The 57,523-nt window shown below is 59.3% G+C and carries 49 protein-coding genes (1 of these 49 cut by a window edge); 19 read left to right on the forward strand and 30 right to left on the reverse strand.

Translation table 11 applies throughout. From position 1 onward, the window contains the following. Positions 1-85: 85 nt before the first annotated feature. Positions 86-439 (reverse strand): TonB-dependent receptor plug domain-containing protein, encoded by a 354-nt coding sequence (locus Ga0074115_RS15780; RefSeq protein ID WP_087959750.1) that lies wholly within the window; start codon positions 437-439, stop codon positions 86-88. A gap of 236 nt (positions 440-675) precedes the next feature. Between Ga0074115_RS15780 and Ga0074115_RS17245 the strand changes: the two genes are divergently transcribed. The 3 genes from Ga0074115_RS17245 (at position 676) to Ga0074115_RS07810 (ending at position 6,616) form a co-directional block, all read left to right on the forward strand. Next, positions 676-1,035 (forward strand): transposase, encoded by a 360-nt coding sequence (locus Ga0074115_RS17245; protein ID WP_087959751.1) that lies wholly within the window; start codon positions 676-678, stop codon positions 1,033-1,035. Positions 1,036-1,796: 761 nt separating this feature from the next. Then, the gene (locus Ga0074115_RS07805; RefSeq protein WP_057956955.1) at positions 1,797-4,688 is read left to right on the forward strand and encodes a DEAD/DEAH box helicase family protein; all 2,892 of its coding nucleotides are present in this window, start codon (positions 1,797-1,799) and stop codon (positions 4,686-4,688) included. 68 nt (positions 4,689-4,756) lie between these two features. Next, entirely contained in the window at positions 4,757-6,616 is a 1,860-nt protein-coding gene (locus Ga0074115_RS07810; RefSeq protein ID WP_057956956.1) for a 3'-5' exonuclease, read from the forward strand. Between the two features lie 120 nt (positions 6,617-6,736). Here Ga0074115_RS07810 and Ga0074115_RS07815 read toward each other — a convergent pair whose 3' ends face one another. Together Ga0074115_RS07815 and Ga0074115_RS07820 are read right to left on the reverse strand one after the other, a co-directional pair. Continuing rightward, positions 6,737-7,726, reverse strand: a complete 990-nt coding sequence (locus Ga0074115_RS07815) for an endonuclease/exonuclease/phosphatase family protein (RefSeq protein WP_057956957.1) — start codon at positions 7,724-7,726, stop codon at positions 6,737-6,739. A gap of 45 nt (positions 7,727-7,771) precedes the next feature. Continuing rightward, positions 7,772-9,901 carry a M1 family metallopeptidase gene (locus Ga0074115_RS07820; protein ID WP_232432973.1) on the reverse strand — a complete coding sequence of 710 codons (2,130 nt, stop codon included), beginning with the start codon at positions 9,899-9,901 and terminating at the stop codon, positions 7,772-7,774. Positions 9,902-9,986: 85 nt separating this feature from the next. On the opposite strand from Ga0074115_RS07820, the gene Ga0074115_RS07825 reads away from it, so the two are divergent. The 3 genes from Ga0074115_RS07825 (at position 9,987) to Ga0074115_RS07835 (ending at position 13,394) form a co-directional block, all read left to right on the forward strand. After that, complete coding sequence (locus Ga0074115_RS07825; protein ID WP_232432974.1) at positions 9,987-11,117, forward strand: ChaN family lipoprotein; 1,131 nt, start codon at positions 9,987-9,989, stop codon at positions 11,115-11,117. Positions 11,118-11,184: 67 nt separating this feature from the next. Then, positions 11,185-12,498: a prephenate-dependent tRNA uridine(34) hydroxylase TrhP gene (gene trhP, locus Ga0074115_RS07830; protein ID WP_060528392.1), complete on the forward strand. Its 1,314-nt coding sequence runs from the start codon at positions 11,185-11,187 to the stop codon at positions 12,496-12,498. Then, positions 12,495-13,394 carry a polysaccharide deacetylase family protein gene (locus Ga0074115_RS07835; RefSeq protein ID WP_057956059.1) on the forward strand — a complete coding sequence of 300 codons (900 nt, stop codon included), beginning with the start codon at positions 12,495-12,497 and terminating at the stop codon, positions 13,392-13,394. Before trhP ends, Ga0074115_RS07835 begins: the two co-directional genes overlap by 4 nt. A gap of 87 nt (positions 13,395-13,481) precedes the next feature. Here Ga0074115_RS07835 and Ga0074115_RS07840 read toward each other — a convergent pair whose 3' ends face one another. The 4 genes from Ga0074115_RS07840 to Ga0074115_RS07855 are packed head-to-tail and all read right to left on the reverse strand — an operon-like array spanning position 13,482 to position 16,316. Continuing rightward, positions 13,482-13,964: a cupin domain-containing protein gene (locus Ga0074115_RS07840; protein WP_057956058.1), complete on the reverse strand. Its 483-nt coding sequence runs from the start codon at positions 13,962-13,964 to the stop codon at positions 13,482-13,484. A gap of 29 nt (positions 13,965-13,993) precedes the next feature. Next, the gene (locus Ga0074115_RS07845) at positions 13,994-14,356 is read right to left on the reverse strand and encodes a hypothetical protein (RefSeq protein ID WP_057956057.1); all 363 of its coding nucleotides are present in this window, start codon (positions 14,354-14,356) and stop codon (positions 13,994-13,996) included. Then, entirely contained in the window at positions 14,353-14,784 is a 432-nt protein-coding gene (locus tag Ga0074115_RS07850; RefSeq protein WP_057956056.1) for a DNA polymerase III subunit chi, read from the reverse strand. Before Ga0074115_RS07850 ends, Ga0074115_RS07845 begins: the two co-directional genes overlap by 4 nt. Positions 14,785-14,816: 32 nt before the next feature. Next, positions 14,817-16,316 carry a leucyl aminopeptidase gene (locus tag Ga0074115_RS07855; protein WP_057956055.1) on the reverse strand — a complete coding sequence of 500 codons (1,500 nt, stop codon included), beginning with the start codon at positions 16,314-16,316 and terminating at the stop codon, positions 14,817-14,819. 176 nt (positions 16,317-16,492) lie between these two features. Here Ga0074115_RS07855 and lptF point away from each other — a divergent pair, with 176 nt between their 5' ends. The 4 genes from lptF to Ga0074115_RS07875 all read left to right on the forward strand — a co-directional run bounded on the left by lptF (position 16,493) and on the right by Ga0074115_RS07875 (position 20,176). Further along, positions 16,493-17,602: an LPS export ABC transporter permease LptF gene (gene lptF, locus Ga0074115_RS07860; protein ID WP_057956054.1), complete on the forward strand. Its 1,110-nt coding sequence runs from the start codon at positions 16,493-16,495 to the stop codon at positions 17,600-17,602. Then, entirely contained in the window at positions 17,599-18,663 is a 1,065-nt protein-coding gene (gene lptG, locus Ga0074115_RS07865) for an LPS export ABC transporter permease LptG (RefSeq protein WP_057956053.1), read from the forward strand. The genes lptF and lptG overlap by 4 nt, the downstream gene beginning before the upstream one ends. 121 nt (positions 18,664-18,784) lie before the next feature. After that, positions 18,785-19,672 (forward strand): MotY family protein, encoded by an 888-nt coding sequence (locus tag Ga0074115_RS07870; protein ID WP_057956052.1) that lies wholly within the window; start codon positions 18,785-18,787, stop codon positions 19,670-19,672. An 81-nt stretch (positions 19,673-19,753) separates the two neighbouring features. Continuing rightward, positions 19,754-20,176, forward strand: coding sequence for a hypothetical protein (locus tag Ga0074115_RS07875; RefSeq protein ID WP_057956051.1), 423 nt, complete (start codon positions 19,754-19,756; stop codon positions 20,174-20,176). A 40-nt stretch (positions 20,177-20,216) separates the two neighbouring features. On the opposite strand, the gene Ga0074115_RS07880 is transcribed toward Ga0074115_RS07875, so the two are convergent. From Ga0074115_RS07880 to Ga0074115_RS07965, 18 genes are all read right to left on the reverse strand, one after another. Then, positions 20,217-22,814 (reverse strand): methyl-accepting chemotaxis protein, encoded by a 2,598-nt coding sequence (locus tag Ga0074115_RS07880; protein WP_233519292.1) that lies wholly within the window; start codon positions 22,812-22,814, stop codon positions 20,217-20,219. Positions 22,815-22,981: 167 nt separating this feature from the next. Further along, positions 22,982-24,787 (reverse strand): ABC transporter ATP-binding protein, encoded by a 1,806-nt coding sequence (locus tag Ga0074115_RS07885; RefSeq protein WP_057956049.1) that lies wholly within the window; start codon positions 24,785-24,787, stop codon positions 22,982-22,984. 6 nt (positions 24,788-24,793) lie between these two features. After that, positions 24,794-25,177, reverse strand: a complete 384-nt coding sequence (locus Ga0074115_RS07890) for a hypothetical protein (RefSeq protein WP_057956048.1) — start codon at positions 25,175-25,177, stop codon at positions 24,794-24,796. 114 nt (positions 25,178-25,291) lie between these two features. Further along, on the reverse strand, positions 25,292-27,745 hold the full coding sequence (locus tag Ga0074115_RS07895; RefSeq protein WP_057956047.1) for a GGDEF/EAL domain-containing response regulator: 2,454 nt from the start codon (positions 27,743-27,745) through the stop codon (positions 25,292-25,294). Positions 27,746-27,914: 169 nt separating this feature from the next. Next, a complete protein-coding gene (locus Ga0074115_RS07900; RefSeq protein ID WP_057956046.1) occupies positions 27,915-28,538 on the reverse strand; it encodes a V-type ATP synthase subunit D in 624 nt (207 codons plus the stop codon). After that, positions 28,535-29,914, reverse strand: coding sequence for a V-type ATP synthase subunit B (locus Ga0074115_RS07905; RefSeq protein WP_057956045.1), 1,380 nt, complete (start codon positions 29,912-29,914; stop codon positions 28,535-28,537). The genes Ga0074115_RS07900 and Ga0074115_RS07905 overlap by 4 nt, the downstream gene beginning before the upstream one ends. Then, positions 29,911-31,707 (reverse strand): V-type ATP synthase subunit A, encoded by a 1,797-nt coding sequence (locus tag Ga0074115_RS07910; protein ID WP_057956044.1) that lies wholly within the window; start codon positions 31,705-31,707, stop codon positions 29,911-29,913. Before Ga0074115_RS07910 ends, Ga0074115_RS07905 begins: the two co-directional genes overlap by 4 nt. Positions 31,708-31,720: 13 nt before the next feature. Further along, positions 31,721-32,353: a V-type ATP synthase subunit E gene (locus tag Ga0074115_RS07915; protein ID WP_060528393.1), complete on the reverse strand. Its 633-nt coding sequence runs from the start codon at positions 32,351-32,353 to the stop codon at positions 31,721-31,723. Continuing rightward, on the reverse strand, positions 32,340-32,693 hold the full coding sequence (locus Ga0074115_RS07920) for a V-type ATP synthase subunit F (RefSeq protein ID WP_057956043.1): 354 nt from the start codon (positions 32,691-32,693) through the stop codon (positions 32,340-32,342). Before Ga0074115_RS07920 ends, Ga0074115_RS07915 begins: the two co-directional genes overlap by 14 nt. Further along, positions 32,693-33,130, reverse strand: a complete 438-nt coding sequence (locus Ga0074115_RS07925) for an ATP synthase subunit C (RefSeq protein WP_005959923.1) — start codon at positions 33,128-33,130, stop codon at positions 32,693-32,695. The genes Ga0074115_RS07920 and Ga0074115_RS07925 overlap by 1 nt, the downstream gene beginning before the upstream one ends. Before the next feature lie 93 nt (positions 33,131-33,223). Further along, positions 33,224-35,101 (reverse strand): V-type ATP synthase subunit I, encoded by a 1,878-nt coding sequence (locus Ga0074115_RS07930; protein WP_057956042.1) that lies wholly within the window; start codon positions 35,099-35,101, stop codon positions 33,224-33,226. A gap of 27 nt (positions 35,102-35,128) precedes the next feature. Next, on the reverse strand, positions 35,129-36,181 hold the full coding sequence (locus tag Ga0074115_RS07935; RefSeq protein WP_057956041.1) for a V-type ATPase subunit: 1,053 nt from the start codon (positions 36,179-36,181) through the stop codon (positions 35,129-35,131). A 9-nt stretch (positions 36,182-36,190) separates the two neighbouring features. Beyond that, the gene (locus tag Ga0074115_RS07940) at positions 36,191-36,514 is read right to left on the reverse strand and encodes an ATPase (RefSeq protein WP_006473850.1); all 324 of its coding nucleotides are present in this window, start codon (positions 36,512-36,514) and stop codon (positions 36,191-36,193) included. Positions 36,515-36,829: 315 nt separating this feature from the next. Continuing rightward, the gene (locus Ga0074115_RS07945; RefSeq protein WP_057956040.1) at positions 36,830-37,243 is read right to left on the reverse strand and encodes a SirB2 family protein; all 414 of its coding nucleotides are present in this window, start codon (positions 37,241-37,243) and stop codon (positions 36,830-36,832) included. 76 nt (positions 37,244-37,319) lie between these two features. Beyond that, positions 37,320-38,042 (reverse strand): tRNA (N6-threonylcarbamoyladenosine(37)-N6)-methyltransferase TrmO, encoded by a 723-nt coding sequence (gene tsaA / locus Ga0074115_RS07950; protein ID WP_057956039.1) that lies wholly within the window; start codon positions 38,040-38,042, stop codon positions 37,320-37,322. Further along, positions 38,039-38,755, reverse strand: a complete 717-nt coding sequence (locus Ga0074115_RS07955; RefSeq protein ID WP_057956038.1) for an SDR family oxidoreductase — start codon at positions 38,753-38,755, stop codon at positions 38,039-38,041. The genes tsaA and Ga0074115_RS07955 overlap by 4 nt, the downstream gene beginning before the upstream one ends. Next, positions 38,745-39,365, reverse strand: a complete 621-nt coding sequence (locus tag Ga0074115_RS07960) for a nucleoside phosphorylase-I family protein (RefSeq protein WP_057956037.1) — start codon at positions 39,363-39,365, stop codon at positions 38,745-38,747. Before Ga0074115_RS07960 ends, Ga0074115_RS07955 begins: the two co-directional genes overlap by 11 nt. Beyond that, complete coding sequence (locus tag Ga0074115_RS07965) at positions 39,362-40,201, reverse strand: glycosyltransferase family 2 protein (RefSeq protein WP_057956036.1); 840 nt, start codon at positions 40,199-40,201, stop codon at positions 39,362-39,364. The genes Ga0074115_RS07960 and Ga0074115_RS07965 overlap by 4 nt, the downstream gene beginning before the upstream one ends. A 286-nt stretch (positions 40,202-40,487) precedes the next feature. Here Ga0074115_RS07965 and Ga0074115_RS07970 point away from each other — a divergent pair, with 286 nt between their 5' ends. The 3 genes from Ga0074115_RS07970 to lysS all read left to right on the forward strand — a co-directional run bounded on the left by Ga0074115_RS07970 (position 40,488) and on the right by lysS (position 44,125). Continuing rightward, complete coding sequence (locus tag Ga0074115_RS07970; RefSeq protein ID WP_006473854.1) at positions 40,488-41,219, forward strand: RNA polymerase sigma factor; 732 nt, start codon at positions 40,488-40,490, stop codon at positions 41,217-41,219. A gap of 170 nt (positions 41,220-41,389) precedes the next feature. After that, positions 41,390-42,488, forward strand: a protein-coding gene (prfB, locus tag Ga0074115_RS07975) for a peptide chain release factor 2 (protein WP_101841469.1) whose coding sequence is annotated in 2 segments (ribosomal slippage) — positions 41,390-41,464 and positions 41,466-42,488 — 1,098 coding nt in all. Because the reading frame shifts where the segments join, the coding sequence is not laid out codon by codon here. A 140-nt stretch (positions 42,489-42,628) separates the two neighbouring features. Beyond that, positions 42,629-44,125 carry a lysine--tRNA ligase gene (gene lysS, locus Ga0074115_RS07980; RefSeq protein ID WP_057956035.1) on the forward strand — a complete coding sequence of 499 codons (1,497 nt, stop codon included), beginning with the start codon at positions 42,629-42,631 and terminating at the stop codon, positions 44,123-44,125. Positions 44,126-44,249: 124 nt separating this feature from the next. Here lysS and Ga0074115_RS07985 read toward each other — a convergent pair whose 3' ends face one another. The 3 genes from Ga0074115_RS07985 to Ga0074115_RS07995 form a co-directional block, all read right to left on the reverse strand. Beyond that, complete coding sequence (locus tag Ga0074115_RS07985) at positions 44,250-45,197, reverse strand: hypothetical protein (protein WP_057956034.1); 948 nt, start codon at positions 45,195-45,197, stop codon at positions 44,250-44,252. Positions 45,198-45,291: 94 nt separating this feature from the next. Beyond that, the gene (locus Ga0074115_RS07990) at positions 45,292-46,074 is read right to left on the reverse strand and encodes an outer membrane lipoprotein-sorting protein (protein ID WP_057956033.1); all 783 of its coding nucleotides are present in this window, start codon (positions 46,072-46,074) and stop codon (positions 45,292-45,294) included. Then, positions 46,071-48,353, reverse strand: a complete 2,283-nt coding sequence (locus tag Ga0074115_RS07995) for an efflux RND transporter permease subunit (protein ID WP_060528394.1) — start codon at positions 48,351-48,353, stop codon at positions 46,071-46,073. Before Ga0074115_RS07995 ends, Ga0074115_RS07990 begins: the two co-directional genes overlap by 4 nt. 367 nt (positions 48,354-48,720) lie before the next feature. Between Ga0074115_RS07995 and Ga0074115_RS08000 the strand changes: the two genes are divergently transcribed. From Ga0074115_RS08000 to hrpB, 5 genes are read left to right on the forward strand one after another with little or no spacing between them, the layout of a single operon-like run. Further along, complete coding sequence (locus Ga0074115_RS08000; RefSeq protein ID WP_005964809.1) at positions 48,721-48,918, forward strand: hypothetical protein; 198 nt, start codon at positions 48,721-48,723, stop codon at positions 48,916-48,918. Next, positions 48,915-50,765: an AAA family ATPase gene (locus Ga0074115_RS08005; protein WP_057956030.1), complete on the forward strand. Its 1,851-nt coding sequence runs from the start codon at positions 48,915-48,917 to the stop codon at positions 50,763-50,765. Before Ga0074115_RS08000 ends, Ga0074115_RS08005 begins: the two co-directional genes overlap by 4 nt. 42 nt (positions 50,766-50,807) lie before the next feature. Further along, positions 50,808-51,053: a hypothetical protein gene (locus Ga0074115_RS16695; protein WP_232432976.1), complete on the forward strand. Its 246-nt coding sequence runs from the start codon at positions 50,808-50,810 to the stop codon at positions 51,051-51,053. Further along, positions 51,044-51,316 (forward strand): hypothetical protein, encoded by a 273-nt coding sequence (locus Ga0074115_RS16700; RefSeq protein WP_232432977.1) that lies wholly within the window; start codon positions 51,044-51,046, stop codon positions 51,314-51,316. The genes Ga0074115_RS16695 and Ga0074115_RS16700 overlap by 10 nt, the downstream gene beginning before the upstream one ends. A 58-nt stretch (positions 51,317-51,374) precedes the next feature. Further along, the gene (gene hrpB / locus Ga0074115_RS08015) at positions 51,375-53,891 is read left to right on the forward strand and encodes an ATP-dependent helicase HrpB (protein WP_057956028.1); all 2,517 of its coding nucleotides are present in this window, start codon (positions 51,375-51,377) and stop codon (positions 53,889-53,891) included. On the opposite strand, the gene mobA is transcribed toward hrpB, so the two are convergent. Continuing rightward, entirely contained in the window at positions 53,888-54,499 is a 612-nt protein-coding gene (gene mobA / locus Ga0074115_RS08020; RefSeq protein ID WP_060528395.1) for a molybdenum cofactor guanylyltransferase MobA, read from the reverse strand. The two genes, hrpB and mobA, sit on opposite strands and share 4 nt — an antisense overlap. Before the next feature lie 242 nt (positions 54,500-54,741). Between mobA and Ga0074115_RS08025 the strand changes: the two genes are divergently transcribed. Beyond that, complete coding sequence (locus tag Ga0074115_RS08025; RefSeq protein ID WP_060528396.1) at positions 54,742-55,638, forward strand: crotonase/enoyl-CoA hydratase family protein; 897 nt, start codon at positions 54,742-54,744, stop codon at positions 55,636-55,638. Here Ga0074115_RS08025 and Ga0074115_RS08030 read toward each other — a convergent pair. Beyond that, positions 55,635-57,523 carry the 3' portion of a hybrid sensor histidine kinase/response regulator gene (locus Ga0074115_RS08030; RefSeq protein WP_232432978.1) on the reverse strand. Its footprint extends 625 nt past the window's final position, so only the last 1,889 of its 2,514 coding nucleotides appear in the window; the start codon falls outside the window, past its right edge — the gene reads right to left on this strand; its stop codon occupies positions 55,635-55,637. The genes Ga0074115_RS08025 and Ga0074115_RS08030 overlap by 4 nt on opposite strands.

Below are 57,523 nucleotides of genomic sequence, written 5' to 3' on the forward strand. Positions count from 1 at the left end.
CGCTGATTAAGAGTTTCTTCCGCATGTCAGATACAAAGTATATTTTGGCAAGTTCAAAAATAGACTGCCAATACTTTCGGAACGATTAATATATTGATCCAGGGCCTTTGTAGACGACGAGCTTTTCAAGTTCACTGGTGTCGATATCGGTAGAAAAAGCACCGGAAACATCTGTCAAGCTGACCCCGTCATCAGAGACCGCTATCCCTCGCCCATCACTCCCTACACCACGAACACTTAGGCTTTGGCCATCTGTTTCGACTCCGCTTGTGGTATCTAAGACATCTTTAATATTTTCAACATTCCGGTTTTGTATTTCTCCTTCATTAATAATAATTTTGTTTGCTGTCTCATCAATAGTAGTTGGCTCATCTGCAAACAACAATGAAGGTGTCAGTGAAGCAGATACAAGTGTTGATATAATCAGTTTTTCTTTCATTGTTTTGCCTATCGAATCTATTTGTAGCTACCAAGCTGCGCATAACGATTTTCATAGAATCTTCAGGTAACTGGCATAAATAGCCAAGACAACCTAAATTTAACGAATATCTCAATGAAGCCTGCCGATCGTCCGCGGGTGTATTTAAACAGTGCGGTAAGACAACACAGGTCACGGTTCCCTGGGCTCGTCCTCAGAAAGGATTCACCTCGAAGCGCTAAGGCGTCAGCACCTATCTGCCAAATGCTGAACTGATATTTGATCGCTTTCATGTTGTTCAACTAACCAACAAGGCCTTTGACAAAGTTGGGCGGCAACAAGTCACGAAGCAACCTATCCTGCGTAACAACCGATGGGGTTTCCTCAAGGACAGTAGCAAGTGGACAGATATACAGGGTGCCATGTTGTACTGCTTGACCCGATCACGACTGAAGACCACCAAGGCCTGGCAAGTCAAAGAGGCTCTGCGTGAAAACCTCTCCGCTCCGCTGACGGTGGACGACGCTGAAACGCTTACTCATCTACCTGCGTCACCTATTCCAAGGGGGGGCATGCGACTGGTCACACACAATTCCAGAATAAGACAAGTAACATAGCCCCCTAGAAACGAAAGGGATGTTCTAACAAAAGATCTATAAAATCAATAGGTTATATGACACACTAAAGTGTGGCAAATCACATATATTTTCGCAGCAGAGATTTTGATTCATATTATCTGTTAACTTGACCATGACATGTATGGACAAGATAGATGCACGCTAACTGCTGTCTTCTGCCTTGGAAGAGAAACGACGCCAAGCGGTACAGCTTCGGAAAAAAGGAATGACCAGTGCGGAGATAGGTGAAATCGTAGAGGGGTATGCTGATACGGTTAGTCGTTGATTAAAGGTGCATCATGAGCAGGGAGCGAAGGCTTTGAAATTAACAACGTGCGGTCGACCGCACGATGAGAATCAAGAGCGAAAGATCCAATAGCTGCACATAGCACTACTGTTTGGTAAAACCGACGCCACTATCTTGTAAATAGGTGACCCCATTTGTTTGAATAGTGATCTGCAAAAGATAAGTGGGTTCACTGCCGGGGTTTAAGCAACCTGCGGTAGGACCGGGTAGCGGTGTTTTTCAAGCTAGTTGTGGTGAATATAAAAAACAGGGCCGCCGATTCACTGATCTAGATGAGACAGAGATAAGGGCGTTGGTGGATGAGATAGAAAAGTAGAGATAAAGGATCTGTGGGTTTCGGCTGATCGCAGGTCGGGATGGGAGCTGGAACGATGGTTGAATGCAATCCTGGTATCTTATAAAAGTTGATGATGAATTTCACTCTGGGCGCAATATAAGCTGACTTCCCGCATAGATGACAGCATTAATAAAACAATCAGATGAAGCGTTAGTCACCGGCGGAAAATCAGACGCGTTTCTTCCACAGTTACTTGGTGCCATCAACCAGGCTACGGAGATCGATATCACCGTGGCATTTATCCGCCAGAGTGGCCTGGAACTTATCTTCGATGCGTTGAAGGATGCGATGGATCGCCGCGCCGTGATCCGGGTACTGACCTCCGACTATCTGGATGTGACCGAGCCCCAGGCGCTGCGGCGGTTAATGTTGCTGGCTGAGCGTGGGGCGGATGTTCGGCTCTTTTCTACTGATGGTGATCCCAGTTTTCACATCAAATCCTATATCTTCCTGCGTCACAGCGGCGAAGATCTCTTTGGTGGTTGCGCCTTTGTCGGCTCCAGCAATATCTCCAACATGGCGCTGACCCGTGGTCTGGAGTGGAATCTACGGGTGGATTACCCAGCGGATTCGGTGAAGTTTCTGGAGATCCTCAGCAAGTTTGAGTTGCTGTTTTCCGACTCGCGGGTGTTTCCACTCAGTCATGCCTGGATCGACGGCTATGCAGCACGGCGCAGGGTGTCATTGCAGATGGTCAGCGGTGAGCCGGAAGAAGAGCTGCTGCCAGCCACGCCAACCGAGATCCAGGCCGATGCGCTGCTGGCATTGCAGGCCACCCGGAGTGCCGGCCATCGGCGCGGGCTGGTGGTGCTGGCCACTGGTCTGGGCAAGACTTGGCTGGCGGCCTTTGATGTGCAACAGCTCAAAGCCAGACGAGTGCTGTTCGTCGCTCACCGGGAAGAGATCCTGATGCAGGCGGAAGCGACCTTCGCCCGCATTCACCCCGACGCGAGCATCGGTTACTACACCGGCAAGGCGAAGGAGTGGGAGGCAGATTTTGTCTTTGCCTCGGTCCAGACTCTGGGGCGGGATAGACACCTGCAACAGTTCGCGCCGGACTGCTTCGATTACCTCGTGGTGGATGAGTTTCATCACGCCGATTCCACCACCTATCGTCGCTTGATCGACTATTTCCAACCCCGTTTCATGCTCGGCCTGACGGCCACGCCGGAGCGCACCGATCAGGCGGATATCCTTTCGTTGTGTGATGACAATCTGGTGTTCGAGTGGAATTTCGTCGAGGGCATCAACGCGGATCTACTGTGTCCGTTTCACTACCACGGCATCCATGACCAAGCCGTCGATTATACGGAGATCCCCTGGCGCAACGGGCGCTTCGATCCCAGTGATCTGAGCAACAAACTCGCGACCCGCGCGCGCGCCAAACATGCGCTTTCTGTGTGGCGGGAACTACGCCAGAGTCGCACCCTGGCATTCTGCGTCTCTCGTACTCACGCAGAGTTTATGGCGGACTATTTCTCCCAGGCGGGTATCCGAGCGGCGGCGGTGCACGCCAAGTCGGCAATGCCGCGTAATGCGGCATTAAAGCAACTGGAGGCTGGTAGTCTGGAGGTGATCTTCTCGGTCGATCTGTTCAACGAGGGCACCGACCTTCCCGCTATCGATACGGTGATGATGCTCCGACCGACGGAGTCGAAGATCCTGTTCCTGCAGCAGTTGGGGCGCGGTCTGCGGCTGCATCCCGGTAAGGATTATCTGCGGGTGCTGGATTTCATCGGTAATCACAAGGCGTTTCTGAACAAGCCGGAGTCCCTATTTGGAGTCTCCTCCCTGCGTGAATTCGTGCGGCGGCAACAGAACGGCAATCTGCCACTGCCCAAGGGCTGTTACGCCAACTATGAGTTGGGTGTGATCGGCTTTCTAAACGAAGTGATCAAGACCCTACCCAAAGGGATTGTTGATACCTACGAGCTGCTGAAGTTAGCGGAGCAGCGGCAGCCGAGTGCGGTTGAGATGTATCGTGCCGGGGTGAACTTTACACACATCAGGAGCAGATTTGGTTCATGGTTTGACTTGGTCGCAGATCGTGGAGGGCTGGACGAAGCACAGCAAAGGGTGCTGCAGCGCCATCGCCCCTACTTCCTTGAAGTCGAAAAGGCCGCCATGACCAAGTCGTACAAAATGGTACTGCTGGAGGCGCTACTGGAGCTCGATGGCTTCATCCATCCGCAGACCACCCAGGATCTGGCGATCCGTTCCGGCGAGATTCTGTTGCGTCGCCCGCCATTGATGAGGAAGGATTTGCCAGCACGTTTTCAGAATCTAGCTGAGGTTCTCGCTTCCAAACCTGGCCAATGGCTGACTTATTGGAACTCCAATCCAGTGAATGCCTTTGTGGGCGGCAATAAGAAACAGGGCAAGCCATTCTTTGAACTGGACGCGGATCGATTGAAGCCCAATTTTGAACTGACGGTCGAAGATCGTGATCTGTTCCACGCCATGGTCCAGGAATTGGCGAACTACAAGCTGGCCATGTACATGGATCGGGAGCAGAAGGGCGCAAAAGCCAGCGTGGTAAAGACGCCAACAGCCCCTGTGGAGGCCGGTGTGGTCTGGGACAAACTCCCATTCTTCCCCAACCTCAAGATCGCCTGCGGCCATTTCAAAGACGCAGATGGCGAAAACGAGACCCTGGTGAAAATCCCCACGCACTATCGTGCCGATTCTTCCCGCCACTTCATCGCCTGCGCCTCTGGCAACTCCATGGACGGCGGCAAGAACCCAATCCGCGATGGCGATTATCTGTTGTTGGAGCTAGTCAGCGCCGACCAAGCTGGCTCGATCAGCAACCAGATCATGGCTGTGGAGCGACAGGATGCGAGCGGCGACGACCAATATGTCCTGCGAGTGGTGCGAAAACGCGGCGATGGTGACTACTATCTCCAGGCGAACAACCCCGACTATGCAGACTTTGATGCCACAGAGGGAATGCGCCCCTTTGCGCGCCTGCGTGGGGTGGTTGCACAGGGAGAAGTGGTAGAAGGATGAGCGGGAAGAAGGGGAATTTCGAACTTCTGAATCATTGGGCACTGAAAATAAGAGGATAGCGGCAACTTATGGCAGAGACCATCCCCCCACTGAACCGACAAACCCTAGGCCGCATGACCTCCGGGGAAAAGCGTGTGGCACGGCGCCTGCAGGATCTGCTGGAAGATGATTATCTGGTCTGGTACGACATTCCCGTTGGCAAGAAGCGTCGCTATCCCGATTTCATCATCTTGCATCCTTCGCGGGGGGTGTTGTTTCTGGAGGTGAAGGACTGGAAGCCCGCGACCCTGAAGAAGATCAGCAAATCTGATGTGACTTTGCTGACAAACGCTGGTTTGGTTACCAAGCCACATCCTTTGGAACAGGCCCGGCAGTACACCTATAACGTGGTAGCGATGCTGTCGCACGACCCTCAACTCTGTCAGGCATCAGATGCCTATAAGGGCAATCTGATCATGCCTTATGGCTGGGGTGTTGTGTTCACCAATATCACCCGAAGGCAGATCGAGAAGGCAATCCCCGATGATATGCGCGAGGGGCTGTTGCCGGATCATCTGATGATCTACAAGGACGAGATCACCGAAAGCGCCAATGCCGAAAAATTCCAGGAACAGTTATGGGGAATGTTCCACTATCAGTTTGGCGGTACCCTGACCTTGCCGCAGATCGACCGCATTCGCTGGCACCTGTTTCCTGAGATCCGTATTGATGACTGTGGCCAGGCCGACCTCTTTACCGAAGGGGACGAGGAGCCGCAACCACTGGAACAGACCCTGCCCGATATCGTGAAGATCATGGACATCCAGCAGGAGCAGTTGGCGCGCAGCTTGGGTGAGGGGCACCGGGTGATCCACGGGGTGGCGGGTTCAGGCAAGACCTTAATCCTGGGTTATCGCTGTTTGCACTTGGCGCAGGTGATGAGCAAGCCGATCCTGGTACTTTGCTTCAACATTACCCTCGCAGCCAAATTGAGAGCCTTTATCTCTGCCAAGGGGATCGGCGGGCAGGTGCAGGTCTACCACTTCCATGATTGGTGTGGTCAGCAACTCAAGAGCTACCATGTGGAGCTGCTGGAGTCGGACCGGCCCTTCTGGGAGCGCGAGGTGGAGAGCGTGATCGACGCGGTCGACAAAGGATATATCCCCAGGGGGCAGTACGGTGCCCTGTTGATCGATGAAGGCCATGATTTTGAGGAGGAGTGGCTGAAGCTCGTGGTACAGATGGTCGACCCCGAAAGGAACTCCCTGTTGCTGCTCTACGACGATGCCCAGTCGATCTACAAAAAGGGCTCCGGCCTCGGTTTCAGTCTTTCCAGCGTGGGCATCCAGGCAAAGGGACGCACCACAATTTTACGCCTCAACTACCGCAATACCCGTGAGATTCTCCGCTTTGCTTACGCTTTCGCCAGTCACTACCTCGATCCAAAAAGTGCAGACGATGACCACATCCCCCTGATCGAGCCCGAGGCGGCAGGCAACAGTGGACCGGAGCCGGTGGTGCGCCGGTTCGACAGCCTGCCGGATGAGATCCACTACACGCTCAAGTGTCTGAAAAAATGGCATCAGCAGGGTGTACCCTGGCGCGATATGGCAGTGCTGTATGCTGCGGGGAACCAGGGACATGGGGTGGCGGCACAATTGCGGGTGGCCGACATCCCCCACGTCTGGCTGGGCAGCAAACAGTACAAGAGCACCTACGATCCGGGCGACGACCGGGTTACGGTACTGACCATTCATAGCAGTAAGGGGCTGGAGTTTTCCCGCGTCATCATATTGGGGATTGGCCAGCTGGGTGACGAACAGGCGAGGCAACCACAGAACGCCCGCCTGCTCTATGTCGGCATGACGCGGGCGCAGGAGTGTCTGTTAGTGACGACCTCTGCGGATAGTCTCTTTAGCCGCAGGTTACTGGATGTGTCAGCGGCTTAGCATTTGGCGGGATACGCCATCTCGATACCCCCTGCGGTCGTTGCTGCCTTCCAAGTTGGGTCGATTGCTACCACGGGTGGTCTCTTCAGCGGCCTTTTTAGCCAGGAATAGGGTCGATTCTTAATAGTCGAAGGCAGCAACAAACCCCGCATGATCCGATTCGGGAAATTTCCTGTCGCCACTGGCTGGCAGGCTCTCATCGTGCAGGTTCTCGTTGTGGATCTCGGTGTCCTGGAAGTGGGGCAGCAGGGACTGGGAGATCAGCATGTGGTCGAGCAGGTTGCCCTGGCCGTGATGGTAGTGGCTGAATCGTACCGAGTCGGGGATCGAGCGACTGCAGGGTATCAGCACCCGTGAACGCAGCTCGGGGTTGTTGGTGTTCTCTACCCGCCCGGCGATCGCCTCCACTGGCACCTCGCCTGGCTCTGCGTTGAAATCGCCGCAGACCAGGATGTTGGCCGCCGGCTCCTGATCGAACAGCTTGTCGAGCAAGATTCTGGTCTCCAGGGCTTGTCCGACCCGCTTGATGGAGGAGAGGAAGTAGCCCTCGGCCCAGGCGGCTGCGCTCTTCCAGCCGTAGTAGCCTTCTGTCTGATTCGTGATTTTAGTTGCCAGGCGGGATTTCAGATGCAGATTGATCAGGTGCAGCTGGCCCAGCTCGGGCACCTCGATCTGTGCATGTAGGATCGGCCGTTCCCATCGTAGATCCCTGGCCTCTGGTTCGGGGGGTAGGGCAGTGACCTTGCGGTATTGCAGTTTGTCGATGTGGTCGTTGCGATATTGCTGGACCTGGGTGATCGGGAAACGCGACAGGATCACCAGGTTGCGCTTGTTATATGGAGCATCGTCGCTGGTTCGGGTGAAGGCCCGCTCGTAGCCGGCGTAGTCGGTCCCCTCGAGCACTCGGTCGAGGGCGGAGAGGTTGCGTTTTGGATCATGCGCAGTGTGCCCTGGCAGCTCCTGTCCGTGCACCTCCTGCAGGCAGAGGATGTCGGCCTGTAGACGTTTCAGGCTACTTTTCAGGACCGGGATGCGCGCTTCCAGTTGCGGGTTGTGCTGATCCGGGTTGCCATCGAGGTTCTCGATGTTAAAGGTGGCGATTCTGATCATCTTGGTTCCTTCCAAAGTTGATGGGTGTGGCGCAGTGGTAGGAGCCTACTTTGTGGGTCTGTTTTTCAATCGACCGAGCAACGCTGGCGGTCCTGCAGTGTGGTGCACAGCGGCATCGGGGTCGAGCATAACCGTTAGCGGTGAGTCTGTAACCTGCCACTGCCCCTTGAGGTGATTGTCTGGCGTGCTGCCGGTGAAACCGACGAAGCTGTAGCGGCCGTAGTGGGGCAGCTTGCGGGCCAGACCGGCCAGTGCCTTGCTATTGTCGCTGGCAACCCAGCCGATCGTGCCGCCTTGCGGAGTGGCGCAGGCCAGCGCAAGGCTGCTGCCGGCGCGGGGCAGGCGCTCTGACTGCAGCCGGATTGTGTTATCGCTGAGCTGCGCCTGTCCCGCTGGCAGCAGCGCCTTGAGCTGCGGCAGGAAGCGGTTGTTCCAGCCCAGCAGCCAGACAGGGCGATCCTTAGGCAGAGCGGTGAGTTGCTCGTCAGCAATGATCTCGATGCCGGGATAGCCCACCGCCCACTGCTGTGCGAGCTGCCGGTAGGCAGATTTGAGCGACTGCGGGGCGTTGGCAGGAAGCACGATCAGAGCCTCCTCACTGCCGAACAGTTTGCTCAGGGTCTGTGGTGCCTCACCGGGTAGGATCTGGCGAAATAGGTCGTACCAGGGATCCAGGTCGACCTGCACCGGCGGTTGCCTGAGCTTGAGCTCAAACGCTTGCTCACGCTGTTTCATCAGCAGCCGGGTGCGGCGTGAGCCGCCGTCGGCAAAGTGGGTTAGGATAGGTGCCTCCAGGATGAAGAGCGGCTCTGGCTGGGTCTGGACAACCTTCCCCTGGAGAAGGTAGCCACCGTTCTTCTGAGAGCTGAGCTGTAGATCGCGCAGCTCAAGCCGCGGGGCACCGGTACGGTCGGTCCACTGCTCGAAAAACTCCCCAAGATCCCGCTTGCTGACACTCTCGAAGGCCTGTTTCAGCTCTTGGTATCCGGCCTGTTTGAAGCGGTTGTCGGTATAGAAACGGCGCAGCCCTTCGATGAAGGAGTGGTCACCCAGGCTGCGGCGCAGCATGTGAAACAGCATCAGGCTCTTGTCGTAGCCGACCGCTTGGCTCGCCCCAGAGTGGCGGGAGCGGAACTGGCTGAGCGGGAAGTCGTTGCCGGAACGCACAAAGTCGGCATAGCGCAGCAGCCCCGCGCGGCGGTATTCGGCCCCTTTGCCGTGCAGCTCCTTGAGGGCGTGGTCGGCCAGATAGCTGGTTAGCCCCTCGCTCCAGTTGCCGCCGGCATACTCCACATAGACGCCGTTGCCCCACCAGTTGTGTAGGATCTCGTGGGGGTAGGAGGTGTGGATGATGAACGGCAGGCGGATTACCCGTGGCCCAAGCAGGGTGAACGATGGCATGCCGTAGCCGCTCTCCCAGAAGTTCTCCACCAGGGCGAACTTGCGGTAGGGATAGGGGCCGAGCAGCTCACTGTAGAGTGCCAGATAGCGATGTGTCGCCTCGAGATAGCGCTGTGCCAGCGCCGCGTTGGGCTGACGCAGATAGACTTGGGCCTCGACACCCTGCGACTGCTCTCGGTAGAGCTGAAAAGGGGCGGCGATCAGGTAGATGTCGTCTTGCGGTTGGCTGGCTTGCCAGCGGATCTGCCTCTCTGCGTTGGTCTCAGGCCCGTCGCCCTGGCTCACCGCCAGCCAGCCGTCGGGCAGCTCCACCTGGAGAGAAAAGGTCTGCAGTTGATCACCAAACAGTGGATACCAGGCGACCCCGTTGTCGAGGAAGACTCCGCCCTCAGAGATGGTGCCGCGCATCTGTTGGCGGGAACGCCCTGGGCTCTCCTGCAGCTGGCTGAAGTCGTGCACGATCTTCCCCGAATATTTGAGGGTGAAGCGGCGCTGTTTCTCCGGCAGGCTGACCCGGTAGTGGGTCAGCGGCAGCTCGCCCTCTTGGCTGCTGAGCTGGGAGAGCGTCGCGCCGGGGGTTAGAATCTCCACCTGCAACGCCCCATGCAGGATGAATTCGGCGGTGACGCCTGTGGGCAGGGTGATCTGGTCTCTGACCTGCAGCCTGCCGCTTGCCGGATCGAGCTGGATCTCTATCTGATGGTCGATGACAGCGGCCTCAACCCAGCTGGCCGAGAACAGCAGGATAAGCAGGGAACAGAGATGTTTTTTCAAGGTCGGAGAGCCCATGTGGTGAGTCAGGCTTGGAAGATTACCGCGAAACTAAAGGGTTGCAACAGTCGAAGGACAAATGATGTTTATGAAGATGGTGAGAGTGCTGGTGTTCGGTTTGATAGTGATGAGTACTGCTTTGCAGGCACAGGAGAGCAGTGAGAGCGATCAGACAACCAGCGCTGGTGTGCTCGATCTGGCCGCTCTGGATGACATGACGGGGTTGCTGGAGAAGCTGCGGGATCGGCGCGTGGTGTTGGTCGGCGAGACCCACGACCGCTACGATCACCATCTGGCACAGCTGGCGGTGATCAAGGGGATGTATGCGCAGAACCCCGATATGGCGATCGGCTTGGAGTTTTTCCAGCAGCCGTTCCAAGCGGTGCTGGATCGTTTCATCGCTGGCGAGATTGACGAGCAGGGCCTGGTGCGGGAGAGCGAGTATTTTGAACGCTGGCGCTACGACTACCGCCTCTACCGACCAATCTTCCAGTTCGCGCGGGAGAAGGGCATCCCGCTGATCGCGCTCAATCTGGAGGCTGAGCTGACCGGCAAGGTTTCCAAAGACGGCATAGAGGGCCTGAGCGAGGTGGATCGTAGCCGGATTCCACAGCAGATCGACCGCAGCGACGATGCTTACAAGGCTCGCCTGAATGAGATATTCCAGCATCACCCCCATCCCGAAAAGCGCAACTTCGACCACTTCTATGAGGTGCAGCTGTTGTGGGATGAGGGCATGGCAGAGTGCGCCGCTCGCTGGCTCAACGCGCACCCCGGCAGCCGCATGGTGGTGCTGGCGGGGGCCGGGCATATCATCTACGGCTCAGGCATCCCGAATCGTCTGAAGCGACGCATCGACGGCGATTTGGCGCTGGTGCTGCCGCTGGGTGAGGCGGGTGTCGATCCCACAATGGGCGACTACATGCTGGTGACCCGCAAGCAGACCCTGCCGCGCAGTGGTCTGCTGGGTGTCTATCTTGATACCGAGAAGTCACCGGTCAGGATCAGCGGCTTCTCTGATGGTAGCGGCGCAGAGGCGGCGGGTGTGCAGGAGGACGACCGGCTGCTCAGTGTCGCCGGACAGCCGGTGGCGAGCTATGCCGATATCCGCTTTGTGCTGATGGAGCACAGCCCGGGAGAGCGGGTGCAGGTCGAGATTCAGCGGGACAATTTTTTTACCGGTACGATGACCCACTCATTGGAAGTGGAGTTGCATTGAGCCAGGGAGCCTGCCGATCTGGCGCTGTGCTATGCTGCGCCGCTTTATCGGCACGACCCTTTGATCCATGAAGCGACCTGAACTACTCTCCCCGGCGGGGACCATCAAGAACCAGCGTTACGCCTTCGCCTATGGCGCCGATGCGGTCTACGCTGGCCTGCCGCGCTACAGCCTGCGGGTGCGCAACAACGACTTCCGCCCGGAGAATCTGCAGATCGGCATCGACGAGGCTCACTCGTTGGGCAAGCAGTTCTTTCTCGCCGCCAATATCATGCCTCACGGCGCCAAGCTGAAGACCTTTATCGACGACATGGCGCCGGTCATCGCAATGGGACCGGATGCGCTGATCATGTCCGATCCCGGCCTGATCCTGCTAGTGCGTGAGCGTTGGCCGGAGCTGCCGATCCACCTCTCGGTGCAGGCTAACACCATGAACGCTGCAGCGGTGCGTTTCTGGCAGCAGCAGGGGCTGAGCCGGGTGATCCTCTCCCGGGAGCTGTCGCTGGAGGATGTGGCGGAGATCCGCCAGGCGTGCCCCGAGATGGAAATCGAGGTCTTCGTGCATGGCGCGCTCTGCATCGCCTACTCTGGGCGCTGTCTGCTCTCCGGCTACTTCAACCACCGCGACGCCAACCAGGGCACCTGCACCAACGCCTGCCGCTGGGAGTATGGGGTGGGCCAGCCGGTGGCCGCGCCGAGCCTCTCCGATACTAGTCAGCCGCGTCACCCGTCGGCGGATGGCATCTACTATCTGGAGGAGCCGGGCCGCCCCGGCGAGCTGATGCCGGTGTTCGAGGATGAACACGGCACCTACATCATGAACTCCAGGGATCTGCGCGCGGTGGAGCACGTGCAGCGGCTGGTGGAGATTGGTATTGACTGCCTGAAGATCGAGGGGCGCACCAAGTCCCACTACTACACTGCCCGCACTACCCAAGTCTACCGTCAGGCGATCGACGACGCCGTCGCCGGCCGGCCATTCCGCCCTGAGCTGATGGCCGATCTAGAGAGTCTCGCCAACCGTGGCTACACTGACGGCTTCTACCAGCGCCATGAGAGCCAGGAGTTGCAGAACTACCGCTTCGGCAGCTCCCAGACGACGCGCCAGCAGTTTGTCGCCGAGGTGATCGGGGGGGCGGCTGATGGTTGGGTCGAACTCGACATCAAAAATAAACTGCGACTGGGGGATGAGGTGGAGTTGCTCACCCCGCAGGGTAACCGGCGGTTTCGACTCGAGGAGATGACCGACCTGGATGGTGGGCCGATGCAGGAGGCGCCGGGGGGCGGTTACAAGGTGCGGGTACAGCTGCCGCTGGAGGCGGGGCAGGGGGCCGAGCTGGGCCTGCTCTGCCGGTTTCTCGATCAGGAGAGCCGTGCATGAAGATTGGCCTGAGAGTCGAGGTGGCGACCCTGCAGGGCGCGCTGGAGGGTGTGCCACGCCTGCTTAAGTTGTTCGATGAGTATCAGCTGCGAGCCAGTTTCTTTTTCTCACTGGGCGCCGACCGTGCGAGTGTTGGAGGGGGGCGGTGGTTCAACCCGCAACAATGGGGATATCGGCGGCGTACCGCCTCGCTCGACCTACCCAAGGTCGGTTTGGCCCGGCTGTTTACGGCCCCGCCGGTGATTGCCAGCAGGGCAGCGGATCTGATCCGTTCTGTCTCTGCGGCGGGGCATGAGGTGGGTATCGCCTGTGATGACCGCTTGGCGTGGCTGGCGGATGCCGCCGATGCGGATGCTGGCTGGACCCGGCAGCAGATGGATCGTGCCGCCAAGGTGTTGCGTGACATCACGGGTGAGGCGGCACAGATCAGCGCCGCGCCGGGCTGGCAGCTCAATCCCCATCTGCTGGCGTGGCAAGCCGGGCAGGGCTTGCGCTTTGCCAGTGACACGCGGGGCCGCTCGGCCTTCCTGCCGGTGCTGCAAGGGGTGGAGAGCGGGGTGGTCCAGCTGCCCACCACCCTGCCGACCGCCGATGAGTTGATCGGCCAGCCCGGCATCAGCCTGGATAACCTGCACGAGTTCATCTTCTCCGAGAGTCGTCACCTGCTGCCCAATGGGCACATCTATTCGTTGCGGGCTGAGTGCGAGGGGCTGAGCCAGCTGTCGCTGATGGAGAAGTTGCTGGTGATGTGGAAAGGCTCTAGTGACGAACCCCTGACGCTGGGGGAACTCTATGATGCCCTCGATCTGGAAAAGCTGCCGCGCCACCAGGTCGGCTGGGGTGAGGTGACGGGGCGGCCCGGCTATTTGGCGATGCAGAGCCTGCCGCTGGAGTGATCTCGAAATGGGGCTGTAGGAGCGCCGCTAGCGGCGCGATGCTGGGGGTGGCCAGCGGGTGTTTGCTTCGCGCTGCAAGCAGCGCTCCTACGCTTTGATCAGGTGGCGGATCTGCTCCCACAAGTCAGGAAAGCGCTGCCGGATCGCCTCGGCTCGGGCCAGTTCCATGTCGGCATAGTCGAAGCCGGGGGAGACCGCCTCGCTGATCAGGGCGAACTCGCCGTCGATCAACTCTGATGCTTTCCAGCAACCACCTTCAACGATTAGCTGCGGTGTTTGACCAGCGCTGACCTCTGTACCCATGATCCGCTGCTCAAGCCGGCCATCCGGCTGGATGAGAGTGTAGCGCAGAGGTGCACCGGCGTGGAAGTAGTGGAGGATGTTGGAGCGATTGCGGTGCAGATGCCCGACAGGGGCGTCGTCGGTGAGCAGGTAGTAGATTGAGGTGAGACGGTGGCGCGGGCCGTTGGGGGTCTGGATCTCACCGGCTGACTGGTAGCTGCGGCGGAAGTAACCACCCTCCAGATGAGGCTTCAGACCGAGGGCGTCGATGATCTCCTGTTTTTTCACGCTGGTCCTGGCCCTGGGTGTCCGGCGAGTCAGATTTTCTCGTCCTCTTCTGGGCGACTGAACTGCTCCTCCATCTTCTCTTCGATGAGCTCGCGCAGGCGCTGTTCCAGATTTGTGTCGAGCTCTTCGTGGAGGATGCGTCGCGCCTCTTCCAGCGCCATGTCGATCGACTCGTCGATGGCATTCTGCACGATCGGGCGCAACTCCCGGATCAGCTGTGATGTGACTCCCTCGCGAATGATGGCGACCAGGGTGGGATTGCCGGGCAGCCCCAGCGGCCCCGCCTCTTCGGTGGCGGTGGCTTTCTGCTCCAGCCGGGGCGGCTCGATGGGGAGTGTCTCCGGCTCCACCACATCGCTCAGCAGGGGAATATCCTGGTTCTGGTCGTTCATAAGTCGATATTATGGGTGTTCATGGGGTAGCCCCGATCGCGGTAGAAGCGAAATCGCTTTCGGCCACTGCGTTTTACCTCGGGTTCGCGGTCGATCAGCTCGGCAACCCGTGAAAAGTGGCTGAAGAAGTTGGGCACCTCGGGTGCCAGGTTGATCAGCACATCCTGCTCTTCGCCGGCATCGCCGCTGCTGCCGATGATTACCGGCGTGGTGGTGGCATCGGCACTGCCGAGCAGGCCGTGGGGGATGAAGCTGCCTTGGCGGAAGGTCCAAAGCAGGCGTTCCATGTGGCGTGCCTCGTCGGCTGAAACGGTGTGGATAAAAACCCGGCGCCCCTGATGGTAGATCTTCTCGGTTAGCCGGCAGGCGAGGCTGTAGCGGTTGATGCGCGCCTTGTCGTCGAGGATGTAGAAGTCAACCTGGGTCATGGGCGTAGCCGGATTGGACAATGCTGCTGTTGTCAGTCACTCAGTTTACACCGGTTGAGCAGAAACTGGCTCAACAGGGGGACCGGGCGACCGGTGGCGCCTTTTTGGGCGCCGCTCAGCCAGGCAGTTCCGGCGATGTCGAGGTGGGCCCATTTGAGTTTTTTGGTGAAGCGCGAGAGAAAGCAGGCGGCGGTGATTGTGCCCGCCTCTTTTCCGCCGATATTGGCCATGTCGGCAAAGTTGCTGTCGAGCTGTGGCTGGTAGTCGTCCCATAGTGGTAGCCGCCAGGCGCGGTCACCGCTATGGGTGCCGGCGGCCAGCACCTCGTCGGCCAGGGCGTCATTGTTGGCCAGCAGTCCTGAGGTGTGTTTGCCCAGGGCAACGATGCAGGCGCCGGTGAGGGTGGCGATGTCGATAATCGCCGCCGGCTTGAAGCGTTCGCAATAAGTGAGGGCGTCGCACAGGATCAGTCTCCCCTCAGCGTCGGTATTGAGCACCTCGATGGTCTGGCCTGACATGCTGGTGACGATGTCGCCGGGTTTGTTGGCGTCGCCGTCGGGCAGGTTCTCGGAGGCCGGCACTACGCCGATCACGTTCAGCGGCAGCTCCATCTCAGCACAGGCTTGCAGGGTGCCGATGACGCTGGCGCCGCCGCACATGTCGTACTTCATCTCATCCATCGCGGCGGCGGGCTTGAGGGAGATGCCGCCAGCGTCGAAGGTGAGCCCTTTGCCGACCAGCACCACCGGCTTGCTGCCGTTCTTGCCACCCTTGTATTCGATGATGATCAGCTTGGCTGGCTGGCGGCTGCCGCGGCTGACCGAGAGCAGCGCCCCCATGCCGAGCGCTTCCATGCGTTTCTCTTCGAGGATCTGCACCTTCAACTTGGCATTGCCGCGCCCCAGTTTTTGGGCCTGCGCGGCGAGGTGGCTGGGGGTGCAGATGTTGCCGGGGAGGTTCGCCAGATCTTTGGCAAGGGTCATGCCGTTGGCGATGGCTTGGCCGTGGGCCAGGGCCCGCTGGGCCTTTTTGGTGTAGCGCCGGTCGTTGAGGAAGAGGGTGAGGCGTTTCAGCGGGCGGGGGTTCTTTTTGGCGTCGCTTTTGAGTTGGTCGAAGTGGTAGAGGGCCTCCTCTGCTGCGATCACCCCATCGCGCACCGCCTGGTAGAGCGAGGCGTCGTTGAGTGTCAGGTCGCTCAGGCAGCAGATGGCGTTGCTGGCCTGTCCCTTGTCGAGGGTTTTGACCACACCGCTGATCGCTTTGCGGTAGGCTTTGATATCGAACTCCCGAGCCTTGCCGAGTCCCACCAACAGCAGACGCTCCGCTTGGATACCGGGCACATCGAACAGCATCAGTTGCTGGCCGGCGTCGCCATCCATCTCGCCCCGTTTCAGCAGCTGGCTGAGATAGCCTTTGCTGGCTTTGTCGATCAGCTTCGCCGGTGGGGTGAGTTGGCGCCGTGAGTGCACCCCGATCACCAGGCAGGCGGTACGCTGTTTGGCGGGGTCTCCCGATTTAATGCTGTATTCCATTCGGATCAGGCCTCTATTTGTTCGTCTTCTGCTCATATCCTGCGGAGGAATCCGGTAGGATAGGCGGCTTGGGGAGCCTCTGGTCTACCCCCTTGAGCATATTGCCCGCGGGGCCAATCCCGGAAAGCCAATATGACGCGTAGTCTACCGAATCATTACCGTTTTACCATCGCCCTGTGATTTCCCGAATCGACCGCTATCTGCTGCTGGAGGTGTTCAAGGCGCTGTTTGCGATCTTGCTGGTGCTGCTGTTGATTATGCTCAGCCAGAGTTTTGTCGCCTTTCTCAAGCAGGTGGCGGTGGGCGAGTTTAATCAGGATGTGGTGTTCAAGCTGCTCGGTCTGCAGATGGTGCGTTTTCAGGCACGGCTGATTCCACCTGCCTTTTTCTTTGCTGTGCTCTATGCGGTGGGACGCATGCATCGGGATAGCGAGATGATCGCGCTGCAGGCCTGCGGTGTGGGTGGCTGGCGGGTGTTTCGACCGATCCTGATGGCGGCAGTGCCGATGGCGCTGCTGGTAGCTTGGTTGTCGATGGTCGTGGAACCTTGGGGGATTCGTCTGAAGGCGGAGATTATTGCGGCCCAAAAAGGGCAGACGAGCGCCCTGGCGGGGGTCTCTCCGGGGCGTTTCAATGAGTACAGTCGTGGCAACCTGGTGTTCTATGTGGAGTCATTTTCTGCAGATGGTCGCCGCATGCACAAGATCTTTGTGCAGCACCGCCGTAACGGTAATCTTGATGTGATCAGCGCGGCTGAAGGTTATCAACGGGTGGATCCAGAGAGCGGTTTCCGCTATCTGGTGCTGGAGAAGGGCTTTCGCTACCAGGGAGAGCCTGGGCGGGCCGATTACACCGTGAGTGAATTTGCCTCTTATGCTCTGCGTATCGGTGAGGCACCGCCGGCGGTGGGCGTCCGCTCCCGCAGCAGTCTGCCGACGCTGATGTTGCTGGCAGCAGATGAGATTCGTTTTCGTGCCGAATTCCAAAAGCGACTGGCGCCGGTGCTGGCGGTGTTGGTATTTACTCTACTGAGTCTGCCGCTGAGCCGTTCTCTGCCCAGGCAGGGTCCGTCCGGACGGATCCTGCTGGCATTTCTGATCTATGCGCTCTACCTGAGCCTGCAGGGAGCCTCACAAAACTGGATGGTGGATGGCAAGATCCCTAGCTGGCTCGGCATGTGGTGGGTGCACGTCTGCACCGCGCTGCTGGCGCTGGCACTGATGCTGCCGGAGCAGGTCTGGTATCGACGTTGGCGGCGGCGTCTCAGGGGACGTAAGACAGGATGAATCTGCTCGATCGCTATATCGGCCGTGCGGTTGCTTTCGGTATGCTGCTGACACTCAGCCTGGTGTTGGTGCTGATCGCCTTCTTCTCCTTGGTCAATGAACTCGAGGAGGTGGGCAAGGGAGCTTATACCACCGCCATGGCGTTCAGCTATGTGGGGCTGATCCTGCCGCGTTTTGCCTATGAGATATTTCCGGTCGCCACCCTGCTTGGCAGTCTGATCGGGTTGGGGTCACTGGCCAGCAGTTCTGAACTGATTGCGATGCGGGCGGCTGGGGTATCAGTGTCGCGTATTGTCGGCTCGGTGCTGAAGACCGGTCTGGTGTTGCTGGTGGTGGTGGTGGCGGTGGGCGAGATGCTGGCACCGTTGAGCGAGCAACGAGCCCAGCGCATGAAGATGGAGGCGTTGTCGAGCCAGGTCGCGCTGCAGACGCGCTATGGTTTCTGGTCCCGGGATGGGGATACTTATATCAATATCCGCGCTTTTTTGCCCGATTCGAGTCTCGCCGATGTTTATATTTATGAGTACGACCCGGACCACTCGATGCGGCGCATCACCCATGCCAGACGGGCGGTGCTGATCGATGGAGAGTGGGAGCTGCAGGATCTGGCGCAGAGTGACTTCTGGGAGCAGAAGATCTTCAGCCGGGAGCTGGCGGGGCTGCGCTGGCCCGGCCTGTTGGAGCCGGAGTTGTTGGATGTGGTGACGGTGCAACCCCATATGCTGCCGGCCTGGGATCTCTGGGCCTATGTGGTGTTTCTCAGGCAGAACGGCCTGAGTGCGGCCCAGTATGAGGTGGCGTTCTGGAGCAAACTGGTGGTGCCGCTAGTGACGCTGGTGATGCTGTTTCTCAGCATCCCGTTCGTGTTTGGCCCGCTGCGCAGTGTCGGGATTGGTCAGCGGGTTTTTACTGGCGCGGTGGTCGGTACGCTGTTCTTCATGTTTAACCGAGTCTTCACTTACCTTGGCGTGGTCTACGAGTTCAATGCCCTGTTTACCGCGGCCTTTCCCACGCTGTTGTTCCTGTTGGTGGCACTGTTGTTTTTCCGCCGCGTCACCTGAGTCTGGCGTACTGGCTGTTTTTCTCATCCCTTCGTGTGAGTTGGTGCCCGGATAAAGAAAGTGCATCCCTAACCGATATAGGTTAGCAGGGCTGGAATGCATGTAAGGTCACCATCAGTTGATGCAACAACGACTAAATTCACTCTACAGATTGTTTCTCCTGATCCTGCTGGTTGCTGTGGTCAACGGGCCGCATGCCGCGCCGGTAGATGATGTCATCTATATGGCGGAGGTGAACTATGCGGAGTGGGCGTTTGTCAGCAGCCAGATCAGTTGTGAACTGAAACATGAGATCCCTGGGTTTGGAGTTGCACGTTTTCTACAGATTGCCGGTGAGAAGTTCCATTTTTTGATCGACAGCTATCAGCCGGTTCCGAGAAAGGGGCGTGCAGAGATGTGGGAGATCTCCCCCAGCTGGGAGCCGGGCACGCCTGATCCTCTGGTGCAGACACTGCAGATTGAGCCTGGGTTGAGACCGGTGCTACTACAGCGACAGCCAGCTTCCTGGTTGCTTGCATCCCTTGCCAAAGGGCAGATTGGCAGCATCGGTTTCACCGATTGGGATGATAAACGTAAGCAAGTGCAGCTACGGCTCTCACCGGTCAACTTTCAACGTCCCTATCTGGAGTTTCGCAAGTGCTTGAAGGCGTTGCCGGAGAAGGGGTTTGCTGACTATCGCTATAGCGAAGTTCGGTTTGCGCTTAACCTGCACGATCTGGATGCGTCCGCCAAGGCACTACTCAAGGAGCTGGCCGATTACCTTAAGCGGGATGAGCGGGTGAGATCGGTGCGCATTGAAGGCCATGCCGATGATCAGGGGCGCAGAAAATATAATCTGAAGCTCTCTGAGCGTCGTGTCATGGCGGTCAAAGCCTATCTGGTCGAACAGGGGGTGGAGCAAGCAAGACTGGCAACCTTCCACTACGGGGAGTCCCGTCCTAAGGTCCGTAGCCGCAGTCAAAAGGCCCGCGCGAAAAACCGCCGGGTGGAGATTCTCCTGAGCAAATAGGGGTGCGGCAGGATAACCTTGCCGGACGGTTTGCATCTGCCGTGCGCTCAAGCACAATGCTCCCTTTTCTGGGAGGTTGGCATGGGGAGTCGGTTATTCTGGCTGTTTCCTGCGCAGTCGCGTTATCTGCCGGGACATCGCTGGATCAATATCACGCTGCGTACCCTGCATCTGGTTGGCATTGCCGGTATCGGCGGTGGCTTTTTCTATGCTGCAGAGGGGGATCTATGGAAATCTTTTCTCTGGCTGACCCTGGGCAGCGGCCTGTTGCTCAGTCTACTCTTCATCTATGCCAACGGCATCTGGCTGCTGCAGTTGCGTGGTCATGTGATCATGCTGAAGCTGTTGTTGCTCTATGGGGTGACGCTCTGGCCTGAGTGGGCACCCTGGTTGGTGGTCCTGGTTGTGATTCTGTCAGGTTGGATCTCTCATGCGACTGGCGATGTTCGCTACTATTCCCTCTTCCATCGCAGACGCCTGGAACGGCTGGACCCTAACGAGTGAGGTTTGCCGACCTTTGCCTGTGTAACCCGGCCCCTCAGAATTACTGGATGCGGAAGAACCCGATCCGCTGCTGCATATCCAGGGCCTTCTGCTTCATGGCGGCAGAGGCGCTGGATGTCTGTTCCGCCAGTGAGGCGTTCTGTTGGGTCATGGCGTCCATGTTGGTGACAGCGTGGTTAATCTGATCGATTCCCGATGCCTGTTGCTGGCTGGCGGCGGCGATCTCCGCAATGATGTCGCCAACCTTTTTTACCCCGCCAAGGATGTCTTCCAGCGTGGAGCCTGAGCGGTTTACCAGTTCAGAACCACTCTGTACTTTTTCGACTGAATCCTGGATCAGCGTCTTGATCTCCTTTGCTGCGGTAGCAGAGCGGGAGGCAAGGTTGCGCACCTCCATAGCGACAACGGCAAATCCTCGGCCCTGTTCTCCAGCGCGGGCCGCCTCCACTGAGGCGTTGAGTGCCAGCAGGTTAGTCTGAAAGGCGATCTCGTCGATCACGCCGATAATCTCTGCAATGCGGTTGGAGGCGGTGTTGATCTCCTGCATCGCCTGAATCGCCTCGCTGACAACCTTTCCTCCCTCCTCGGCGTGTTGCCGGGCGCTGGCAGCTAGTTGGTTGGCCTGTTGTGCATTGTTGGCGTTGTTGCGCACGGTGCTGGTGAGCTCCTCCATGCTGGAGGCGGTCTCTTCCAGGGAGGAGGCCTGCTGTTCGGTGCGGCTCGAAAGTGCCGAGTTGTCACGGGTGATATCAGCCGACTGCGCGGCGATCATGTCGGTGGAGGTGTGGAGTTCCCTGATCACCTGCTGCAGATTGTCCAGGGTCTGGTTTACGTCCTCTTTGACGGTGCCGAATGTGCCCTGGTATTCGCCGTTGATCGAGTGGGTGAGATCGCCCTTGGCCATCTTGCTCATTGCGCGCTCGATGTCGCTGAAAACGTTGGAGAGCTGCTCCATCAGTTTGTTGAAACCGGTGCCGAGTTGCAGCAGGAAACCGCTTTTGCCGGTCAGGTCGATGCGCTGTTGCAGATCGCCGCGACCGGCGGCCTCCACCAGGGCGTCGATCTGCTCTTCGACCAGGATCTGATCGGTTCGGTCCACCCACTGGGTGACCCGGCCGCGATATTCGCCCTGATCATCGTAGACCGGCGAGGCAATCAGGTGCAGCTTGTGGCCGGTGATTTCGGTGTCGTACTGCTGTTGAGTGTCGAGGCGGGATTGATAGGCCTTCACCAGGGCGGAGTCGGTAAACAGACTGCTGAGTGAGCTGCCGATCATCTGTTGATGGTCAAATTCAGGCACTTGCTCTCGCAGCTGAGGCGCCATGGTTTCAAATAGGCTGATTGCGGCTTGATTGATGTAGATCAGTTTGTTCTGGTCATTGGAGACGGTAACTGGGCTGGAGACGTGGTCCAGCGCGTAGCGGATGCGCAGATTCTCCGCGGCGATCTGCTGCTCTTGTTCGATCCGCTTGCGCAGATCGGCCTGCATGGTATCGAGGGATTTGAGTAGAGCACCGGTCTCATCCTGCCGGCTGGTATCGATGCGGTTATCGAGATTGCCTTTGGCGATGCCGTTGGCGATCCCGACAGCGCGCATCAATGGGCGGGTGATGTTGTTGGCAAGCAACCAGGCAAGTAGCGCTACCAAGATTACTACCAGCAGGCCGAGCAGCAGAAAGCTGAGTCGGCTCTCTTCGTAGATCGTGGTGGTCTCCTGCTGGGCCGTGTCGATAGCCTGGCGCTGGTGGGTGATCAGCTGCTCGATCGAGCTGTTGATGTGGTTCAGCAGGGGGGTCAGTTCGGAACGGATCAGGTAGGCATCGGAACGCCAGCGGTCACTGCCGTGGAGTTCCACCAGTTGCTTCAGGTTTTCCAGGAACATTGGCAGACTAGCGCTGAAATTTGCGTAGGCTTCCTCCTGCTCAAAATTGAGCAGATCTCCTGACTCAGCGAGGGCCTCGGTCTGTTGGAGCACCCTGTCGGTATAGATCTTCAGGTTATCGAGGGCGGACGAGGTGCGGAACGCAAGATAGAGGCGCAGTTCGTTATTCAGGTTGGCCCAGCTGAATCTGAGGGCATTGATCTCGGCCAAGAATGTCTTGCGCTCTTCGCTGGCATCCTCCGACTCTTCCGCAAGGATCATCTGGCCGAGTTGCTGGATCATTTCACGAAATATGGGGTTGATGTGTTCGCTGGCGTAGGCGATGGCCGGGATGTTTTCGTTATCACTCTGGGCCAGGGTGAGCATTCTTTCGCGAAACCCTTTGAATTTGACGATATCCGATGTGATCGCAGCGACCAGCTGGATGCTGGCTGGGTCGTTCTGGATGGCCGGAAGCTTTCGCAGTGCCTGCAATAACTCGGTGACCTTGGTCAGCCCCTCCTGATAGGCGGCCTTGTGTTGGGGCTCTTTGCTCAGCAGGTAGAAGCCTAGAGCTGAGCTGGTGCGCTGCAGGCTGGCGGCGATCTCCATCGAACGTAGCACGGCGGGCTGGGTGTGGTTGACTACCTGGTTGACCTGATCGTGCACGCCCGAAAGGCTGCTGATTGCACTGCTTCCCTGAATTACCAGAACGATAAGGACAAGGCCAAAGGCACTGAAGAGTTTGTGTCGAATGGAGAGGTTGTTGATCACCATTAACATGGTTTCCCCCGCAGTGTTATCACCGCCAGACTCCATGCGGTTTGAGTATATAAGGATGACGCTCTTGGCGTGTATCGACTCCCCTTGATGATTCTTTAATTGGCGTTTTTTGGGTTTTTTCTTGGGCTGGAGAAGGTGGGCGTTGGATGGTCGGTGCGGTGTTAGGTGTTTTCCTGGCGTCCATAGAGCGAGTAGTAGAGGCCGTCGTTCGCGATAAGCTCTTCGTGGCGGCCCTGTTCTACGATGCATCCATCTTCGAATACCAGTACTCGGTCGGCCTGGCGAACCGCGCTCAGACGGTGGGCGATGATGATGGTGGTGCGGCCCTGTAGAAACGCCTGCAGAGCGGCGTGCAGCTTGCCCTCGGTGGTGGTATCCAGTGCCGAGGTCGCCTCGTCGAGGATCACCACCTTAGGGTCGCTGAGCACCATGCGGGCGATCGCCAAGCGCTGGCGCTGACCGCCGGAGAGGCGCACCCCGAAGCGGCCAATCAGGGTGTCGAGCCCCTCATTCATGGCAGCGATGGTCTGATCCAGCTGGGCTACCTTGAGGGCCTGCCAGAGTGCTGGGTCCGATATCTCCCTGCCCAGGGTCAGGTTGAGCCGCACGCTGTCGTTAAGCAGCGCCGGGTGTTGCAGCACGGTGGCGACATTGTCGCGCACCCGATCCATACCAATCTGCTCGACGGGTATGCCGTCAAATAGTATCTGGCCGGAAGAGCTGGGATAGAGCCCAAGCAGGATCTGTACCAGGGTGGTCTTGCCGCCACCACTGGCGCCAACGAAGGCGACCTTCTCACCGGCAGCGATCTTCAGCGAGACATCATGCAGCACCTGTGGGCCATCACCATAGGCAAAGCCGATTTGTTGAAGTTCCACCGAGACGGTCTGCTTGCCTGTGAACGGATCTTGCTGGTGGGGGAAGCGGGGTTCAAGTTCGACCTGTAACAGGCGATTGATCCGGCTCAGCGCCGCCTGGGCGCTCTGGAAGGCGTATTGCACACTCAATACCTCCTGCACCGGCCCCATCATGAACCAGAGATAGGCGAACACTGCCAGCATCTGCCCGATGCTGAGATCGGAGTAGAGCACCATCAACATGCTCAGGGCGCGAAAAACGTCGAAGCCAAACAGGAAGATGACGAAGGAGAGTCGCCCGGCGGCGTCGCTTTTCCAAGTGAAGGCCGCTGAGTGGTGGCGGATCTGGTCGGCCTTATCGATGATGCGCTGGATGTAGTGGTGCTCGCGGTTGCTGGCGCGGATCTCCTGAATTGCATCGAGGGTCTCCTGGAGTGATTCCTGGAACAGCTGGTAGGCGGAGTTCTCCTGCTTCTTCAGCCGCTTCACCTTGTGCGCGAACAGGGTGGTGAACCAGATCACCAGGGGGTTGAGTAACAGGATAAACAGCGCCAGCTGCCAGTTCATCCAGAGCAGCACCACTGCGGTGCCGAGGATGCTTAGCACCGCCACCAGAAATTTGCTGGTGGTGATGCTGACAAAGTTGTCCACCGCATCCAGATCGGTCACCAGATGCGAGGCGACGGTGCCGCTGCCCAGGGTTTCGTAGGCAGACATGGAGATGCGCTCCAGCCGGCAGAGCAGATCGCGGCGGATATGGAACACCACATCCTTGGCGATACAGGTAAACTGGCGAGTCTGCCAGACTCCCAACAGCAGGGCGATCAGCCGCAGCAGGATGGTCAGCAGCAGAACGGCGCCGATGTAGAGGAACGGCCCATGCCATGTGCTGGGGAAGAGCTGATCCATGATTGCCACTGCCCGGCCTGGCTGGTCTAGCAGTACCTCATCCACCAGCAGCGGGATCAGCAGCGGAATCGGCACCGCGACGATTGCGCCAAGGATGGCGATTAGATTGGCGGCCAGCAGCTCACGCCGGTGGCGGAGCACCATGCTCGTCAGTTCATTCCAGCTGTAGTCGTTACTGCGTAACCGGGGCGGCATGGACATCCGGGTTCAATCTTCGTAACAGCGCTGATAGGCCTTCAGTTGCCGCAATACGGCAATGCGGCGGCGCGCCTGCAGAATCCGTTCGTGTTCCTGGTATTCGACATGAGCGGAGTAGGGCAGATAGGCGTAGAGCGCAGGATGGAAGATGCTGCCACCCAGCAGTGAGCCACCATGTAGCGGATCTTCGTAGAACTTTGGCTTGTAGGAGTAGGTGTGGGGCTCGAACAGAGCGATCTCCCGGTCGAGATCGGTGCAGCTGAGTTGTTCGTCCCCTGGCTTGAAGATGAAACCCTCAGGACGGTAGTAGTAGCCTGGCTTACTCTCCTCGGCCAGCAGGGGCGAGAGGTTAAGCAGTAGCAGCAGGACAATCGGTTGTAGCCTGACTCTCATGGTGGGTGTCCCAGGGTGGTTTCAGCTAAACTTGTGTCGCCTGCTCCTGTTAACAGCCTGCTGCCTGTGGGAGAAGAGCCCAACCAAGTGGCAGTCTGGGGCGCAGCTGTCGGATTAGTGGAGCACTGATTCGTTGAAGTCGTAGCTCAGGTTGTTTTCCGGGCGCTGCACAAAGTTGCCCTGGACAAAGTCCGCATCGCTGCTCCAGAGCTGCGCGATACTACGTGGATCTTCCACCTGTGGAGCGATTACTTTTATCTTCAGTTCGTGCGCCAGGCTGATCAACTCCTTGAGATTTTCGGCTGAGCCGTCGAGCATGCGGCGGTCGAGTTTGATATAGCGGATGTTGACGTGCTTCATCACTCGTTGACAATCCGGGGTGCCGCGCACACCAGTCAGCAATACGCTGATGCCCATCTTGGCCAGGGTATCGATGCAAATCTGGGCGGGCTTGATATTCTGCACCACTGCTGAAACAGGGAATTCAAAGGTCAGATCCCCTTCATGCAGATTGCCAATGCGGTGCTGATCCTGCAGCCATGCCATCCGCTCCATATTGGTCATCAGCTCCACCGATTGCGAGACAAACAGGTGGATAGCCATATTTTTGCGGCGGTGTTCGTGAATCATCCCCAGCGCCTGCTGGGTGGTCCAGTGGTCGAGTTTGCTGATCACCCCTATGCGTTCCGCAGTGGGAATGAATGCGGCGGCGGTAAGCAGCTCACCATCGGGGGCCTGCAGACGGATCAACGTCTGGTAGTGGGGCGCGGCGCTGCCCTGCAGAGCCACCATGGGTTGATAGTAGACTTGGAAATAGCGATTCTTCATCGCCTCCTGGATGAGGACGGCGATTGAGTCGTTTTTGTCCTGGGCGTCCAGTTCAGATTTGGAGGGGGTGTAGAGATGGACCTGATTGCCCCCCTTTTTGAGTGCCTTCCGGCTGGCCCCCAACGCCCTGGAGATGATGGTTTCTGGGTCCATTTTAAAATTGTTGATGGGACAGATGCCAGTGCTCAGGGTGACCCCGAGCGATTTGTTGTCGACCTCGATGATCTGCTCTTCGACCTTGCGGCCGAGCTGTTCGGCTAGTTGCTTCAGCTCGTCTATCGAAGAGCGACTGGCCACCAGAGCGAGGCTGGCATCGCCGAAACGGGCCAGCACATCGTGGGGTTGCAGCTCAATGGAGATGGTTTTTCCGGTGTCTGTGAGCACCGCATCCATGCCGCCGATGCCGACGGCGTCGAGGATCTCTTCCGGAGAATCGATCTCGAGATAGAAGACCGCCGGCACCTCGTTCGAATCTTTTCCTGAGGATTGCAGCGCGGCGATACGTTCAAAAAGATATGAGCGCGAGTAGAGATCGGTGGCAATGTCGCGGCGGCTGGGGGTGCCGCTTTTGCGCAGGATCGCACGTGCCCGCTTGATGCGGTTTCGCACGGTAGAGATGAGGTGTTTGGGGCCGATCGGCTTGGCAAGAAAATCTTCGCCGCCAAAGCTCAGCGCCATCAGTTGTTTATCCAGATCCTGCTCACCGGAGAGGAACACGATAGGGGTGTCGACATACTCCGGTTGCTCACGGATCACAGTGGTCAACTCGGTGCCGCTGGCGCCGGGCATGTAGAGATCCATCAAGATCAGGTCCGGCTTGAAGGTCTGCAGTGCCTCCATGACCCGCAGTGGATCGGTGACGGCGTGGGTTTCAAAGCCCGCTTTTCTGAGGATGGCAACAGCGAAGTCGGCCTGTGCCGGATCGTCATCGACAATCATCACGCGGTCGGCGTTGCTCCGTTTGGGAGCGGCCAATTGCTGCATGCGGTTGGCCACCGCAAGGGGTTCTACCGGGGTCGACCAGAACGCGCTGGCTTCAGTGCGCATCGCCTTGAGGCGGGTCTGCAGGTCACTCGATTCTGCAATAAACGCTACTGGCAGCTGGCGGGATCCGTCCTCCTGCTTCCACAGGCCGCCACTTTTGGTTTCCGGGTAGAGCTCGTCGAGCCAGTCGATGTGACTGATCAGGACGCAAGGTTCGTGGCGATGGTAGCGCTCGATGGCGCTTCTGGCGTCGATCAGGGACTGCACATTGAACTGGTGACTAGTCAGTGCTTTCTCCAGGCCAGGGACCAAGTTGCTGTCGATCCCAAGAAGATAGGCTTTCTGGGTATCGACCATCCGCTCCATCTCGTTTAATTCCGAGCTGCTGCTCAGGTCATGATTTTGTGAAAGATCACATGCCTGCAGCGCAGCTTGTTTGAATGCGTGGATCAGCCCATCAAGTGCGACGATGTCGTCGTGATGAGGCTTGCTGTTGGTCTCGGCATACTCGCCAAGGTGGGTTTCCAGCGACTGGGCGCTCTGTTTTATCTGGCGTACACCAAACTTGCCGCCGGCTTCGGCCAGGGTATAGATGCGTTCACGCAGGTTGGCCAGGGTGCTGCTATCCCAGTCACTCTGCATCAGACGGTGCCAGTTTTCTAGGATCGCAGCGACTCGTCCCGGCACTTGGCGCAGGAAGGCTTGCAAAAGTTCGGCCTTGCGGGCTTTGACGGCAGCGTTATTGGCGATGGTCATGCAATAGCTTGTTTTCCGTTTGCGGAGTATGGTCGTCCGCTCTGTTCCCTTGAGCCGTGGATGATAACCACTTGGTGCGTCAGGCGGAAGGGGGAGCATTGCAAAAATCGGTAACACAGTCTACCGGCCCCAGCAGGGGGGGAGGGTGAAATCCGTCAAAAAGTCGGGCTTAGATTTTTTGTTGCTCACGCAATATTTTGAGCTGAAATAGGGTGTTGCGCTCCTCCTCTTCCAACAGGTTTTCGATGTAGGCGATGGTGTTCTGGTAGCGGGGGATAATGTTGTAGCGCAGCGCATTGACGCGCCTCTGCGCCTTGCGCTGTTCGCTGATTAGCCGTCCCAGCGACAGCTCGGCCTCACCGAGGCGGGCGAGTAGCAGGGCTAGCTCGGCAAACTGCTTGCGGGTCTCGTCAAACGAGGGATCGGTGCCGAACAGGCCGACCGGATTGATCGGCCTGATTTCCCCGCTGACTGAAGGGTATTCGACGCCGATGTTGCGACGCGGCAGGATCTTCAGCTCGATGCCCGCCTCCACCCCAAGCGCTGCCTGGCGCAAAGCGCGTGCGCCCATGCGCAGCTGAGCCAGGCTGAGCCACTGGTAGGCCTGCTGTACCCGTCGCTGAGCGGAGCGTTTGATATCCCGGTAGTCGCCGATCCGCTGATAGACCAGACGTGTCAACAGCTCGCGCTTGCGCTCCAGCAGGCCGTGCCCCTCTTCCAACAGCCGCAGCCGCTGTTTCAGGTTTAATAGTGTGCTTTTGGTGGGTGGCACCTTGATCAGTGGCTGGTTCATGCCGGGCTCCGATGGTACTTCGCCATCTCGGTCTCGCTGACCCGGGTGAGGGCCTCTTGGGGAAACATCGAGAGCAGCTCCCAGGCGAGGTTGAGGGTCTCTATGATGCTGCGGTCCTCCTCCTCACCCTGGTTGACAAAGCGCCGCTCGAAGGCATCGGCCAGCTCCAGATAGCGGCGATCGTGGGAGGAGAGTTCGTCGGCGCCGATGATCGAGGCCAGATTGCGGGTCTCCAGCGCCTTGGCGTAGAGGGCGTAGAGTTGACTGGCCACATGAGGGTGGTCTTCGCGGGTGAATTCCTTGCCGACCCCGTCTTTCATCAGGCGTGACAGTGATGGCGAGATATGCACTGGTGGATAGATACCCTGGTTGTGCAGCTCGCGGCTGAGTACGATCTGCCCCTCGGTGATGTAGCCGGTCAGGTCTGGTATCGGGTGGGTGATGTCGTCGCTCGGCATGCTCAGGATCGGCATCAGGGTGATCGAGCCGTGGCGCTCCTTGATGCGCCCAGAGCGCTCATAGATCTCCGCCAGATCGGAGTAGAGATAACCGGGATAGCCCTTGCGTGCCGGCACGTCGCCCTTGGCGGTGGCCACCTCGCGCAGCGCCTCGGCGTAGTGGGTCATGTCGGTCATCACCACCAGCACATGGCGGTCGAGATCGAAGGCCAGGTACTCGGCGGCGGTGAGCGCCATGCGCGGCAGGGTGAGGCGCTCCACCGGCGGATCGTCGGCCATGTTGACGAACATCACCACGTTGCCGAGCACTCCGGAGGAGGCGAACTCCTCCTGGAAAAAGCGTGCATCGCTGAATGAGACCCCCATCGCGGCGAAGACGATGGAGAAGCGGCTCTCCTCATCGGGCAGCCTGGCCTGGCGCACGATCTGCGCCGCCAGCCGGTTATGCGGCAGCCCGGAGGCGGAGAAGATCGGCAGCTTCTGCCCGCGCACCAGGGAGTTGAGCCCGTCGATGGTGGAGATGCCGGTCTGGATGAACTCCCGCGGATAGGTGCGCGCCGCCGGATTGAAGACCGAGGCGTTGATGCCGCGGCGCAGCTCGGAGACGATCGCCGGGCGCTTGTCGCGGGGTTCGCCCAGGCCATTGAAGATGCGCCCGAGGATATCCGGTGAGAGGCTGATCTCCATGGGCTCGTCGAGAAAGCGCACCCAGGTGTTCTGCATATCGATATCGTCGGTGCCCTCGAAGACCTGGATCAGCACCTCATCCATCGAGCTGCGGATTACCTGGCCGTTACGCCGACGGCCTTGGCGGTCGGTGATCTGAACCCGGTCGCCGAAGGCCACTTCCGGCACCCCGGTGACGCTCAGCAGCCCGCCTTGGGCGGAGGTGGTGGAACGGTACTCCTTGGCACTCATGGCGCGCTCTTCTCCCGTTGTGCGTATTCGGAACGGATCGCGCTGAAGGCCTCTAGCGCCTGTTGGCGGAACGCCATCAGCTCATCAATCTGCTGTGAATCGTAGAGCGCCTTGCAGCGGCGCAGCCTGGAGAGCACCGGCATCTCTCTCAACTCATCCACCGGTACGCCCAGTTCGATCAGTTCGGCGCCCTGATCGTAGACGCTGAGGATCAGCTCGAGCAGCAGAAACTGCTTCTTTGGCGAGCAGAAGGTGTCCACCGGGTCGAGCGCGCTCTGCTGCAGCACCCCATCCTTGATCAGCGAGGCCCCCTCCAACACCCAGCGCTGGGCGGAGGAGAACGCCTCCGGTCCGACCAGATTGACGATGCGTGACAGCTCCGCATCCCGCGCTAGAATTGCCAGCGCCTGGGCGCGGCGTTTCTGCCAGCCGCGGTCGACCTCGCGGTGCCACCATTCGGCGGCCACGCCGACGTCGGCGGAGAAGCTGTCGACCCAGTCGATGGCCGGGTAGTGGCGGGCGTCGGCCAGCTCCTTGGAGAGCGCCCAGAAGGTCTGGATGATCTCCTTGGTGTGGCTAGTGACAGGTTCGGAGAAGTCGCCGCCGGGAGGCGAGACGGCGCCGATTAGGGTCACCGAGCCCTGCCCGCAGTCGGCGGTTTCGACTTGTCCGGCGCGCTCATAAAAGGCCGCCAGGCGCGAGGCGAGATAGGCGGGGTAGCCCTCTTCCACTGGCATCTGCGCGAGCCGGCCCGCCACCTCGCGCAGCGCCTCGGCCCAGCGGCTGGTGGAGTCGGCCAGCATTACCACGTCGTAGCCCATGTCGCGGTAGTACTCGGCGATGGTGATGCCGACATAGATCGATGCCTCGCGGGCCACCACCGGCATGTTGGAGGTATTGGCCACCAGCAGGGTGCGCTCCATCAGCGGACGGCCGGAGTAGGGGTCCTGCAGCTTGGGAAAGCTGTCGAGCACATCGACCAGTTCGTTGCCGCGCTCGCCGCAGCCTACATAGATGACGATATCGGCATTCGACCAGCGCGCGATCTGTTGTTGTACCACCGTCTTGCCGGCGCCAAACGGGCCGGGCACCGCGCCTTTTCCGCCCTTGAGCAGGGGGAAGAAGGTGTCGAGGATGCGCTGACCGGTGATCAGCGGCTCGGAGCCGTGCAGCCGTTGGGTGTAGGGACGGGGGCGGCGCACTGGCCAGCGGTGGTAGAGCTTGAGATGTTTGATCTCGCCGTTCTCGGTACGTAGCCGGGCAATGGTCTCCTCCAGAGTGTACTCCCCCTCCGGGGCGATCTCGATCAGCTTGCCGCTGACCTCCGGCGGCACCAGGATGCGGTGCTCCACCGTCTCGCTCTCCTGCACACTGCCGAGGCGGGTGCCGCCGCTGATCAGGTTGCTGGATTCGAGGTTTTTTTCCGGCGTGAAGCGCCAGCGCCGCTCCCGATCGAGGGCGGGGGGGCTGATGCCGCGCGGGATCATATCGCCGGCCTGCAGGAAGATCTTCTCCAGCGGCCGCTGTACGCCATCGAAGATACTGCCTATCAGTCCTGGGCCAAGTTCCACCGAGAGTGGCTGGCCGAGCCGTTCGGCGGGTTCCCCCGGGCGCACCATCTCGGTGGATTCATAGACCTGTACGGTCGCCTCGTCACCCTGTAGGGCGATCACCTCGCCGTAGAGCTTCAACTTGCCGACCCGCACCTGCTCGCTGGCGCTGACCCCCGGCAGATGGATGGTGACGATCGGGCCGTTGATCTCTTTGATCTGGCCTGTGGTTGTCTGCTTCATCGTGGTTTCCGGGTCAGGGCCTGATGCCGCTGCTGGTGTGGGGCAGCAGGTTCTCTTCGATCACCTGATAGATCTTGCGTTGCAAGCGCTCCAGCCGGCCTTCAAAACTCTGGTCGAGGCGGATGCGGTTGTTGGGTGTGTGCAGACGCAGACCGCCCTGGATTCTGATTGGTTCTGACGTCAGGTGGAGCTGTTTGTCGGGGGTGGCGTTGTGACTGAAGGTCTCCCAGATCGGCTGCAGCAGCCGATGGTCCTCCTCGTTGACCTCGACGATCAGTTCGTCGTGCTCGATCATCGCCGCCCCCCTGGCCAGCAAACGTCCCATCAGTTCCAGATAGAGCGGTTCCTCCTGGCGCAGTGCCTGGATACGCTCCGGGATGCGTTGCAGCACTGTCTGCACCAGATTCCAGCGCAGATGGTCCATGCGGCTCTGCAGCTTCAGCTCATCCGCCTGCACTCTGCGTCGGTAGGCGCGCTCCGCCAGCGCCTTGGCCAGCAGGGTCTCCTTCTCTTCGCGCAGCTGCAGCCGGTCGCTCGCCTCGCGCAGGATGTTGGCGCGGCCGTGCTCGGCACGCAGTTTGCACTCGGCGGCCATCTCTTTGGCGCGATCGAGTATCGCCTGTTCCAGGGCTTCAACCTGATTCATGCTGTCGCTCCATAGCGGTACCGCCAATCAGGCGGCTGAGCTGCTCGTCGAGCGGGCTGTGGAACTCCGTCGCGTTGTTGAGCGAGGGGACTTCAGCGAGCACGATGCGCCCCCCCTCGTGGCGGATCTGTTGCAGCATCGAGGCACCGCTACGGCTGATGCGCTGATCGATCACCACGAAGGCGTGCTGACGTTGCTTAACCAACTCGCCCAACAGACGTTGTGTGGTCTCCAGATCGGGATCGCTGTGGGTCTCGAAGCCGATCAGCCGAAAGCCGTCGCAGAGTGCGGCCTCTCCCATAAAGATCAGGCGGGTGGTGTGGAATGTCTGTTCGGCCATCAGATCTTGTCCAACAGCAGGATACTCATCACTAGGCCGTAGATGGCGATGCCCTCGGCCAGGCCGAGATAGACCAGGGTGCGGCCGAAGATCTCCGGCTTCTCCGCCAGCACTGCCAGTGAGGCGGCGCCGATGGGCCCCACGGCGATGCCAGCGGCGATGGTGCTGAGCGCGGTGGGAATACCGATGCCGATGATCGCCAGGCCCATGCCGATAGAGATCTCGCCGCCGCTCTCCGCGACTGCCGGGGCCGCCATCACCTCCTGCGCGCCGATGAAAATGAGTGCCGCCTGTGCCACCACAAACAGCAGCAGGTTGCCGACGATGGTTGGCTTGAACCAGCGTTGCCCGGTCCGGGCTGGCCGCATCTCCATCAGGATGCCGGCGACGATGAGGCCAACGATCCCCAGGGTCATCACTCCGATCAGCAGGTACATATGCAGGCTCCTCTCTACTATCTGATGGCAGAAAAATTATGAATTTTGAATTGAATGATTGCGCTGCGAGCACTGAAATTCACTATTCAAAATTCAAAGCGTAAGCGGCTTAAATGCCCTCCCGTCCCCCACGAAAAAGCGTGAAAAACCCTCGTAGTATTCGAGTCTCAAAACCTGGATGGTGACGATCGCCCCCTCCAGGATCAGGATGAACAGGTTGCCGAGAACCACCGTCAGCCAGTGGCCAGCACCGTCGCTCATCCCCGCCAGGGTAAACACCGCCAGTGCCAGTGCCACATGATTGAGGCTGAAGGCGGCGACCCGCAGGAACGAGAGGGTGTTCGACAGATAGCCGGTGACTGCCTCGAAGGTCTCGATGGCGGCCACCAGGATGCGTTCGCCTACCGGTGCCTGACTCTCGATCAGCTGGTAGCCAAACAGGCTGAACAGCGAGGCGATGGCGAGGATCGACCAAGCGGTGCTGATGCTGCCATCCTGATAGTAACGGTAGCCGAGACCGATCAGGCTGATGTAGAGCAGCAGGCTGGTGAGACCGTTTGTGCCGAACAGGGCGCCGTTGCGGTCGTTCAGCTTCAAGCGATTGATGATGTTGATCAGGTTCATGACCAGCAGAAAACCGATGCCCCAGCCGAGCGCCACCGAGAGCATGTAGAGCGGATCGCTGAGCGGTGCGATCCAGATGGCGTGCAGGACATGTTCGTAGCCGAACAGGCTGCCGTAGAGAAAGCCGAATAGAATCGAGGAGAGCCCGGCGATGACGACGAAGGGGGTGAACTCACCGAGCCTGCGGTGCGCCAGCAGTGCGGCGGCGATGAATACCGCGCCGTGGCCCACATCGCCAAACATCATGCCGAACATCAGCATGAAGCTGATGCTGAACAGCCCGGTGGGGTTGACCTCGCCATAGCGGGGGGTGCCGTACTGGCGTACCAGCAGGGCGAACGGCCGCAGCAGGCGATTTTGTACCATCAGGGTTGGCACATGGGCCTGCTCCTGTGGCAGTGGGTCGCGCGCTTCGATGATGAACGGGTTTGTAAGGCGTTTCTCCAGCAGGGCCTGCAGCTCTTCAAGTTGGCGATTCGGCACCCAGCCCTGGATCAGTGACAGGCTGCCGCGGCTGTGGGCAGCAGCGCCGAGCGCCACATAGGGGGCGGCCAGCCGCAGGGTGTGGGCAGCCTGCTGAAGGCGCTGATGACGTTCTGCCTGCAGGTTCTGGCAGCGCTGTTCGAGCTGCTGTGACTCGGTGGCGAGCTGCTCGCGACGCCGCTGCAGGTCTGCCTGTACCTGTTCCGGTTCGGAGTGGAACTCGGGGGGCAGATCGAGTGGCTGAAAGCCGGCGGTATCGAGTAGCGGCTTGAGCTGTGAGGTCTGGTTGGTGTCGAGGCCGATCACCACCACGCTGGCAGTGCTCTGGCTATGGCCAAAACGGTAGAGCAGATAGCCGGCGAGGCTCACCGCGTCCTGTAGCTGGTTCAGGTTGTCGATTGGCACTCGGCCGATCTGGATGTCGAGAAAGCGCTCGCGCTGCTGCAGCAGGCCGAGGTCGATATGCAGATCGTGGAAGTCTGCCAGGGTCTCTTTCAGCTGATCGATCTTCTGCAGCGCCTCGCGCAGGCGGTGTCGCTCCTCTTCGATGGCTGAGCAGTGCTGCCAGGTCTCCCCCAGCCAGTCGTTGCTCTCAGAGAGCAGTGACTGGTCGACAAAGAAGCTGTGTGAATCGACTGTGACAGGCTCCACCGGCAGTTGCTGGCTGATCTTGTCGAGGCGGCTGCGGGCGCGTCGATAGAACTGACGGTAGCTTTCGCCAGGGACCTCACTGATTGCCTCGGCATCGCTGTCACGTGGGTCGGGGCTGAAACAGGCGCTATCGGCGAGGATCAGCGATGCCAGCGGCAGATCTTCGGTGAGCAGATGGATGCGCAGGTGCTTCATCGGCAGAGGGCTAAACATCGCGTTGACTCCCAGACCGGCGATGTCTCATGACAGGGTCTCCTGACGTGTGGCCAACGGAGGGACGCCGATCGCCTGCCGGATCAGGTCGCCGTTCAGCCCCAGTGCCCGTCCCTGGAGGATCGCCTGCAGCCGCTCCAGATCGAAATGGCGCGCCACCAGATAGGCCAGTGCACGGGTCAGCACCGAGGGGCTGAAGCGGATCAAGCGCTGCGCCTCTGTGCTCATCTGTCGGTCGAGCTGCTGGCGCACCTGCATCGGGTTGATGGATTCGGCCAACAGTGCGCGGATGCGTGCTGGGAGGTTCTCGATGATCTCGCCGAAGCTGCTGAGATTGGCTAGCTGCATCAGCTGCTGGCGGCCGATCTGGCGACCCGCCGGGATCAGCAGGTAGTAGGTTTCGCTGGGGGAGAGACGATAGCTGAAGCGGTAACGGAACAGCCAGAGAATGTTCTGCCGGTCTATCAGGCTGCCGATCAGTGGTCGCAGACTGTCGCGATGCAGCGGCTCGGTGCGCTGCGCCTGGTGCACCAGCCCGGAGAAGTAGCTGCGATCGATGGCAGCGTCGAGGGAGAAGGGTTCGTTCTTCTCGGCATAGACCTGGCGCGCCTGGTGGGCGATAGGGGCGTAAGGGCCGTGTTCCAGCAGGCGCAGCATCTCGCGAATGTTCTCGGTCTGCAGGAGTGCCTCGTGGGGTAGGCTGATGCTCTCCGGCAGCTGGTGGAGTGTCTCCTGGATCTGCTCGATCGGCAGACCTTTGAGCTTGCTGCGGATCAGCGCCTTCAGGTTGAACAGCTCGAACTTGCGTGACCAGAACAGCAGCAGGGTACGGGCGCTGCCGGTGAGCGGCCGAGTCAGCACCGCGAGTTCCAGCATTAGATTGTTGATGAGGCTGTGTTCGAGGGTGCGGTTGAGCTGCTGTGTGCGGAGGTTCTGGCTGAGGATGCCGTTCAGGGCAAGGCGTTGATCCAGCTCTTCCGCGGTTAGGTCGATCAGCTCTGCCGCCTGCTCCGGATCGAGTAGGCGACTCGCCAGAATGCTCACCCGGGTCTTAAGGTAGGTTTGGGTGGCTGTTTGCATGGAGGGCCGCTACTCGTCGATCTCTGGGTTGATCAACAGTGCAAACGCGGCGTCCAATGCCTTCTCTTCGCGGGAGTCGGCATATTCCCAGAGTTGCGCATGGCGCTCTTCAAAACGCCGCTTGAGCTCGGCGACGGTCTGCTCGGCGCGGGCCTCCGCCTTCTCCAGAAAGGCGGCATGCAGCTCCGGGATGCGGGCCTCGAAGCGGCTCTCACGGGCCTGTGCCTCCTGCAGCGCATCCTGAATTGCCTGCTCGCGTCGCTGGTTGGCCTGCTGATGGATGTGCTCCGCTTCCATCTCGGCATCCAGCAGGCGTTGCAGGGTCTTGTCCATTTACGGGCCTCTTTTGGGGAGCCTCTGATCAAGTCATGAACGCGTATCTTGCGCCCAGAATATCCAGCTTCTGCGTTGTAAATCTCGGCAACCACTCCATGCGTTGCTCTACCTCCTGCATCCATGCAGTCGTTCGCAATAGCGGGCTATTACGTGCGATTTTCGTCTTAAATCTGAATATTCTGAATCACAATCGGCTTCGTCCAGACTTAATCAGAAGCTCCCTTGTTCAGCCTTAGTGTAGCCAATGCTCACGCCCTTTCGGGGCTAGCCGAGCGATCCATTGAGCCAGGTCAGCTGACCCGGGCGGGCCATTCAGTGGCTGAGGATCTGTAGCAGCAGTGCCGGTTCCGGCAGCGGCTGGCGGGTTAGGCCGACAGCGATGATATAGAGGTAGCAGGCGATGGCGATGGGGCCGGCGAGGATGCGGATGGCGCGACTCGGGCCGCGCTTCAGGGCGATGCTGCCGATCACGATGTAGGCGAGCAGCGCCAGCAGCTTGGCGGTGAGCCAGTTGGCGCTGAAGGGGTACTGGCCGAGGATGGTGGCCATGGTCAGCCCGCTGGCCAGAAGCAGGCTATCGTTGATGTGGGGCAGGGTGCGCACCCAGCGGCCGCGTTGCTGCAGCCTGCCCTGGATCATCCAGATGAAGCGCAGCAGAAACAGCAGGCCGGTGATGGTCACCGTGGTCAGGTGAATGTGTTTGATGTAGGGGTAGAGGTCGCTCATAGGTGGGTGGTTGTGGTCATTTTGGATCGGCCGGCATAGCTTGTCTGAAGGCGTCCGGATGTTGCCTTGTCGCAGATCAAACTGGCTCTTCCTGAAATGCTTCGATCCGGGTCAAGGTGACAGTCTCTGCATCTACCCGCCAACGGATGTTGAAGTCGTAGAGGCGCATGCCGTAGTCGCGTCGTTTGACGCTGTTGCGATGGTAGGCGGGGCGGGGGTCGATCTCCAGGATGCGCTGGATCAACCGGCGTAGCTGTTCGGCCTGCTGTGGCGGCAGCTGAGCCAGGGTAGCCTCGGCCTGGGGGGCGAACGTCAGCTCAATGGGGGCGCCGGGTGGCTCCGGGGCGAAACCACTGCGGGCCCCGGGGATGGCGTCGCAGTAGGGAACGTAGGGTTTGATATCGACCACCGGAGTGCCGTCAAGCAGATCGATGCCGCCCAGCTGCAGTACGATCTGTTCCCCCTGCTGTTCGACCCCCTGCAGCTCCACCACTGAGAGTCCCAGTGGATTAGGGCGAAACGGGCTGCGGCTGGCGAATACTCCGACTCGCCGGTTGCCCCCGAGCCGCGGCGGGCGCACGCTGGGGCGCCACGCGTCGCGCATCGCCTGGTGGAAGATGAAGCTGATCCAGAGGTGGGAGTAGCTCTGCAGCTCAACAAATGCCTCGGGCCGGTTGTAGGGGGGGAGTATCTCCAGTTGTCCCTCTGCCTCCGGGATCAACCCGGACTGGCGTGGAATACCGAATTTCTCTTTGAAACAACTATGGATGATGCCAATCGGCTCGAAGGTGAAACTCATGGTCGCTTTTTGAACTGGATGACCTTATGCAGTGGGTTGAGCACGATCTCGTCGAACACCGTGCCGGCGGGGGCGCTGAGCACGGTCCAGAGGGCGTCGGCGATATCGCTGGGGCGCAGGTGTTGGGAGGGCTCCTGCCCCGGTGCGAACTCCAGTTCATCGAAGAAGCCGGTATCGACCATGCCGGGATTGATCAGGCTGACCCTCAGGCCACTGTTGGCCGTCTCTTGACGTAGCGACTGGGCGAAGCCGCGCAGTGCGAACTTGCAGGCGGAGTAGACGGCACCGCGCCGTCCACCTGCCAGCGCCGCCTCGGAGCCGATGATCACTAGGTCGCCAAAACCATGCTGTTTGATATGCGGCAGAAAGGCGCGGGCGACAAACAGATGTTGCAGCAGATTCATATTGACCATCTCCACGATCTGCCGATAGGAGAACTCCTCCAGGGAGCCGAAGCGGCCGTAGCCGGCGTTCAGCACCAGGCCGTCGATGGCCGGGTGGAGGCGGGCGATCTCACCGAGTTGATGGGGCAGCTTGTCGAGATCGGCTAGGTCGAGGGCGATCGGCATGAAGCGTTCTTCTGTTTCATCCCAGTCGGTGAAGTCTCGGGCGATGCCGACTACCTCACAGCCCTCCGTTAGCAAGCGTCGGCTGATCGCTGCGCCGATGCCGCGGCTGGCGCCGGTTACCAGAATTCTTCGTCTACTCGGCATAGGACTCCGCTCTCTGTCTCTCCTGCTGGCATTGTAGCTGCTGCAGCAGATTGCGGATCAACGGCAAGTTCTGCTCGATCAGGCTCGAGACCATCTTGCCATTGATTTGTTGCGCAGGCTGGCTGTGGTTGTCGGAAACCACCTTGAGGATCTGAATCTGGTCGAGGGGGAGGCTCGGGGTGAGCACATCCAGCAGGGCCGCTGCCTCCATCTCGTAGAGGCGTGCTGCGGGGTAGTGGAACTCCGGCTGGGCGACGCTCTCCAGCGGGCAGTAGTCGATCAGGCGGCTGGCGGGGCTGAGTTGCCAGCTGCGGCCGCTGTTGCGTTCGATGACGCTTTCGGCGCAGAACAGGCTCCCCCGACTGTGGCTGGGGTGGCCGGCGATGCCGATGTTGATCCATTGATCGGCCGGGTGGTTGTGCAGCAGCCAGCGGCAGGCTACCAGTATCGCAGCGTGGCCTGGGCCGCTGATTGCCAGGCTGATACCACCATCTATATAGATGGGACAGGGGCCCGTATCGGGCTGCTGGCGCTTCAGGCCGAGGCCGTGGATCAGCGGCTTGGCTTCGGCTGGCAGGGCGACCAGCAGGTTGATTCGGACTGGACTCATTGGGAATGGATTCCCATCTTCTGGTGGTGTCGTGCTATTCTTCGATAGTGTTCGGCGCGTTCGTGATGGCCGCGTTTTTCCGCACCATGGGCGAAGATGAGCGCCTTTTGCACGAGGATCTCCACCGCGGCCTGGTAATCCTCTGCCGAGAGCTGGCCCGAGTCGATGATCTTCTGCAGCGCCTGGATGCGGAAGCGGTCCATACCCCAGTGTCGGCGTGAGAGCTGGTCCGCATGGCCACCATACTTGACGATCAGCGGCTGTTCGAGAAACAGCACCGCTTCGTGGGCGCAGATTCTCAGCCAGAGATCGTAGTCTTCGCAGGCGGGCAGTGTTTCGTCGAACAGTCCCACCTCATCGAATAGGGAGCGGTGCAGCAGCGCCGATGAGGGGGAGATGACGCACATCGGCAGGCAGTTGCCAAAGATCCGCCCTCCCTGTTTTTGGTGTTTTTTCATGGCGTTGACCCGCACGCCATTGCGTATCCAGATCTCCTCTGTATGACAGAGGCGTTTTCCCGCCTGCGCCTCCACCCGTGCCAGCTGTTGCTCGAGTTTCTGCGGCAGCCAGGCGTCGTCGGAGTCGAGCAGGGCGATCCACTCCCCTTTGCTGGCGCTGATCCCCAGGTTACGGGCGCTGCTGACCCCCCGGTTCTGCTGATGCAGATAGCGGCACTGGGGGAACTGTTGGGTGACTAAAGCGCGGCTATCGTCGTCGGAGCCGTCGTCGACGATGAGGATCTCATTGGCCGGACGGCTCTGCTGCAGCACAGATTCGATCGCCCTGGGCAGGGTGGCTGCACGATTGTGAGTGGGAATGATGACGGAGACCTGCATCGGCGAAGCATAGCGGTTTGGTAACAGACGGCAAACCGCGAGGAGGTATTCGTGGAGAAAGATGAGGCTCCTCAGCGGCGAAAAAATCGTTTTAGTCTTGGAAAATGAGAATTATTTCTCATTGGTAGGTGTAAAGTTACCCGACAGAATGTGTAAAATAATCCGACATCAGCTGTAAGAAAATTCGACACTAAGCGGCTGTTTTTTGGTTGGCAATCGTAGATCAAAATAAAAAGGGATGAATATGACAAAGCGCCGATTTGACACAGAAGTCTTACTAGAACAAATGCTTGCAGGTAGTGAGGAGGCGATCCAGTCCTTCTATGAGCGCTACCGGGGGCGCATCTACCGGTTTATCGCGCGCCAATGTGGTGCCGACAACTATGGAAGCCAGGTCTATCGGGCAGTCTGGAGCCGTTTCATCGCGGCCCGCCGACGCTGCTCGACCATCCGGCAATATAAGGTGGAGCTCTACCGGGAGTTGCATGAGGCACTGTGGGAGTTCGGTGGTGGCTGTGACGGCATGCTCTACACCAGTCCGGAGCTGATATTGAAGGTCGATGACGATACCAAATGGGGGGTGTTGTTGCTGGAAGAGGTGCGCTGCCTGCCAAAGCATCTGCGGGAGTGTTTTCTGTTTCGTTACGAGATCGGCTTGACCCCCACCGCGATCGGTGCGGTACTGGGCAAGCCGACGGCGCAGGTCAGCGATCAGCTGGCGCAGGCCGAGGAAGATCTGCTGACCTCGCTGGAGGTGAGTGGGTTCTCTAAACATCTGGAGTTGAAGGCGGTCTATCAGTTAACCCGTCAGATCAAGCCGCCGGCGCTGTGGGATATGGCGGTGCTTGGCTCCGTGCCAGAGTGGCTCGAATGGGGTGGGGAGTACACGATGGCGCAGCCAACGATCTCGCCACCCGGAGTTTCCGGGATGAAACAGATCGCCAGCTCCCTCTCGACAACCCGTAAATCGATGCACCGGCACGAGCTCTTCTACAACGTCATCGAATACCGGAACTAATGCCTGAGGGGGGCTCTTCAGTGGAGTTTGTTTGAAGAGTCCCTTCTCCTAGCGCCAAGGATGGCGCGCCCTCCCCAGCGTATCCCACCTGATCGCCCGACTTCCTCTCCGGGTTTATTGCACTGCACAGCTCGTGTAACATGATGGGTTTTTCCGCGAGCGTTCAGGCAATGCAAGAAATCAACCCGATCACCAATAAAATCAATGAGCTGAAGGGTCGTTGTGAGTCCCTTAGGGGGTATCTTTGACTATGCCGAGAAGCAGGAACGGTTAGTCGAGGTACTGCGGGAGCTGGAAGATCCGGGGGTCTGGAGCGACCAGGCGCGGGCCCAGGCGCTGGGCCGGGAGCGCGCCAGCCTGGAGGCAGTGGTGGAGACTATCGATACCCTGGATGTTGGTCTCGCAGACGCTGTCGATCTGCTAGAGATGGCGGTTGAAGAGGCGGATGATGAGGCGCTCGATGCGGTGGCCGCCGATCTGGACGCGTTCGAGCAGCGCATCGCAGAGCTGGAGTTTCGCCGCATGTTCTCCGGTGAGATGGACCCGAGCAACGCCTTTCTCGATATCCAGGCCGGCTCAGGCGGTACCGAGGCGCAGGATTGGGCCGAGATGCTACTGCGCATGTATCTGCGCTGGGGTGAGGCGCACGGTTTTAAGACCGAGCTGATGGAGGCCTCGCCAGGAGAGGTAGCCGGTATCAAGTCGGCCACCATCCGGTTTGAAGGGGAGTACGCCTTTGGCTGGCTGCGCACCGAGACCGGCGTGCACCGGCTGGTACGCAAGTCGCCGTTTGACTCAGGCAATCGGCGCCATACCTCCTTCTCGGCAGTGTTTGTCTCGCCGGAAATCGACGACTCGATCGAGATCGAGATCAACCCTGCGGATCTGCGGATCGACGTCTACCGTGCCTCTGGTGCTGGCGGTCAGCACGTCAACCGGACTGAATCAGCAGTGCGCATCACACACAACCCCACCGGCATCGTGGTGCAGTGCCAAAACGACCGTTCCCAGCACAAGAACAAGGATCAAGCGATGAAGCAGCTCAAGGCGAAGCTCTATGAGCTGGAGATCCAGAAGCAGCGTGAGACCCAGCAGGCGGTGGAAGATACCAAATCCGACATCGGTTGGGGCAGCCAGATCCGCTCCTATGTGCTCGACGCCTCACGGATCAAGGATCTGCGCACCAACGTCGAGACTGGCAACACTCAGGCGGTACTCGACGGCGGACTCGACATATTTATCGAGGCGAGTCTGAAGAGCGGTTTGTGATTTTTCACCACATAGAACACGAAGTTCACAAAGGTTGTCTTGAGTCTTTGGTGGCGGGGCAAGCTTTGGCTGACAAGGTAGTAGATACTTCGTACTCTTTGTGACCTTAGTAGTTACAAGTAAAAAGTTTGAATAAAACGATGAACGATCAGGTACAGGACGAAAACAAGCTCATTGCCCAGCGGCGGGAAAAACTGGCCAAACTGCGGGAGAACGGCATCGCCTTTCCCAACGACTTCCGGCGCGACGGCATGGCTGGCGAACTCCATGCCGAGTATGACGACAAGAGCGAGGAAGAGCTGGAGTCGATGGGCCTGCGGGTGCGCATCGCCGGCCGCTTGATGAGCCGACGGGTGATGGGCAAGGCCAGCTTCGCCCACGTCCAGGACATGACCGGTCGGATGCAGCTCTTCGTGCAGCGCGACGCCCTGGAAGAGGGGTTCTACAACACCCAGTTCAAGAAGTGGGACATCGGCGACATCATCGGCGCCGAGGGGGGGCTGTTCAAGACCAAGACTGGAGAACTCTCGGTCAAGGTCGAGAGTATTCGCCTGCTGACCAAGTCGCTGCGGCCCCTGCCGGAGAAGTTTCACGGCATTACGGATCAGGAGTTGCGCTACCGCCAGCGTTATGTCGACCTGATCATGAATGAGGATTCGCGGCGGACCTTCCGTATCCGTACCCAGGTGGTGCAGTTCATCCGCAACTACCTCAACGGCCGCGGCTTCATGGAGGTGGAGACGCCAATGATGCAGGTGATCCCCGGTGGTGCCACGGCACGCCCCTTCACCACCCAGCACAATGCCCTCAACATGGAACTGTTCCTGCGCATCGCGCCGGAACTCTATCTCAAACGCCTGGTGGTGGGCGGTTTCGAGCGAGTCTACGAGATCAACCGCAACTTCCGCAACGAGGGGCTCTCCACCCGCCACAATCCCGAATTCACCATGCTGGAGTTCTACGAGGCCTACACTGATTACCACGGCCTGATGGACCTCACCGAAGATATGCTGCGCCACCTCTGCGAGGAGGTGCTCGGCTCCACCAGCGTGACCTACCAGGGCGAGAGTTACGACTTCGGCAGCCCCTTCCGCCGCATGACGGTGAAGGACTCTATCCTCCACTTCAACGATGATATCAGCGCAGAAGAGCTGGACGACCTGGATAGAGCCCGGGCCATCGCCGAACGGCTGGAGATCCCGCTGAAGGCGTCCTACGGCCTGGGTAAGGTACAGATCGAGATCTTCGAGAAGACCGTGGAGCACCAGCTGATGGACCCGACCTTCATTACCGCCTATCCAACCGAGGTCTCACCCCTGGCGCGGTGCAACGACGACGACCCCTTCGTCACCGACCGCTTCGAGTTCTTCGTCGGCGGCCGCGAGATCGCCAACGGCTTCTCCGAGCTCAACGACGCCGAGGACCAGGCCGAGCGCTTCCGCAAACAGGTGGAGGAGAAGGATGCCGGCGATGACGAGGCGATGCACTTCGACGAGGACTATGTGCGCGCTCTGGAGCACGGCATGCCGCCCACTGCCGGCGAGGGCATCGGCATCGATCGGCTGGTGATGCTGCTCACCGACTCCCCCTCGATCCGCGACGTGCTGCTGTTTCCGCACATGCGCCCGGAGGGTTGATCAGCCTTTCTATTTCGTAGGAGCACTGCTCGCGGCGCTCCTACCAGCCCCAAAAAAGCCCCAGCGGTTGCTGCCGCTGGGGCTTTTTTGTTGCCGGGGCCGGGGTTAAGGAGCCTGCTGGCGCTTACCAGTTCTCGGTGCTGCCCGGCACTTCCAGTGCGCCGTCACCATCAGTGTCCACTTCCAGGAAATATTGGGTGTTGCTGATGATGGTGACGCGGGCCATGGTGCCCAAGGCGCCATCCAGCTGGACAATGCCTGAGGAGGGGTATTCGTCACCGTTGTTGATCAGGATGGGGCTGAGGGTAGTAATCTCAACAAAACCGTAGTCTGGATGGTAGTAACGGCCGGAGATAGTCAGGCTGGCGTAGGAGTAGTTGTCGGTGTAGGTGATGAGGTAGTTCTCGACCTTTTCGACCTGCCCGGTGCCATCGTTGAGCATCGCCACATTCATGACGATGGTGATCTGGTTGCCGGAGTAGCTGGCTTCGAGAGTGCCATTGAGGGTGACGCTGGTGCTGCCGATACTAGTGGCCAGGCTGGTGAAGGTCATCGCCACCTGCTGGAAGTTACCAAAAGCATCGACCGTGCCGGTGATCGAGAGTAGCCCATCGATGACGACGCCGTCCTGGTTGCAGGCTATGAAGTTGAAGTCACCCGAGACCGCGTTGGTGCTGTCGTCGATGATGAGATTGTAGTTGATCGAGCCTTCCTCTGTGCCTTCTTCGTTCTTACAAAAAACGGTAGCCGCGTCGGAGCGGGCCTGACGTTCGCTACGCATCACCTGCTGTTGTCTGGCTGCTTCCAGGCCCCTCAGCAGGCTGCGGCTGACGCTCAGGTTGAGCGGAGCGCTGTCGCCTTGGCGAGAGGCAAAGCCAGTGCCGGTGCCTGCGCCTATTTGGGCGTTGCCAACAGTGCCTTCGACGATGGGCTTGGCGTTGTTGGTGTCCAGGGTTGCCTGACTCTCTTTCCCGGCATAGGCAATATCGGCTGTGGCGGAGCCGCCTCCGCCACAGCCTGCCAGCATGCTGATAAAAAGAGCGCTGGTGATCAGGGTAAAAATCTTATTCATCGCTCTGTCCTTGGGACGAATGGAGCAAAAATCTGGGAGAATTTTATGGTGGTTTTGCGAGTTGCATCAAACACAAGCGGCAAAAATGTGAATCTCAACGCGCTCGCTTGAGGCTATTTTTACCGAAGTCGCTTGGCTTCAGGCCGCTGCGGAACTGGTACTTCTGCCAGGTCAGCAGGGTGCTCTTGCCGGTCTGGTGGTTCTGCATGAACATCTCGTCGGCACGCCAGTACTGATCCAGATATTGCTGGTAGCCGCGGAACTCCAGGCTCTTCAGTAGGGTGTTTTTACGGTCGTAGAAGTCGATCTTGAGTGGGATCATGCGTGCCTTGTCGATCCACACCTCCTGGCGGGTGTAGCCGGAGTTGGGGTCCACCGGATCGCGCTCGTTGACCAGGGTGTCGATATCCCCGAGCCGCTCCTCCCGCAGGAACTTGTAGCTGTACTTTTCCACCTCCTGGGAGGCAAGGTCTTCATAGGCAAACTCGCTACCCATGAAGGGGCCGGACTTGTTGCGCGAGTTGATCCGTTTGACCCGCTTCAGCGCTGGTAGGTAGAGCCATTGGTCATCCTGACCGGTTTTGTGGGAGTAGGTGAGTAGGGCAGTGCCTTTGACGTCCCGCGGGCGGTCGAAGATGATCAGAGTCTTGTCGCCATCGCCATCCACCTCCAACACTTTAGTGCTCATGTGGCGCAGACTCTCCTCGCCGTGACGGTTGCGCAGCAGCATCGTCATGTCGGCGCGGAAGTCGTGAAAGCCGGTATCGCGTCGATCGACCTCAGTGGCGATCTCCAGGCCCTGCTGCTCCGGGGTCAGGGCAAAACCGCTTAGCGGTATCACCAGTAGTGGTAGCAGCAGGAGTATCGAGCGCTTCATGGTTTTTTACCTCCAAATAGCATCAATAGAGGGGGGAGAAAGAAAAAATCGGCGAACAGGGCGAGGCCGATGGTGATCGCGGTCAGCAGCCCCATGCCGGAGTTCAGCTTGAAGTGGGAGAGGGCGAGGATGGAGAAGCCGATCATCAGCACCAGCGAGGTCACCCACAGGGCGGTGCCGACGGTGGCGAAGGCATGGCGCACTGCATCTTCGCTGCTCATGCCCTTCTCGCGGCGGGCGCGCAGGAACTTGCTGAGAAAGTGCACCGTGTCGTCGACCACTATACCGAGGGTCATGCCGCTGACCACCGACAGCGCCAGCCCCACTTCGCCCACCATCATCCCCCAGAGGCCGAAGGCCATGCCGATCGGCACCAGGTTGGGCAGCAGGCTGAGGACGCCAATGTGCAGCGAGCGTAGCGCGATGATCAGAATCGCAGAGATCAGCACCAGGGCGATGGTGGTGCCCTTTAGCATCGCCTTGATGTTGCGGTTGCCGATGTGGGCAAACATCATGGTGGGACTGGCGCCGTCGCTCTGCATCTCGGGGGCGTTTTCTGTCAACCACTGCTGGGCCCGTGCCTCTAGATCCAGCAACTCCTGGGTGGAAATGCTCTGCAGGGTGACGCTGAAGCGGGTGGCCGATTTTTTGACGTTGATTTGGTTGTTCAGGTCGAGGCCGAACGGCAGTGAGAACTCGTACAGCAGCAGATACTGGGCGGAGAGATCGCGCTGCTCGGGCAGCCGGTACCAGCTGTCGTCATCCCCGTGCATGTTGCGGTTGAGGCGCTTCATGATGTCGGTGATGGTGTTGACGTGCAGCACCTCGGGCTGGGCGCGATACCAGTCGGCGAAGGCCTCCACCTGGCGCAGAAAAGTTGGGTCGCTGACGCCGCCGTTCTCCCCCGAGTCGAGGGAGTACTCGATCAGGTAGATGCCGGTGAGGTTTTCAACGGTGTAGTCGGTGGCGGCGCGGAACTCGATCGATTCGTCGAAGTAGCGCACAAAGCGGTCATCGAGCTGGTTGTTGGGGATCTGCGAGATCAGCAGCAGGACCAGGCCACCCATCAGCCACAGCAGCAGCTGCTTGTGGCGGATGACGAACTCCGCCAGTTTCAGCATCGCAACCCCACCGCGGGTCTCCTGACGGACTGCCCGGGTTGGCAGGATCATCACCATCGCCGGCAGCAGTGTGATCGAGAGCAGAAAGGCGAGTGTCACACCCATTGCCGCCATATTGCCGAGGTCGCGGAACGGCGGCGCATCGCTGAAATTGAGGCTCATGAAGCCGATGGCGGTGGTCAGCGAGGTGAGAAATATCGGTCCCAGGTTGATGCGCAGGCTCTCCAGCAGCGCGGCGCGTTTCTCCATCCCCTCACGCATGCCATGCAGGAAATTGACCAGGATATGTACGCAGTCTGCGATCGCCAGGGTCATGATGACCACCGGCACTGCGGTGGTGGGAGGCGACATGCGGATGCCGATCCAGCCGGTCAGCCCCATGGTGCCGATGATGGTAAAGAGGATCACTAGCAGGGTCGAGAGGGTGCCCGGTACGGAATGGAGCATCAGCACCAGGGTGATAATGACCACCCCAAACATCAGCGGATAGAGTTGTTTGACATCGTTTTTCGAGGCGGTTGGAAAGGCGTTGTTCATGATCACCATGCCGGTGAGATCGATGCGGATGTCGGGAAATTTTGCCTCGATCTCCTGCTTCAGCACCTCAGCCGCCTGCGCCACCTCCGGCACCTCCGAGAGCTTCTTGCCGGGCAGCTGGATGGTGACGTTGACGCCGGTGACATGGGCGCTGGGGGAGATCAGCCGGTTTACCAGCAACGGATCGCTGACTGCAATCTGACGCTTCTGCTCGAGCGCTGCATCGGAGAGGTTTGCCGCATCGAGCACCAGATCTTCCACCACCAGGTCGTCGCCCTCAGCAAAGGTATGTTGAAAGTTGGTGATCGAATCGACCCGCAGCGAGTAGGGGATCTGCCAGGCCTGGGTGGTCAGTTCCTGCACCGCCGCCAGGGTCTCACGGGAGAAGACCCGGCCATCTGTCGGGGTGACCACAAACAGTACGTTGTCATTTTTTGCGTAGGTGTTCTGCAGCTTCTCGAAGGCCTGCAGCTGCGGATTATCCTCGCTGAAAAACATCCGGTAGTCATTGCTGAACTCGAGCTGTCGAACCCCCGCGCCGAGCAGCAGGAGAGACAGCAGGGTGAGCAGGACCACCAGATATTTGTTTGTCAGAACCCACTGAAAGAGTCGTTCGTACATGCTGTTGCTTATTCCTTGTTCTTGGTTGAGTGGCGGACGCTTCGCGCTGCAACACCGCATCTCTGCGTGATTGCGCCCGGACCACCGCAGGCGCCGGCCTGTCGGCCATAGGGTTTGCCACCCCTGTTGTTGTGCCTGTGTCCGGACTGGCGCCGGAGGAATCAACGCCACGCAGACTAAACCAATCTTCCTAAAGATGCAGCAGGATGAGGAAAAATCCTACAAAGAAACGAGAGGTTCTCACCCTTGTCGCTGTTAGAGGATTGCCTCCGCCAGCGATTGCTGATCTCTATAACTTTCGGAATGGTGACCTGCATCACATTAGACCCTATACTGACGCATCATTTTTAGCCCAGCGGAGAAATGCATGTCCTTGCCCGATCAGATGGACGCGCTCGAGCGCGGTGATCATGGCAACTCCACCAAGGAGTTTTTGGCCTACTGTGAAGCGGAGCGAGAGCGCCGCATCAACTCCGGCAAGGAGTTTGATGAAGAGAGTTTCAACCAGGCGATGGATCTGGTGCTGCGCAAGCTCAAGGTGCTGGAAGAGGAGGGCTGGACATGATTATCCACGCTATCTCCGCCAGAAACGTACTCAAATATGCCAGCCTTGAGCTGAAGGATCTGCCGGCCAACGGTCTAATCGCGATCACCGGGCCTAACGAATCGGGTAAGAGCACGATCGGTGAGACAGTCTGTTTCGCCCTGTTCGGACGCACCTTCTCCCTCGAAAGCGATGATCTCGGCAAGGTCATCCGCTGGGGGCAGACGCACTGTTCGGCAGAACTGGAGTTTAGCGTGAAAGATGGCGTGCGCTACCGCATCTCGCGTTTTCTCGATGACAAGGGCAACCACAGCGCACGGTTGAGCCGGGCCGAGGCGGGCGACGATGAAGAACCGCTGGCGCTGGGAATGGAGGCGGTTGCCGACCGACTCTACGGGCTGATCGGCTACGAATTCGACGAGTTCATCGAATCCTTCTATCTCGCCCAGCGCGAGATCACCACGCCTCACCCACACAGCCACGCGCTCAAGACCATGGCCGGCCTGGTGACCCTGGAATATTGTATCGAAAGCTTCAACAGCGACCTCGAGCAGGGGGCGGTGCTGGTCAAAGAGACCGGCGAGGAGATAGCACAGCTTCAGGAGCAGATCGACGAAGTCGGGCTCGACCGTACTGTTCTCCCCGGTCTGGAACTGCATCGCAGCGAACTGCTGCAACAGGTGGAGCAGCGCAACCAGGCACTTGAATCCCTCGATCAGGCATCCATCGAGTACCAGGAGGCCTATACCCAGCGACAAAAGGCCATCGGCAGTCGTGGTCGGGCCGGTTTTCTGCGTCTATTGTCGCTGCTCGCAGCGCTACTCGCCGGAGACCTCTGGTGGCTGCTGGTGCAGCAGCCTGAACTGGCAATCTCACAACAGATTGCTGAGTTGATCGCCAGTAACAGTCCGCTGCACGATACCGGGATGATGGCCTATGCCCACTACGTCGGCGCCGGTTTTGCGCTGCTGTTTCTGCTCTTTTGGGTGCGTCGCAGCGGTCTGAACAGACGCATCCAGTCACTGCAACAGGCGGCGGAGGCACTCTCCGATAAGCTGCACGGGCTCGATGATTTGCCCCTTTTGAGCAGACTGACGGACGAGCATGAGGAGGGGGATCCAGCTATCCCAGCGATTGAGCCGGGGGATAGAGAGTCTCTTGCTCGGCGGGTGCGTGGATTCGAGGCAGATATCGCCGAGGCGCGCGACGGGGTTGCTGTGGAGCAGGCCCAGCTACGCAGCGAGATCGAGCTGGCCCAGCTCGATATTCAGCGGCTCGATACAGATATCGCCGCTGAGCAGGAGCGCCTCGACAAGGCTGATGGGCTGGAGTCGATCCGCGAAAGTTTGCAGGTAAAGGTCGAGGATAATCAGCGCAATATGGACCTTTGCGAGTTGGCCAATGGGCTGCTCTCCGGCGCGATTCGCGAGGTCTCCTATCATTTCAATCTCAAGCTTCGCCAGCTGGTGGGCAAGAGCCTGCCGCTGTTCACTGAAAACCGCTACGAACACCTCAAGATCGACGATGATCTGACAGTGCGTGCTTTCTCCAGCGAGAAGACCGACTTCATGGACCTGGATGAGATCTCCAGTGGCACCCAGCGGCAGATTATGCTGGCGGTGCGGCTGGCGCTCTCCCAGGAGTTGGTCGAGCGGGCGGTGGGCGCGGAGCAGTTCCTGTTCCTCGACGAGCCCTTCGCCTTCTTCGATCAGCGCCGTACCCGCAGTGCGATGACGGTGCTGCCGACGGTGAGCAACGACCTGACCCAGATCTGGATCATCGGTCAGGAGTTTCCGAAGGATGTGCATTTTGACCTGCACATCGAGTGCGACAGGGAGTTTCAGACTATCCCGGCTACGGCTGAATGAGTTGCGTTCGTCCCCATTGCTGGAGCAACTAGAGGAGCAACAGTGCGCCGACTCTTCTTTCTAATGCCGAACCTGGAGTCCTGCCGCCAAGTGGTTGCAGAACTCGAAGATGAGGGGGTGCCTGAGCATCATCTGCATGCCATCGCCAGTCTCGATCAGTCCCTTGATGGGCTGCCGGAGGCTGGAGTGCTGCAGAAGACCGAGCTGGCCCACGGTCTGGAGTGGGGCGCCGGATTGGGCGGAGTCGCCGGCATGCTCGGCGGTCTGTTGGCGGTCTGTTGGCGGTGAGTTTTCCGCCGGCTGGGCTGGTGTTGGGTGGCGGTGCCCTGCTGGTAGGGGCGGCGGCTGGCGCCGGTTTTGGCGCAGTGGTTTCGGCGCTGCTCTCCAGCCACGAACACAATCACGATCTGGATGCCTTTCAGCGGGCCATCGAAGCGGGAGAGATCCTGTTGATGGTGGATATCCCCAGGCAGCGTGTCGACAAGATCAGGGAGCTGATACTCAACCATCACCCCGAGGCACACATCGGGATTGCCAAGCTCCCCGCTTGATGAACGGTAGGTGGTTTTGCTGCCCGCAGAGCACTGATGGCTGTGAGCAATTCGCCTGATGTCTGAACTCCCCATAGAAAGCGTGATCGATGCTCTGCGGTGCTGCCTTGCCGATGGCAGTCGCGCAGTCCTCTCCGCTCCACCCGGCTCCGGCAAGACTACCCTGGTGCCGCTGCGCCTGCTCGACGAGCCCTGGTTGGCGGGGCAGAAGATTCTGTTGCTCGAACCCCGCCGTCTGGCCGCTCGGGCTGCCGCCGCGCGGATGGCGGATCTGCTGGGGGAACGAGTCGGTGAGACGGTCGGATACCGCATCCACCTCGATACCAAGGTATCGCGCCGAACTCGCATCGAGGTGGTCACCGAAGGGGTGCTGACCCGCCTGCTGCAGCGTGACCCCGAGCTGTCGGGAATCGGACTGCTGATCTTCGACGAATTCCATGAACGCAGCCTGCATGCGGATCTCTCTCTGGCGCTGGCGCTGGATGTGCAAGGGGCGCTACGGGAAGAACTGCGGCTGCTGGTGATGTCGGCCACCCTCGATGCGACGGCGGTCTCGGAACTACTCGAGGGCGCGCCGCTGGTGGTCGGCGAAGGAACCTGCTACCCGGTAGAGCTCCACTATCTTGGCGATCCTCCCCGTGGCCGTCGCATTGCGGAGGCGGTTGCCGCCGCAGTGCTGCAGCTGTTGCCGCAGGAGTCGGGAGACCTGCTGCTATTTCTGCCTGGTATCGGTGAGATTCGCCGAACCCTTTCGCTACTGCAGCAGCGCTTGGGAAATGACTCTGAGGTGATGCTCTGTCCCCTCTATGGTGATCTCGATCGCGCCGCCCAGGACCGTGCGATCCAGCCGGATCCAGGGGGGCGTCAGCGGGTTGTGCTGGCTACCTCCATTGCCGAGACCTCACTCACCATCGAGGGGGTCAGCGCGGTGCTCGACAGTGGTTACTCGCGGCGGCCGCGGTTCCTGCCAGGGCTGGGCTTGACCCGGCTGGAGACCCTGCCGGTCTCCCGCGCGGCGGCGGATCAGCGTGCCGGGCGGGCAGGGCGGCTTGGGCCGGGGCGCTGCTATCGGCTGTGGGGTGAATCACGCCACGCCAGCCTGCCGGCGCAGCATCTGGCAGAGATCCGCGAGGCCGATCTGGCACCGCTGGCAATGGAGCTGGCGCAGTGGGGCATACAGGCCCCAGACGATCTGCGCTGGCTCGATCCGCCACCGGCTGCGGCTTATGCTCAGGCCCGCGATCTGCTGATCCGGCTGGGGGGGCTGGACCGGCAAGGTCGTCTGACTGCGATCGGCAAGCAGATGGCAGCCCTGCCATTGCACCCGCGCCTCGCCCATATGGTGCTCTGTGCGGGTTCGTCGGCGGATCGTAGTCTTGCCTGTGATCTGGCGGCGTTGTTGAGCGAGCGGGATCTGCTGCGTACCGGGGCCGGGGCGCGCCAGGTGGATGTGGATCTACGTCTGGCACTGCTCGAACAGTGGCGTCGGCGGCATCGGAAAGGGGCGGAGCTGGACGCGGCGGCCAGCAGTCGGGTCGACCGGAGCAGCCGCCATTGGCAGCGGTTGCTGGGTGAGTGGCGCGGCATGCAGAGCGCCGGGGTGAGCGGCACTGCCGCACTGCTGGCGATGGCTTATCCCGACCGGATTGCGCAACGCACCGGCCATGGGCGCTTCCGGCTGACATCTGGGCGTGGCGCGCTGCTGAGTGAGAATGATCCGCTGGCCGCTGCCCCGTTTATCGTGGCGGTACAGCTCGATGCTGGTCGAACCGAGGGGCGGGTGATGCTGGCCGCGGAGATTACTGAGGCGGAGATCCGCGCCCTTCCCGGTGTTGAGCTGGAGCTGCGGGAACGGATCGAGTGGGATACCGCGCAGCAGGCGGTTGTTTGCACAGAGGAGGAGCGTCTGGGAGCGCTGGTGCTCTCCATGCGGGTGCTGGAACGGCCCGATGCCGAGGCGGTGCGTCGCGCGATGCTGGAGGGGATCCGTCAGCTGGGATTGGCCGCGTTACCCTGGAATGACAAGTTGCGGCAGTGGCTGGCCAGGGTCGACTGCCTGCGTGCTGCTGCGCCGAATCAAGAGTGGCCCGACCTCTCGGAAGCCCGGCTTGTCGCGACCCTTGAAGTCTGGCTGGCGCCCTGGCTGGATGGGATCTCACGGCGTTCTCAGCTGCAAAAGATCGATCTGCACGGGGCCCTGTTGAGCCTCCTGAGTTGGGATCAGCAGAGGGAACTCGATCGGTTGGCACCAACCCACCTCCAGGTGCCGAGTGGTTCGCGTATTCCGCTGTACTACGAGATGGGAAAGGCGCCGGTGTTGGCGGTGCGTCTGCAGGAGATGTTTGGGCTGGGTGAAACGCCGTCACTCTGTGGTGGGCGGGTTCAGCTGATGCTGCATCTGCTCTCGCCCGCGCAGCGTCCGATTCAGGTAACCCAGGATCTGCGGGGCTTCTGGGAACGTACTTATGCCGATGTCAAGAAAGAGTTGAAGGGACGCTACCCGAAACACTACTGGCCCGATGATCCCTGGTCGGCAGCAGCAACAGCGCGTGCGAAACCACGGCGTAGTCGCTAATCGCCAGGGTTCTGACGGCTGAGTTGCTGCTCCAACTGGAGCAGTTGTGCACGGGTGTTGACGTTGGTGAAACGCTTAGGGCAATCGGAGAAGTCGGCCTGAGCTAGCTTCTGGGTTTTGAACCAGCGGTAGACGGCGCGTCCGCCCTGATTGAAGTAGTCGGCCATGGCCGGCTGGACTCTGCGCCTGATCAGCGAGATGACCGGGTGCAGACGCTCGCCATCATGCGGGCAACAGAGATCGGCGGTTTGCGCCTCGAGGCATTGTAGCAGGCGCGTGGCAAGATCTCGGGGCAGCAGGGGAGTGTCACAGGGGACGGTCAGGATCATTTCGCTGTCACAGGCATCGAAGGCGGCCAGCATGCCGGCAAGTGGCCCTGCATAGTCCTGGATTGAGTCGGGGAAGACCGGGAAGCCGAGCGCGCGGTAGTGCTCTAGATTGCGGTTGGCGCTGATGATCAGGTGATCGGCCTGCTGCTCGATAGCTTCGATGACGTGGTCGATCAGGCGTTGGCCATGCATCATTTGCAGGCCTTTGTCATTGCCGCCCATGCGGCTTGCCTGGCCGCCGGCGAGAATAACGGCTGTGATAGCGTGAGTGTTACCCATTTTTTTCAATTTGGCTATGCGGCGCTGGCGTGATGGCACTGGGTTGGTGTGAATAGATGATACATGTTCCAGAAATCCATTTTGATTCGAGTTCGCGCATAAATAATTGTTTTATTCCGCCGCCATAGTGGGGTAGTGCATCTAGCATCGGTTGACCTACTATTCGTAGGTGCTTTGGCAAAGGTAAATTTTTAACAAACGGCAGCAGACTGCCATATAGAGACCAAAAAGGAGAGATCACAATGAGCAATGTCGTACCGGTACGTCGTTTCAACACCATCTTCGATCATGTCAATGTCGATTACGACTGGGAGTATAAGGCGGTCTGGGTCAATCTGAAATATCCTGGCCGCCCTTGCATGACTCGTGCCCTTTTGCAGGATGTGGATCAGGTACAGAGAGAGGTCAAAGAGCTGGCTGAGCAGGGATATAAAAACGGTGACGAAAACCGGATGCGCTATCAGGTGCTGACCTCTTCACTGCCAGGGGTGTTCAATCTCGGCGGCGATCTGGCTCATTTTATCGATCTGATCAAGCGCAGAGATCGTCAGGGACTGCTCGACTACGCAACCTCCTGCATCGATATTCTCTTCCCCTCCTCGCAGGGCTACGGTATCCCCTTTACCACCATCACGCTGGTTCAGGGGGAAGCGCTGGGCGGTGGCTTTGAAGCAGCCCTCTCAAGCAATGTGTTGGTGGCTGAGGAGGGGGCCACCTTTGGATTCCCCGAGACGGTGTTCGGCATGTTTCCGGGAATGGGAGCGCTCAGTTTTCTCTCCCGTAAGCTGGCACCAGCCTTGGCGAAGCGGATTGTTGCCTCCGGCAAGGTCTATTCGGCTGCCGAACTCTATGAAATGGGGGTGGTGGATGTGTTGGCCCCGGCGGGTGAGGGACGTCAGGCAGTGATCAACTATATCCGCCATCAGCAGACCCGGGAGAATGGCTTTGTCTGCCTCGATAAGGTGATGGACCAGATCAATCCGGTGACCTACCAGGAGTTGATGAACATCACCACCCTGTGGGTTGATGCCGCACTGGATCTGACTGATAAAAACCTGCGCCTGATGAGCTATCTGGTGAATGCTCAGGAGCGTCGCTGGAATGCCGAGGAGGAGGCAACCCAGCAGGTGGCGGGTTAAGGGGTGTTGCTTCTGCGGGCCTGTTTTTCGATTTGCTTCTGCAGTGCGGAGAGGGCTTCCTGGAAGTTCGCTTCGATATCAGCGAGGTAGTTTGTGCCCCAGTGCTCGAAGGCGTTGGCTTCGATCTTGTTGGCCCGGCTTGCTGTTGTCATCAGTTTGATCAGGCCGAGGTTGGCGGCGCTACCTTTTAATGCATGGGCCTGATCACGGTAGAGCTCGATATCGTTGTTGGTCAGGGCTCCGTGCATGAGCTGAATGATCTCCGCACCGTCGCGTTTGAAGTTGTCGAGCAGTCGTTGCAGAAAGCTGCCATCGGTATTCAGCGCGATGAGCTCCTGCAGGATCTGCTGATCGACCAGCGTATGGCTGCCTATGGTTTTTTTATCAACTCGTGTCAACATGTCGGTGCTGCGCTGCTCATTGCTCTGTATAGTGGTGGCGCTGCGTATGGTATTGAGGAGTTTGGCTGATGAGATGGGTTTGGTTAGGAAGAATCTGATCCCAGCCTCACTGCACTTCTCTCGGGCCTCGGGAGTTGCATCGGCGGTGAGCATGATGAATGGGGGTTCGTTTGCAGAAGCATGGGCAAAACGGTAGAGCTTGAAGGCTTCAAGCCCACTCAGGACGGGCATGTTCATATCGAGGATAACAACATCAAATGACTCTTTTTCGAGGGCCTCGAGCACTTTCGAGCCATTGGTGACCAGCTCGCAATCGTGTCCGGCGTTCTCCAGCATGCGCCCTATCACCATGCGATTGGTCGCTTTGTCCTCTCCGACCAGTATGCGGACACGCGGATTGAGTGCGTTTTCGTTTGAGACCTGATTGGCCAGATGAATGACATCTTCACTGCCATACTGCTCGGTTTGTGAGGCGTGCAGGGCGTTAAACAGGAGCGCCTTGTCGAGGGGCGAGCCCAGGGTGTAGATCTGGTTGTCCTTGTCGCCGAGTGGATTGAGTGGTGCATTGGGGGGGTAGATCACAAGAATGGTGAGCGCGGACAGGGCAAACTTTTCGCGCAATGATTCGAGTACGATCCGTACATGCCGGGTGATGCTTACCTGATCAATGATCAGTACCTCAAACGTTTCATTCTTCTCAAAACTGTCACTCAGATGCTGGATTAGTTCCGAAGTGGTGTAGACATCCTGATAAGCGATGGACCACTCGTCGAGATACTGGGCAACTTCAGTGTGAGTGGCTTGATGCGGGCACATACGCAGGACGTTACAGCTTGCGAGGCTCTTATCCTGCGCCTCGATTATGCTTTGGGAATCCTCTTTGAACTCGATGTCAAACCAGAAAACAGAGCCGAGCCCGGGGGTGCTTTGCACTCCGATTCGCCCCCCCATCAACTCAACCAACTGTTTGGCGATGGAGGTTCCAAGGCCGGTGCCGCCGAAGCGTCGCGTAGTGCTTTCGTCCGCCTGACTAAATTTTTGGAAGATGGCGTCCTGTTTCTCCTTCGGGATGCCGATGCCGCTGTCGATGACTTCAAAACGGATCAGTGCCCGTCCCTGCTGGCTGCGCAGCAGGTTGCAGTGTAATTCGATGCTTCCTTTGGGAGTGAATTTGATGGCATTGCCAAGCAGGTTGATCAGGATCTGTCGCAAGTGGTGTGGATCGCCGATCAGTTTGTAGGGAGTATCCAGACCGATCTGGCTGTTCAGCCGTAGGGATTTCTGCGTGGCATGGGACTTGAGCATGCGCAGGGTGCCGTGGATCAGGGCATAGAGATCGAAGGGCGTATGCTCGATGGTTAGTTTGCCGGCCTCGATCTTGGATATGTCGAGGATGTCCTCGATCAGATGGAGTAGGGTCTCGCCGGATGTCTGAATGGTTTCAACGTACTCTTTGGCGGCTCTATCCAGATCGCAGGTGCGCA

Source organism: endosymbiont of Ridgeia piscesae, assembly GCF_001443665.1.
Classification (GTDB): Bacteria; Pseudomonadota; Gammaproteobacteria; order Chromatiales; family Chromatiaceae; genus Endoriftia; species Endoriftia persephonae.

Coding starts and splice junctions, on each gene's coding strand:
- Ga0074115_RS15780 (WP_087959750.1), bottom strand. CDS start 439: ATGAAAGAAAAACTGATTATATCAACACTTGTATCTGCTTCACTGACA.
- Ga0074115_RS07805 (WP_057956955.1), top strand. CDS start 1,797: ATGACAGCATTAATAAAACAATCAGATGAAGCGTTAGTCACCGGCGGA.
- Ga0074115_RS07810 (WP_057956956.1), top strand. CDS start 4,757: ATGGCAGAGACCATCCCCCCACTGAACCGACAAACCCTAGGCCGCATG.
- Ga0074115_RS07815 (WP_057956957.1), bottom strand. CDS start 7,726: ATGATCAGAATCGCCACCTTTAACATCGAGAACCTCGATGGCAACCCG.
- Ga0074115_RS07825 (WP_232432974.1), top strand. CDS start 9,987: ATGAAGATGGTGAGAGTGCTGGTGTTCGGTTTGATAGTGATGAGTACT.
- trhP (WP_060528392.1), top strand. CDS start 11,185: ATGAAGCGACCTGAACTACTCTCCCCGGCGGGGACCATCAAGAACCAG.
- Ga0074115_RS07835 (WP_057956059.1), top strand. CDS start 12,495: ATGAAGATTGGCCTGAGAGTCGAGGTGGCGACCCTGCAGGGCGCGCTG.
- Ga0074115_RS07845 (WP_057956057.1), bottom strand. CDS start 14,356: ATGAACGACCAGAACCAGGATATTCCCCTGCTGAGCGATGTGGTGGAG.
- Ga0074115_RS07850 (WP_057956056.1), bottom strand. CDS start 14,784: ATGACCCAGGTTGACTTCTACATCCTCGACGACAAGGCGCGCATCAAC.
- Ga0074115_RS07855 (WP_057956055.1), bottom strand. CDS start 16,316: ATGGAATACAGCATTAAATCGGGAGACCCCGCCAAACAGCGTACCGCC.
- lptG (WP_057956053.1), top strand. CDS start 17,599: ATGAATCTGCTCGATCGCTATATCGGCCGTGCGGTTGCTTTCGGTATG.
- Ga0074115_RS07870 (WP_057956052.1), top strand. CDS start 18,785: ATGCAACAACGACTAAATTCACTCTACAGATTGTTTCTCCTGATCCTG.
- Ga0074115_RS07875 (WP_057956051.1), top strand. CDS start 19,754: ATGGGGAGTCGGTTATTCTGGCTGTTTCCTGCGCAGTCGCGTTATCTG.
- Ga0074115_RS07880 (WP_233519292.1), bottom strand. CDS start 22,814: ATGGTGATCAACAACCTCTCCATTCGACACAAACTCTTCAGTGCCTTT.
- Ga0074115_RS07885 (WP_057956049.1), bottom strand. CDS start 24,787: ATGTCCATGCCGCCCCGGTTACGCAGTAACGACTACAGCTGGAATGAA.
- Ga0074115_RS07890 (WP_057956048.1), bottom strand. CDS start 25,177: ATGAGAGTCAGGCTACAACCGATTGTCCTGCTGCTACTGCTTAACCTC.
- Ga0074115_RS07895 (WP_057956047.1), bottom strand. CDS start 27,745: ATGACCATCGCCAATAACGCTGCCGTCAAAGCCCGCAAGGCCGAACTT.
- Ga0074115_RS07900 (WP_057956046.1), bottom strand. CDS start 28,538: ATGAACCAGCCACTGATCAAGGTGCCACCCACCAAAAGCACACTATTA.
- Ga0074115_RS07905 (WP_057956045.1), bottom strand. CDS start 29,914: ATGAGTGCCAAGGAGTACCGTTCCACCACCTCCGCCCAAGGCGGGCTG.
- Ga0074115_RS07910 (WP_057956044.1), bottom strand. CDS start 31,707: ATGAAGCAGACAACCACAGGCCAGATCAAAGAGATCAACGGCCCGATC.
- Ga0074115_RS07915 (WP_060528393.1), bottom strand. CDS start 32,353: ATGAATCAGGTTGAAGCCCTGGAACAGGCGATACTCGATCGCGCCAAA.
- Ga0074115_RS07920 (WP_057956043.1), bottom strand. CDS start 32,693: ATGGCCGAACAGACATTCCACACCACCCGCCTGATCTTTATGGGAGAG.
- Ga0074115_RS07925 (WP_005959923.1), bottom strand. CDS start 33,130: ATGTACCTGCTGATCGGAGTGATGACCCTGGGGATCGTTGGCCTCATC.
- Ga0074115_RS07930 (WP_057956042.1), bottom strand. CDS start 35,101: ATGTTTAGCCCTCTGCCGATGAAGCACCTGCGCATCCATCTGCTCACC.
- Ga0074115_RS07935 (WP_057956041.1), bottom strand. CDS start 36,181: ATGCAAACAGCCACCCAAACCTACCTTAAGACCCGGGTGAGCATTCTG.
- Ga0074115_RS07940 (WP_006473850.1), bottom strand. CDS start 36,514: ATGGACAAGACCCTGCAACGCCTGCTGGATGCCGAGATGGAAGCGGAG.
- Ga0074115_RS07945 (WP_057956040.1), bottom strand. CDS start 37,243: ATGAGCGACCTCTACCCCTACATCAAACACATTCACCTGACCACGGTG.
- tsaA (WP_057956039.1), bottom strand. CDS start 38,042: ATGAGTTTCACCTTCGAGCCGATTGGCATCATCCATAGTTGTTTCAAA.
- Ga0074115_RS07955 (WP_057956038.1), bottom strand. CDS start 38,755: ATGCCGAGTAGACGAAGAATTCTGGTAACCGGCGCCAGCCGCGGCATC.
- Ga0074115_RS07960 (WP_057956037.1), bottom strand. CDS start 39,365: ATGAGTCCAGTCCGAATCAACCTGCTGGTCGCCCTGCCAGCCGAAGCC.
- Ga0074115_RS07965 (WP_057956036.1), bottom strand. CDS start 40,201: ATGCAGGTCTCCGTCATCATTCCCACTCACAATCGTGCAGCCACCCTG.
- Ga0074115_RS07970 (WP_006473854.1), top strand. CDS start 40,488: ATGCTTGCAGGTAGTGAGGAGGCGATCCAGTCCTTCTATGAGCGCTAC.
- lysS (WP_057956035.1), top strand. CDS start 42,629: ATGAACGATCAGGTACAGGACGAAAACAAGCTCATTGCCCAGCGGCGG.
- Ga0074115_RS07985 (WP_057956034.1), bottom strand. CDS start 45,197: ATGAATAAGATTTTTACCCTGATCACCAGCGCTCTTTTTATCAGCATG.
- Ga0074115_RS07990 (WP_057956033.1), bottom strand. CDS start 46,074: ATGAAGCGCTCGATACTCCTGCTGCTACCACTACTGGTGATACCGCTA.
- Ga0074115_RS07995 (WP_060528394.1), bottom strand. CDS start 48,353: ATGTACGAACGACTCTTTCAGTGGGTTCTGACAAACAAATATCTGGTG.
- Ga0074115_RS08000 (WP_005964809.1), top strand. CDS start 48,721: ATGTCCTTGCCCGATCAGATGGACGCGCTCGAGCGCGGTGATCATGGC.
- Ga0074115_RS08005 (WP_057956030.1), top strand. CDS start 48,915: ATGATTATCCACGCTATCTCCGCCAGAAACGTACTCAAATATGCCAGC.
- hrpB (WP_057956028.1), top strand. CDS start 51,375: ATGTCTGAACTCCCCATAGAAAGCGTGATCGATGCTCTGCGGTGCTGC.
- mobA (WP_060528395.1), bottom strand. CDS start 54,499: ATGGGTAACACTCACGCTATCACAGCCGTTATTCTCGCCGGCGGCCAG.
- Ga0074115_RS08025 (WP_060528396.1), top strand. CDS start 54,742: ATGAGCAATGTCGTACCGGTACGTCGTTTCAACACCATCTTCGATCAT.